This window comes from Vibrio crassostreae (genome assembly GCF_024347415.1).
In the GTDB taxonomy this organism is placed as follows: domain Bacteria; phylum Pseudomonadota; class Gammaproteobacteria; order Enterobacterales; family Vibrionaceae; genus Vibrio; species Vibrio crassostreae.
In genome coordinates this window covers 1,211,103-1,268,773 of the sequence record NZ_AP025476.1, presented here as the reverse complement: position 1 = coordinate 1,268,773, position 57,671 = coordinate 1,211,103, and the positions used below count along the sequence as shown (strand labels likewise).

55 protein-coding genes, 1 riboswitch and 1 other annotated feature (2 of these 57 cut by a window edge) are annotated in these 57,671 nt (G+C 44.1%); of the genes, 25 read left to right on the top strand and 30 right to left on the bottom strand.

What is annotated here, in order from left to right; all coding sequences use genetic code 11:
- The 4 genes from OC193_RS05905 to pspA form a co-directional block, all read right to left on the bottom strand.
- On the bottom strand, positions 1-316 hold the start of the coding sequence (locus OC193_RS05905; protein WP_048664066.1) for an efflux RND transporter periplasmic adaptor subunit. The gene continues 719 nt to the left of window position 1, outside the view; only the first 316 of its 1,035 coding nucleotides appear in the window; its start codon is at positions 314-316; its stop codon lies beyond the left edge, outside the window.
- A 158-nt stretch (positions 317-474) separates the two neighbouring features.
- Entirely contained in the window at positions 475-861 is a 387-nt protein-coding gene (gene pspC / locus OC193_RS05900) for an envelope stress response membrane protein PspC (protein WP_026084203.1), read from the bottom strand.
- Positions 854-1,087 (bottom strand): envelope stress response membrane protein PspB, encoded by a 234-nt coding sequence (pspB, locus tag OC193_RS05895; protein ID WP_004734605.1) that lies wholly within the window; start codon positions 1,085-1,087, stop codon positions 854-856. Before pspB ends, pspC begins: the two co-directional genes overlap by 8 nt.
- Before the next feature lie 14 nt (positions 1,088-1,101).
- Entirely contained in the window at positions 1,102-1,773 is a 672-nt protein-coding gene (pspA, locus tag OC193_RS05890; protein ID WP_010440091.1) for a phage shock protein PspA, read from the bottom strand.
- A 270-nt stretch (positions 1,774-2,043) separates the two neighbouring features.
- Between pspA and pspF the strand changes: the two genes are divergently transcribed.
- The 7 genes from pspF to OC193_RS05855 all read left to right on the top strand — a co-directional run bounded on the left by pspF (position 2,044) and on the right by OC193_RS05855 (position 9,227).
- The gene (gene pspF / locus OC193_RS05885) at positions 2,044-3,066 is read left to right on the top strand and encodes a phage shock protein operon transcriptional activator (protein ID WP_048664067.1); all 1,023 of its coding nucleotides are present in this window, start codon (positions 2,044-2,046) and stop codon (positions 3,064-3,066) included.
- 102 nt (positions 3,067-3,168) lie between these two features.
- Positions 3,169-4,791, top strand: a complete 1,623-nt coding sequence (gene sapA, locus OC193_RS05880; protein WP_048658332.1) for an ABC transporter substrate-binding protein SapA — start codon at positions 3,169-3,171, stop codon at positions 4,789-4,791.
- A complete protein-coding gene (locus tag OC193_RS05875; RefSeq protein ID WP_048658331.1) occupies positions 4,791-5,753 on the top strand; it encodes an ABC transporter permease in 963 nt (320 codons plus the stop codon). Before sapA ends, OC193_RS05875 begins: the two co-directional genes overlap by 1 nt.
- The gene (gene sapC, locus OC193_RS05870) at positions 5,740-6,627 is read left to right on the top strand and encodes a putrescine export ABC transporter permease SapC (protein ID WP_048658330.1); all 888 of its coding nucleotides are present in this window, start codon (positions 5,740-5,742) and stop codon (positions 6,625-6,627) included. The genes OC193_RS05875 and sapC overlap by 14 nt, the downstream gene beginning before the upstream one ends.
- A complete protein-coding gene (locus OC193_RS05865) occupies positions 6,627-7,628 on the top strand; it encodes a peptide ABC transporter ATP-binding protein (RefSeq protein WP_048658329.1) in 1,002 nt (333 codons plus the stop codon). Before sapC ends, OC193_RS05865 begins: the two co-directional genes overlap by 1 nt.
- The gene (locus tag OC193_RS05860) at positions 7,625-8,407 is read left to right on the top strand and encodes a peptide ABC transporter ATP-binding protein (protein ID WP_017060304.1); all 783 of its coding nucleotides are present in this window, start codon (positions 7,625-7,627) and stop codon (positions 8,405-8,407) included. The genes OC193_RS05865 and OC193_RS05860 overlap by 4 nt, the downstream gene beginning before the upstream one ends.
- 40 nt (positions 8,408-8,447) lie before the next feature.
- Positions 8,448-9,227 (top strand): DUF2927 domain-containing protein, encoded by a 780-nt coding sequence (locus OC193_RS05855; protein ID WP_048664068.1) that lies wholly within the window; start codon positions 8,448-8,450, stop codon positions 9,225-9,227.
- A gap of 100 nt (positions 9,228-9,327) precedes the next feature.
- Here the strand turns inward: OC193_RS05855 and OC193_RS05850 are convergent, their stop codons facing one another.
- Both OC193_RS05850 and OC193_RS05845 read right to left on the bottom strand, forming a co-directional pair.
- Entirely contained in the window at positions 9,328-9,717 is a 390-nt protein-coding gene (locus OC193_RS05850; RefSeq protein ID WP_004734596.1) for a DUF2750 domain-containing protein, read from the bottom strand.
- A gap of 150 nt (positions 9,718-9,867) precedes the next feature.
- A complete protein-coding gene (locus OC193_RS05845) occupies positions 9,868-10,773 on the bottom strand; it encodes a manganese-dependent inorganic pyrophosphatase (protein ID WP_048658327.1) in 906 nt (301 codons plus the stop codon).
- Positions 10,774-10,974: 201 nt separating this feature from the next.
- Here OC193_RS05845 and OC193_RS05840 point away from each other — a divergent pair, with 201 nt between their 5' ends.
- Positions 10,975-12,189, top strand: a complete 1,215-nt coding sequence (locus OC193_RS05840) for a putative manganese transporter (RefSeq protein ID WP_048664069.1) — start codon at positions 10,975-10,977, stop codon at positions 12,187-12,189.
- Between the two features lie 292 nt (positions 12,190-12,481).
- Here the strand turns inward: OC193_RS05840 and torA are convergent, their stop codons facing one another.
- The 3 genes from torA to torE are packed head-to-tail and all read right to left on the bottom strand — an operon-like array spanning position 12,482 to position 16,383.
- Positions 12,482-14,944, bottom strand: a complete 2,463-nt coding sequence (gene torA / locus OC193_RS05835; RefSeq protein ID WP_048664071.1) for a trimethylamine-N-oxide reductase TorA — start codon at positions 14,942-14,944, stop codon at positions 12,482-12,484.
- A 24-nt stretch (positions 14,945-14,968) separates the two neighbouring features.
- On the bottom strand, positions 14,969-16,150 hold the full coding sequence (gene torC / locus OC193_RS05830) for a pentaheme c-type cytochrome TorC (RefSeq protein ID WP_004734592.1): 1,182 nt from the start codon (positions 16,148-16,150) through the stop codon (positions 14,969-14,971).
- 50 nt (positions 16,151-16,200) lie between these two features.
- The gene (torE, locus tag OC193_RS05825; protein ID WP_008222628.1) at positions 16,201-16,383 is read right to left on the bottom strand and encodes a trimethylamine N-oxide reductase system protein TorE; all 183 of its coding nucleotides are present in this window, start codon (positions 16,381-16,383) and stop codon (positions 16,201-16,203) included.
- A gap of 437 nt (positions 16,384-16,820) precedes the next feature.
- Here torE and OC193_RS05820 point away from each other — a divergent pair, with 437 nt between their 5' ends.
- Positions 16,821-17,615, top strand: coding sequence for an ABC transporter permease (locus OC193_RS05820; RefSeq protein WP_048664072.1), 795 nt, complete (start codon positions 16,821-16,823; stop codon positions 17,613-17,615).
- A 354-nt stretch (positions 17,616-17,969) separates the two neighbouring features.
- Here the strand turns inward: OC193_RS05820 and focA are convergent, their stop codons facing one another.
- Together focA and OC193_RS05810 are read right to left on the bottom strand one after the other, a co-directional pair.
- The gene (focA, locus tag OC193_RS05815; RefSeq protein ID WP_048658323.1) at positions 17,970-18,812 is read right to left on the bottom strand and encodes a formate transporter FocA; all 843 of its coding nucleotides are present in this window, start codon (positions 18,810-18,812) and stop codon (positions 17,970-17,972) included.
- A gap of 362 nt (positions 18,813-19,174) precedes the next feature.
- On the bottom strand, positions 19,175-20,482 hold the full coding sequence (locus OC193_RS05810; protein ID WP_048658322.1) for an ATPase: 1,308 nt from the start codon (positions 20,480-20,482) through the stop codon (positions 19,175-19,177).
- Between the two features lie 257 nt (positions 20,483-20,739).
- Between OC193_RS05810 and OC193_RS05805 the strand changes: the two genes are divergently transcribed.
- The 3 genes from OC193_RS05805 (at position 20,740) to OC193_RS05795 (ending at position 22,597) form a co-directional block, all read left to right on the top strand.
- On the top strand, positions 20,740-20,970 hold the full coding sequence (locus OC193_RS05805) for a TIGR02647 family protein (protein WP_017630468.1): 231 nt from the start codon (positions 20,740-20,742) through the stop codon (positions 20,968-20,970).
- Positions 20,971-21,084: 114 nt separating this feature from the next.
- On the top strand, positions 21,085-21,939 hold the full coding sequence (locus OC193_RS05800) for an NAD(P)H-binding protein (RefSeq protein ID WP_048664073.1): 855 nt from the start codon (positions 21,085-21,087) through the stop codon (positions 21,937-21,939).
- The gene (locus OC193_RS05795) at positions 21,932-22,597 is read left to right on the top strand and encodes a YdcF family protein (RefSeq protein ID WP_048658320.1); all 666 of its coding nucleotides are present in this window, start codon (positions 21,932-21,934) and stop codon (positions 22,595-22,597) included. Before OC193_RS05800 ends, OC193_RS05795 begins: the two co-directional genes overlap by 8 nt.
- A 126-nt stretch (positions 22,598-22,723) precedes the next feature.
- Here OC193_RS05795 and OC193_RS05790 read toward each other — a convergent pair whose 3' ends face one another.
- Together OC193_RS05790 and cysS are read right to left on the bottom strand one after the other, a co-directional pair.
- Positions 22,724-23,302 (bottom strand): thymidine kinase, encoded by a 579-nt coding sequence (locus OC193_RS05790; protein ID WP_048658319.1) that lies wholly within the window; start codon positions 23,300-23,302, stop codon positions 22,724-22,726.
- Between the two features lie 96 nt (positions 23,303-23,398).
- Positions 23,399-24,784 carry a cysteine--tRNA ligase gene (gene cysS, locus OC193_RS05785; RefSeq protein ID WP_048664074.1) on the bottom strand — a complete coding sequence of 462 codons (1,386 nt, stop codon included), beginning with the start codon at positions 24,782-24,784 and terminating at the stop codon, positions 23,399-23,401.
- A gap of 190 nt (positions 24,785-24,974) precedes the next feature.
- On the opposite strand from cysS, the gene OC193_RS05780 reads away from it, so the two are divergent.
- The 4 genes from OC193_RS05780 (at position 24,975) to OC193_RS05765 (ending at position 28,265) form a co-directional block, all read left to right on the top strand.
- Positions 24,975-25,469 carry a peptidylprolyl isomerase gene (locus OC193_RS05780; protein ID WP_017060275.1) on the top strand — a complete coding sequence of 165 codons (495 nt, stop codon included), beginning with the start codon at positions 24,975-24,977 and terminating at the stop codon, positions 25,467-25,469.
- A gap of 77 nt (positions 25,470-25,546) precedes the next feature.
- Entirely contained in the window at positions 25,547-26,281 is a 735-nt protein-coding gene (lpxH, locus tag OC193_RS05775) for a UDP-2,3-diacylglucosamine diphosphatase (protein WP_048664075.1), read from the top strand.
- A gap of 123 nt (positions 26,282-26,404) precedes the next feature.
- On the top strand, positions 26,405-27,622 hold the full coding sequence (locus OC193_RS05770) for an EAL and HDOD domain-containing protein (RefSeq protein WP_019824325.1): 1,218 nt from the start codon (positions 26,405-26,407) through the stop codon (positions 27,620-27,622).
- 118 nt (positions 27,623-27,740) lie between these two features.
- On the top strand, positions 27,741-28,265 hold the full coding sequence (locus OC193_RS05765; RefSeq protein WP_048658315.1) for a YchJ family protein: 525 nt from the start codon (positions 27,741-27,743) through the stop codon (positions 28,263-28,265).
- 183 nt (positions 28,266-28,448) lie between these two features.
- Here the strand turns inward: OC193_RS05765 and hisIE are convergent, their stop codons facing one another.
- The 9 genes from hisIE to OC193_RS05720 all read right to left on the bottom strand — a co-directional run bounded on the left by hisIE (position 28,449) and on the right by OC193_RS05720 (position 37,711).
- Positions 28,449-29,099 carry a bifunctional phosphoribosyl-AMP cyclohydrolase/phosphoribosyl-ATP diphosphatase HisIE gene (gene hisIE, locus OC193_RS05760; protein WP_048664077.1) on the bottom strand — a complete coding sequence of 217 codons (651 nt, stop codon included), beginning with the start codon at positions 29,097-29,099 and terminating at the stop codon, positions 28,449-28,451.
- Positions 29,096-29,869, bottom strand: a complete 774-nt coding sequence (hisF, locus tag OC193_RS05755) for an imidazole glycerol phosphate synthase subunit HisF (RefSeq protein ID WP_017630683.1) — start codon at positions 29,867-29,869, stop codon at positions 29,096-29,098. The genes hisIE and hisF overlap by 4 nt, the downstream gene beginning before the upstream one ends.
- Complete coding sequence (hisA, locus tag OC193_RS05750; protein WP_012604374.1) at positions 29,851-30,588, bottom strand: 1-(5-phosphoribosyl)-5-[(5-phosphoribosylamino)methylideneamino]imidazole-4-carboxamide isomerase; 738 nt, start codon at positions 30,586-30,588, stop codon at positions 29,851-29,853. The genes hisF and hisA overlap by 19 nt, the downstream gene beginning before the upstream one ends.
- Positions 30,589-30,631: 43 nt before the next feature.
- Positions 30,632-31,246 carry an imidazole glycerol phosphate synthase subunit HisH gene (gene hisH / locus OC193_RS05745; protein ID WP_017630681.1) on the bottom strand — a complete coding sequence of 205 codons (615 nt, stop codon included), beginning with the start codon at positions 31,244-31,246 and terminating at the stop codon, positions 30,632-30,634.
- A 25-nt stretch (positions 31,247-31,271) separates the two neighbouring features.
- A complete protein-coding gene (gene hisB / locus OC193_RS05740; protein WP_048664079.1) occupies positions 31,272-32,360 on the bottom strand; it encodes a bifunctional histidinol-phosphatase/imidazoleglycerol-phosphate dehydratase HisB in 1,089 nt (362 codons plus the stop codon).
- Between the two features lie 131 nt (positions 32,361-32,491).
- Positions 32,492-33,532, bottom strand: coding sequence for a histidinol-phosphate transaminase (hisC, locus tag OC193_RS05735; protein WP_048658310.1), 1,041 nt, complete (start codon positions 33,530-33,532; stop codon positions 32,492-32,494).
- Between the two features lie 9 nt (positions 33,533-33,541).
- Positions 33,542-34,843: a histidinol dehydrogenase gene (hisD, locus tag OC193_RS05730; RefSeq protein ID WP_019824336.1), complete on the bottom strand. Its 1,302-nt coding sequence runs from the start codon at positions 34,841-34,843 to the stop codon at positions 33,542-33,544.
- Positions 34,843-35,739, bottom strand: coding sequence for an ATP phosphoribosyltransferase (gene hisG / locus OC193_RS05725; RefSeq protein WP_017060264.1), 897 nt, complete (start codon positions 35,737-35,739; stop codon positions 34,843-34,845). The genes hisD and hisG overlap by 1 nt, the downstream gene beginning before the upstream one ends.
- Before the next feature lie 53 nt (positions 35,740-35,792).
- Positions 35,793-35,928, bottom strand: a sequence feature (His leader region).
- Positions 35,929-36,118: 190 nt separating this feature from the next.
- Complete coding sequence (locus tag OC193_RS05720; RefSeq protein ID WP_048658309.1) at positions 36,119-37,711, bottom strand: Na+/H+ antiporter NhaC family protein; 1,593 nt, start codon at positions 37,709-37,711, stop codon at positions 36,119-36,121.
- 112 nt (positions 37,712-37,823) lie between these two features.
- Positions 37,824-38,001, bottom strand: a riboswitch (Lysine riboswitch).
- A 364-nt stretch (positions 38,002-38,365) separates the two neighbouring features.
- On the opposite strand from OC193_RS05720, the gene OC193_RS05715 reads away from it, so the two are divergent.
- Complete coding sequence (locus OC193_RS05715) at positions 38,366-38,776, top strand: H-NS family histone-like protein (RefSeq protein ID WP_017060262.1); 411 nt, start codon at positions 38,366-38,368, stop codon at positions 38,774-38,776.
- A 194-nt stretch (positions 38,777-38,970) separates the two neighbouring features.
- Here OC193_RS05715 and OC193_RS05710 read toward each other — a convergent pair whose 3' ends face one another.
- A complete protein-coding gene (locus tag OC193_RS05710) occupies positions 38,971-40,275 on the bottom strand; it encodes an inosine/guanosine kinase (protein ID WP_017065317.1) in 1,305 nt (434 codons plus the stop codon).
- Positions 40,276-40,377: 102 nt separating this feature from the next.
- Complete coding sequence (locus OC193_RS05705) at positions 40,378-40,647, bottom strand: hypothetical protein (RefSeq protein ID WP_048664081.1); 270 nt, start codon at positions 40,645-40,647, stop codon at positions 40,378-40,380.
- A gap of 204 nt (positions 40,648-40,851) precedes the next feature.
- Between OC193_RS05705 and mnmA the strand changes: the two genes are divergently transcribed.
- From mnmA to purB, 3 genes are all read left to right on the top strand, one after another.
- Complete coding sequence (gene mnmA, locus OC193_RS05700) at positions 40,852-41,988, top strand: tRNA 2-thiouridine(34) synthase MnmA (RefSeq protein ID WP_017068076.1); 1,137 nt, start codon at positions 40,852-40,854, stop codon at positions 41,986-41,988.
- A 43-nt stretch (positions 41,989-42,031) separates the two neighbouring features.
- Entirely contained in the window at positions 42,032-42,649 is a 618-nt protein-coding gene (hflD, locus tag OC193_RS05695; protein WP_009848813.1) for a high frequency lysogenization protein HflD, read from the top strand.
- Positions 42,650-42,792: 143 nt separating this feature from the next.
- Positions 42,793-44,163 (top strand): adenylosuccinate lyase, encoded by a 1,371-nt coding sequence (gene purB / locus OC193_RS05690; RefSeq protein ID WP_017057059.1) that lies wholly within the window; start codon positions 42,793-42,795, stop codon positions 44,161-44,163.
- A gap of 279 nt (positions 44,164-44,442) precedes the next feature.
- Here purB and htpX read toward each other — a convergent pair whose 3' ends face one another.
- Positions 44,443-45,306, bottom strand: a complete 864-nt coding sequence (gene htpX / locus OC193_RS05685; protein ID WP_048658307.1) for a protease HtpX — start codon at positions 45,304-45,306, stop codon at positions 44,443-44,445.
- Positions 45,307-45,583: 277 nt separating this feature from the next.
- Between htpX and OC193_RS05680 the strand changes: the two genes are divergently transcribed.
- Positions 45,584-45,751 carry a hypothetical protein gene (locus OC193_RS05680; RefSeq protein ID WP_165887199.1) on the top strand — a complete coding sequence of 56 codons (168 nt, stop codon included), beginning with the start codon at positions 45,584-45,586 and terminating at the stop codon, positions 45,749-45,751.
- Positions 45,752-45,864: 113 nt separating this feature from the next.
- Here the strand turns inward: OC193_RS05680 and bioD are convergent, their stop codons facing one another.
- From bioD to bioB, 4 genes are read right to left on the bottom strand one after another with little or no spacing between them, the layout of a single operon-like run.
- On the bottom strand, positions 45,865-46,548 hold the full coding sequence (bioD, locus tag OC193_RS05675; RefSeq protein ID WP_048658306.1) for a dethiobiotin synthase: 684 nt from the start codon (positions 46,546-46,548) through the stop codon (positions 45,865-45,867).
- The gene (gene bioC, locus OC193_RS05670; RefSeq protein ID WP_048658305.1) at positions 46,545-47,348 is read right to left on the bottom strand and encodes a malonyl-ACP O-methyltransferase BioC; all 804 of its coding nucleotides are present in this window, start codon (positions 47,346-47,348) and stop codon (positions 46,545-46,547) included. The genes bioD and bioC overlap by 4 nt, the downstream gene beginning before the upstream one ends.
- Positions 47,349-48,560 (bottom strand): 8-amino-7-oxononanoate synthase, encoded by a 1,212-nt coding sequence (gene bioF / locus OC193_RS05665; RefSeq protein WP_048664082.1) that lies wholly within the window; start codon positions 48,558-48,560, stop codon positions 47,349-47,351.
- The gene (gene bioB / locus OC193_RS05660) at positions 48,547-49,599 is read right to left on the bottom strand and encodes a biotin synthase BioB (protein ID WP_048664083.1); all 1,053 of its coding nucleotides are present in this window, start codon (positions 49,597-49,599) and stop codon (positions 48,547-48,549) included. Before bioB ends, bioF begins: the two co-directional genes overlap by 14 nt.
- A gap of 162 nt (positions 49,600-49,761) precedes the next feature.
- Here bioB and bioA point away from each other — a divergent pair, with 162 nt between their 5' ends.
- Positions 49,762-51,039, top strand: coding sequence for an adenosylmethionine--8-amino-7-oxononanoate transaminase (gene bioA / locus OC193_RS05655; RefSeq protein ID WP_048664085.1), 1,278 nt, complete (start codon positions 49,762-49,764; stop codon positions 51,037-51,039).
- A gap of 136 nt (positions 51,040-51,175) precedes the next feature.
- Here bioA and OC193_RS05650 read toward each other — a convergent pair whose 3' ends face one another.
- Positions 51,176-51,442 carry a DksA/TraR family C4-type zinc finger protein gene (locus OC193_RS05650; RefSeq protein ID WP_048664086.1) on the bottom strand — a complete coding sequence of 89 codons (267 nt, stop codon included), beginning with the start codon at positions 51,440-51,442 and terminating at the stop codon, positions 51,176-51,178.
- Between the two features lie 399 nt (positions 51,443-51,841).
- Here OC193_RS05650 and OC193_RS05645 point away from each other — a divergent pair, with 399 nt between their 5' ends.
- The 3 genes in view from OC193_RS05645 to OC193_RS05635 are tightly spaced (at most 2 nt apart) and all read left to right on the top strand, a layout consistent with a single transcriptional unit that may run on beyond the window.
- On the top strand, positions 51,842-55,426 hold the full coding sequence (locus OC193_RS05645) for an ATP-binding protein (protein ID WP_048664087.1): 3,585 nt from the start codon (positions 51,842-51,844) through the stop codon (positions 55,424-55,426).
- A complete protein-coding gene (locus OC193_RS05640; protein WP_048658300.1) occupies positions 55,423-56,574 on the top strand; it encodes an EAL domain-containing response regulator in 1,152 nt (383 codons plus the stop codon). Before OC193_RS05645 ends, OC193_RS05640 begins: the two co-directional genes overlap by 4 nt.
- 2 nt (positions 56,575-56,576) lie before the next feature.
- Positions 56,577-57,671: the 5' portion of a response regulator gene (locus tag OC193_RS05635; protein WP_048664089.1), read on the top strand. 552 nt of this gene lie beyond the right edge of the window; the window shows 1,095 of its 1,647 coding nt (coding positions 1-1,095); its start codon is at positions 56,577-56,579; the stop codon falls past the right edge of the window.

The following is a 57,671-nucleotide window of genomic DNA, read 5'->3' as shown; positions in this document are numbered from 1 at the left end:
TAAAGTTGGCTCTCGCTTGCTTCTCTAACAGCTGATATTCATCAGGGTTAAGCGTTGCAAGTTTGTCACCTTTGGTAACCTGTTGACCCGATGTAACATCGATAGTCTGAAGTAACCCAGGAACACGGAACGCAAGAACGGCTTTATCGCCAGCTTCTGTGGTGGCGGGAAAACTACGTTCAAAGGCATTATTACCGACGGAAACGGTGAAGAGTTTGGCGGGTCTAGATTCAGGCTCAGGTACGGGAGGAAGCTCCTTACCACACCCAGACAACCCAGCTAAGGCCGTCAATAGGACAAGGGAGGCTCTATACATTGGTGATCATCCATATCTATAAATATTTTTATAACATAGATTAATCGCATGTAACTTACCAGTCAGCGTAAGATTTATTTAGAGAAAATTATTAAAAAAAATAACGGCTTGGAATAAATTTTCCTAAACCGTTATCTAATCTTTTTTAGGTTTTAGCGCTACATGTTCTTAAATTCGCGATTCACTTTAAACGTGTCTGAGGTGACATAAGCTTCCATGTTGCGGACACTGGTCTCTAACTTCTGGAAATCACCCTCTAAAGTGCCTAGTAAAGACTCCGCAGTTTGCCCCTTTTCCCAAGGCTTCTGCTTCAGCGTATGCTCTTGTTTGGCTTTCATCTCATCAACATACTGAGGTGGTTGTTTTTCAAGCATAAATGTCAAAGCTAAATACGCTAATAAGACCAGAAAACTACCACCGAGCAGTGCTGCAGAGATAACTAAGATTCGAACCAGCCAAACTTCAAGGCCAAAGTAGTTCGCTAAGCCCGCACACACGCCAGACAATTTGCCGTTAATGGGATCGCGATACAGTTCTCTACTCATAGTTTCGTCTCCAATTAGGCGACTCCGCATCCAGTATTTTTTCTAGTGTTTTCACACGATCTTGCATCGATTCTGCTTGCGCTGAAAGCTTGTGCAGGCGCTGAAGATCCGTTTCTGAAAGACCGTTACTGGATTTCTTCTTGCTGCGGTAATGTAAGAATAACCATAGCGGTGCCACGAAGATCAAGAAGACAATCAGTGGACCTGCAATTAGAAATGTTGACATAGAAAACTCCTAAATTATTTATCGCGGTTTTCAACTTGTTGCTTCAGTTTCGCTAGCTCTTTTTCAATTTCGTCTTGAGCTTGTAGCTCGGCAAATTCTTGGTCTAACGATTTTGCGTTGCCTGTTTTTGCGTAAACGTCAGCTTCAGCTTCTAATTCATCCACTTTACGCGAGAATTGCTCAAACTTCGCCATTGCTTCGTTGGTTTTGCTTGAATGCAGATGCTTTTGAACATCACGACGATTGCTCGCAGCATTATTACGAATCATCAATGCTTGCTGCTTTGCACGAGTTTCTGCAATTTTAGTTTCTAGCTTGCCAATCTCACTGGTTAGCTTCTCGATGGTTTCATGAACCAATGTTTGTTCTGTATGAAGGCTCTTGATGATGTCTTCAAGTTTTTGCTTTTCAATCAGCGCTGCTCTCGCCAGATCTTCGCGTTGTTTAGTCAGTGCTAGTGTCGCTTTATTTTGCCAATCTAGAATCTGAGTTTCGATAGCTTCAACTTTACGCGCTAGCTCTTTCTTGTCTGCGATAGCTTTTGCCGAGTTAGTGCGAACTTCTACCAGCGTGTCTTCCATTTCTTGGATAATCAGGCGAATCATCTTTTCAGGATCTTCAGCCTTATCTAATAGTGCACTGATGTTTGAATTTACAATGTCTGCAAAGCGAGAAAAAATACCCATGAGGAACTCCTTAATTACAATGATGGCAAATGCGTTCTAAATCGTTGTTCGACCCTTTACTCACTTGCTCGCAAATTTACGTTTGTTATTAAACCTACCATAAGTAATCCAAGTAGCATGCCAACTTTTAAGGCATTAATTATCAGTAGCTTACAATGTAATGGCGATTAATCTGAACCATGCTATGATGAATTTAACCAAGTATTGGTATTTTTCACCACTACAGCCTAAATGACTTCCATCAGCGCTCAGCTAATACAAGGACCCGCTATGCAGCAGAACCTCATTGGTGAATCCCCTAGCTTTCTCTCTGTTTTGGATAAAGTTTCTCAACTGGCTCCAATCGAAAGACCCATAATGATCATTGGCGAGCGTGGTACGGGTAAAGAATTGATCGCACAAAGGCTGCATTACCTTTCAAGACGTTGGGATCAGCCTTTGATCTCGCTGAACTGTTCAACCCTCAGCGAAGGTTTGATTGATTCTGAGTTGTTTGGTCATGAATCAGGTTCTTTCACGGGCTCAAAAGGCCGTCATCAAGGCCGCTTTGAAAGGGCGGAGGGCGGCACTCTGTTTCTTGATGAGCTGGCAACAACCCCGCTTGCAGTTCAAGAAAAGTTGTTACGTGTTATTGAATACGGACAATATGAACGTGTCGGCGGACAAAAAGCTTTAAGTGCGAATGTAAGACTGGTGTGTGCGACCAATGCCGACTTGCCAGACATGGCATTAAAGGGCGAATTCCGAGCGGATTTACTTGATAGATTAGCGTTTGATGTAATTACTATCCCACCTCTTCGTGAGCGCAAAGAAGACATCACGCTGCTAGCAGAATACTACGCGATTAAGATGTGTCGTGAATTGGAATTGGAGCTGTTTGTCGGTTTTGCCCCATCAGCCGTTGAGGCGCTGTTGGATTACTCTTGGCCGGGGAATGTACGAGAACTCAAAAACGTCATTGAGCGGGCAATCTATCAACATGGTAAGAATCCATATCCTATTGAATCTTTGGTGTTTAACCCATTCAAACCAGCATGGAAAACAGAACAAGATTCGACGCCAGAAACTGGCAATGCTCAGTCCAACAGCCATACTTCATCTGATAGCGCTTTTTCTTTGCCGTTGGATTACAAAGCATGGCAGGAGCAGCAAGACATCAAGCTACTCAATCAAGCCTTAAAACAAAGCAAGTACAACCAGAAGCAAGCCGCTGAATTACTCGGGTTAACCTACAACCAATTACGAGGAATGGTGAGGAAGTACGCGATTGTCGGACAAGCTAACGATAAATAGCTGCCCACACTAGATTATTATTTGGAGCCGAATAAATAAAATGTTAAATTGTCCGGATCTTGAGGCTCCTCTAACGCCTCGTTTCGAAAAGTATTTCTTTTTATGAAAGCACTAATAAAACTATCACTGAGCATCTGCACGCTGAGCTTTCTAGCTGGATGTGGTGAGAGTGTGGATCACGAGCAAATCCGTGAAAAAGGCTTCATTTATTGCGGCCAAGGTAATCCTAGTACCTTCAACCCACAGCTGGTTGATAGTGGTATTACCGCAGAATCACTGAGCCCTCAAATCTTCGATACACTGCTCACTCTTGATCCGATGACTTACCGACCAAAGCAGAACTTGGCGACAAGTTGGTCTGTTGATAAATCTGGTACAGAGTACACGTTCAAACTGCGCCCAAATGTTGCGTTCCAAACTACAGACTGGTTCACCCCAACTCGTAGCATGAATGCGCAAGACGTGGTGTTTAGCTTTGAACGTGTCATTGATAGTTCAAACCCATTTCATTATGTAGGCGGTGGCCTATATCCATGGTTTGCCGGAATCGACTTCAAAAACCTGATCGTCGATATCACAGCAGTTGACGACCTAACGGTGAAATTCCAATTAAGTCGCCCAGACAATTCATTTCTCAACAATATCGCCACCAGCTATGCGGTCATTCATTCTAAAGAATATGCCAATAAGCTCATTGCTGCGGACGAGAAAAATCAAATCGATTCCAACCCGGTCGGCACAGGTCCTTTCTACTTAGACGAATACCAGATCAATGACCTAGTTCGCTTGAAAAAAAACAAGCACTACTGGAAGGGAGAAGTACAAATGGACCAAGTTGTGTTTGATACTTCACAACGTGGGACAGGCACACTTGCCAAGCTTCTCCGCAGTGAGTGTGACGTGTTGAACTCACCGATTTCTAGTCAGATCCCTATTATTCAAGCTCATGAAGAGCTGAAAATTTCGGCTACACCGGCGGTTAATGTCTCTTTCATCGCGCTGAATACTGAGCACCCTGCACTGCGCGATTCTCGAGTTCGTAAAGCGCTCAACCTAGCCATCAATCGTCAGAACATTCTTGATTCTGTGTATTACGGTACAGGTACTAAAGCCTACACATTGCTTCCTCCTACGTCTTGGGCTTACCAAAAAGACAGCGTTCAAGTTCGTTATGATCGAAACTATGCAATTGCGCTTCTCAAAGAAGCTGGTGTTGAACCTGGATTAGAGCTTTCGATGTGGGTACCACTAGAGCCACGCGCATACAACCCAAGCCCAAGAAAAACCGCAGAATTGATCCAAGCAAACTTGGCCGATATTGGTATCGAGCTGAAACTCTATACCGACGATCGATTTGACCGCACACAGTTATCCTCTATTTCCTCAACAGACTTGTTGCTTACTGGCTGGATAGGCAATACGGGGGATCCAGATAACTTCTTGCGTCCACTTCTATCATGCAGCTCAGAACGCGCAGGATTAAACGTCTCTATGTGGTGTAATTCAGACTTTGATTTCCTTCTCGACTTAGCATTAGAGATCAATCAACAAAGGCACCGTGTGAACTTGTATCGACAAGCCCAAAACATTCTCAATGAAGAAGTTCCTGTGATCCCTCTCGCTCACGGCGTGCAATTCCGCGTGCACGATCGTTCGCTAACCGGTTTTAAACAGAGCCCGTTCAATGCTCAACCTTTTGACCAAGTCAGAAGAGAGGTGCAGTGATGTTTTGGTATACATTAAGACGTGTAAACTTATTCATTATTACGTTGGGGATTCTGACGTTAGTGGGTTTTGCCCTGCTTCGATTAGACCAAACCTCACCTTGGGCGATTCAAGATTTCTGGCCCGGTTGGATCAGCTATATCACTGAATTATCGACACTAAACTTTGGTCTAAGCAAACACGGTGTACCTATCATCGATGAGTTGGCCGTTGTATTCCCTGCAACGTTAGAACTGTGCTTCTTTGCCTTTGTGCTTGCGCTGTTTATCGGCATCCCTTTCGGCACGATTGCAGGTATGAGACAAGGTAAGTTTGTCGATACGACAATATCGTTTACCTCTATGGCCGGTTACTCTGCACCTATATTTTGGGTCGCATTGTTGATGATCATGGTATTTTCTCTGCACTTTGAAATGTTCCCGGTTGGCGGTCGATACGACCTGCTTTACGAAATTGAACACGTGACTGGCTTCGCGATGATAGATGCCTTTTTTGCCGAAGGCCGTTACCGTGCACACGCACTACAAAGTGTTATCGAGCATATGGCGTTGCCTTGCCTTGTTTTAGCGCTCGCCCCAACGACTCAGGTAATCCGATTGATGAGAGCATCAGTAGCTGAAGTGATGACTCAAAACTACATCCGCGCCGCGCGAATTAAGGGTCTATCAACTAGAGAGATCATCACTCAACACGTGTTGAGAAATGCAATACCACCGATTATTCCTAAGGTCGGCGTTCAACTATCAAGTATGTTAACGCTTGCTATTATTACCGAGTCTATCTTTAACTGGCCGGGTATTGGCCGCTGGTTATTGGATGCATTATCGAATCAAGATTATGTTTCAATTCAAGCAGGCGTAATTGTAGTGGCAACCTTGGTTTTGACTGCAAATATTCTGTCCGATCTACTGGGCGCGATGATCAATCCACTGGTAAGGAAGGAATGGTATGCTAACAAATAACGTCTACCAAGAAGAACAGATTCCAACCCAGTTCGAACGTTTCTGGCGCAGCTTCCGTAGCAACAATCTGGCGATGTTTGGCTTGTGGTGTTTGGTGCTTATCATTCTAGTTACCGTCACTTCACCGTGGTTAGCACCACATGATGCACAAGAGCAAACGGGACATCTTCTAACCCCTCCCTCGTGGGACCCTGCGGGTACGGTTGAATACTTTCTAGGTACTGATGACTTAGGCCGAGACATTCTTTCTCGCCTAATAATTGGCTCTCAACTTACTTTCGGCGCTGCGGTGGTGATTACCTTTATCGCAGCAGTCATTGGCTGTCTGATTGGCGTACTTGCCGGGATGACGCGTGGGTTGCTATCAAGCACGCTCAATCACCTGCTTGATACCGTGATGTCAATCCCATCTCTTCTGCTGGCGATTATCTTCGTAGCATTCCTTGGCTTTGGTGAGTTTAATATCTTGCTTGCCTTGTGCTTGGCACTGATTCCGCGCTTTATTCGCTCGGTGTACATTGCCGTGCACGCTGAAGTAGAGAAGGACTACATTCTGGCATCTCGCCTTGATGGTGCGAACGATTTCTACCTACTATGGAACTCAATCCTTCCTAACATTCTTACCGTGGTCGCTCTTGAAGTGACTCTGGCACTGTCAGTTGCAATTCTTGATATCACGGCGTTAGGTTTCTTGGGGCTTGGCGCTCAAGCACCAAGTACGGAATGGGGCTCTATATTAGGAGATTCGGTCGAGTTGATTTACCTTGCGCCATGGACAGTAACCCTACCCGGCTTAGCTATTATGTTTACAGTTATCGTGATTAACCTCGTCGGTGAAGGTGTTCGCCAAGCGCTAAATGCAGGAATCGAATAATGCCGTTACTTGATATTCGACATCTAACCATCGAAATTGAGACCCCTCAAGGGATGGTTAAAGCAGTAGATCGAATGAGTATTACCCTCAATGAAGGAGAAATTCGTGGCTTAGTAGGTGAGTCTGGCTCAGGTAAGAGCTTGGTTGCAAAGGCAATTGTCGGGGTTTGTAAAGAAAACTGGAAGGTTTCTGCAGACCGAATGCGCTTAGGTAATATCGACCTGCTGCAACTGACGCCGAAAGAAAGGCGACGAGTGATCGCACGCGATATCGCGATGATCTTCCAAGAGCCATCGACCTGTCTTGACCCTTCTGAAAAAGTAGGCAACCAACTCATTGAAGCGATTCCTTCCCACGCATTTGAAGGTCGTTGGTGGCAGCGATTTAAGTGGCGTAAGAAGCAGGCCATAGCGTTACTGCACAAAGTAGGTATCAAAGACCACTCTCGTCTAATGGACAGTTACTCTTATGAACTGACCGATGGTGAGTGTCAGAAAGTCATGATCGCAATGGCGATAGCTGCCAAACCAAAAGTCTTAATAGCGGATGAGCCAACCAACGATTTAGACCCAATTACGCAGTCTCAAATACTGCGTCTGTTGAGTCGTATGAATCAGATCAATAACACGACCATCGTGCTGATCGGCCATGACTTAACTACCATTACCCAATGGGCGACTCGTATTACCGTTATGTACTGTGGCCAATCTGTAGAATCTGCTGATACGCAGAAACTATTGGATGCACCTAAGCACCCGTACACCGTTGCTTTGCTAAAAGCGATGCCAGACTTTAACGACTGGATTCCCCACAAGGAGAAGCTACAGTCTTTACCAGGATCAATTCCGCCGTTGCAACATCTACCTATTGGTTGTCGGTTAGGCCCACGTTGCCCATACGCGCAAAGGCAATGTGTGGAGATCCCACATACTAAACGTATCAAGAACCATAAATTTAACTGTCACTTCCCTCTGAATATGGAGAAGAAAAAGAAATCATGAGTGCATTATTAGAAGTCAGTGATCTATCTAAAGACTTTACGACTCGCTCTGGTCTTTTTCGTAAGAAGATTCATCAGGCGGTGAAGCCGGTTAGCTTTTCCCTTGAAGCAGGCCAGACGATTGGTTTTATCGGTCAGAATGGCTCTGGGAAATCAACATTAGCGAGAATGCTCGCAGGCATGGTTGAACCGACTGCGGGCGAGATCCGCGTGAACGGCGAAAAGCTAGAACACAAAGACTATTCAACTCGTTGTAAGCTGATTCGAATGATCTTCCAAGATCCGAATACATCACTTAATCCACGCATTCAGATTGGTCGAATTCTTGAAGGCCCATTGAAGCGAAATACCAACATGCCACCAGAAGCCCGTATGCGCCGCGTGAAAGACACGTTATTACGCGTTGGTCTCCTTCCGGAACATGCTTACTTCTACCCTCAGATGCTTGCTGCGGGCCAGAAACAGAGGGTTTGTTTGGCTCGTGCCTTGATACTTCAGCCATCCATCATTGTCGCTGATGAAGCGTTAAATGGTTTGGACATGGCAATGCGCTCTCAAATTATTAACTTGTTCTTAGAGTTGCAAGAAGAGATGGGCGTGTCGTTCGTTTACGTATCTCAACACCTAGGTATTGTTAAGCACATCACCGACAAGATCATCGTGATGCACGAAGGCAATGTGGTTGAGAGCGGTGAAACGGATCAAGTGCTGACCAACCCAACTCACCAAATCACGCAAAGACTGGTTGAGAGTCATTTCTCCAAAGCGCCCAACCACTAAACTGGTTTAGCTTTTCACTCGCCACTAGAGGGGGTAACGCATGCTAACAAAAGCTTCAATGCTTCCCCTCTTGCTTGCAACTCTCTGCTTTAACGCCGTAAGCACTCCGCTTACTTGGTTAGATAGAACCTTCGTTGAAAATGCGTTTTATAACGTCGCGCTGCAACACGAATATTCCCAAGGCAATAAACCACTCGCCAAATGGAAACAACCGATCAAGATTTGGATTGATCATCGAGTGGGCGATGAAGAACTGCATCAAGAGCTCACCGAGCTTCATATCCAACATCTATCCGAAGTCACTCAACACCCTATAACAATCGTCAGCAAAGAATCTGAAGCGAACGTTAAATGGATATACACGAGGCAGAGCCAGTGGGTGTCAGAGGCGAAATCGGTACTGAAACTCAAATCGACTCAGCATTTAAATAACGCTATCTGCACGGCGGGTTATCAAACCAATTCTAAAAGTGAGATTGTTTACGCTGGGATTGTGATTCCCGTAGATCAGGCAAGATCGCGAGGTAAGCTAGTCGCCTGTATCGTAGAAGAGATCACACAGGTTCTAGGTCTGCCGAATGATTCAGATAAAGCCTACCCTTCTATTTTCAACGACCACACGCCAGAAGACTTGTTATCACCTTTAGATGTGGTGCTACTGCAACTACTGTATGAACCAGAATTGAAAGCTGGAATGACAGAATCGGAAGTAAAACCTATCGTTCGAAAGGTACTGAAGAGATACAGTAAAACAGGTGTGCTTCAACAAGCTTCTAAAGCCGCACAGCAAGCGCCCTTGTATCAGTTGATTGGGTATTGAACGAATATACGTTGGAAGCAAGCTTAGGTGGGATAATTGAATGATAGCGCTGCCTGAGAAAGGCAACGCTGACTTACGGTGTTACTGTATAACGAAAGAACTAGCGCTTAGCTGCCTGTTTCTTCAACTCGAAATCGAACTCATCAGGGAACAAGATAACGCCCTCTTCTTGTTCGTTCGGGAACACCACAACAGCAAGCTCGTCGTCTTCTAGACCATTCGTCCAGCGACTATGCCATTTGTTTAGCGAGATAGACTCAGCTTTACACTCAGACCAATCACCCGTTGCCCATGACTCTGCGAACTCTTGGTTTGGCCATACTGGAACACAGTCTTCATCTTCTGTGTTCAGCATTACACAACCGTGTTCATCGGTTAAGATCCATACTTCACGGTTTGCTACGATTTCTTTCACACAGTACTTCAGGCGTTGCTCGCCCGTATACTTGTTGATTTCAGCGATTTTTTTATCGTCTAGCTGTGTAGTCATCTTAATTTCCTACTTTAGTCAGTAACTTTGTTCTTAAAGCTATTTTATGCCGAGTACTTTTAACTTCAAACATTATCGATGAAGAAGAAAATCTACTTCAAAGAAAAACGCCTGCTAAAGTAGCAGGCGTTTATTATTTAAGTGACTTGATTAAACAAGCTCACCTTGTAGCCAAGGCCAGCCTTGCTTCTTACGGCTTAGTGTATTTTCCATCATCAATACGCCGTCTTTCTCGTGCTTAACCAATTTCTCAGCCCACTCACCTTTGTAAAGAAGACGAGTTTGCGCAGTAGTGATGTCAGTTAGCATTACCGCAGCAAATGCTAGACCGTCTTTCTCACAACGCTCTTCAAGATCAGCTTCTAGAGCTTCAATCATGCCGTCTACTTGCTCAAGAGTCGCAAGTTCAACTTGACCAACAACAACATCGCGACCATTGAATGGGTAGCCTTTAAGGTCTTTTTCTACTAGCTGTGCAGCAGATAGGCCTTCGATGTTTGTCTTAGCGATTAGAAGTGCTTTGATGAATGCATCAACGTCTTCTACACCTGCGATTTCAGCAAGTTCAGCAACCGCGTCTTTGTCTTTTTGAGTACATGTTGGAGATGCGAAACCAACTGTGTCTGAAAGAATTGCAGACATCATTAGCTTAGCGATTTGTTGAGAGATAGCGTGACCTTCAATCTTGAACATGTTGAAAAGTACAGTGTTTGTACAACCAACAGGCCAGATCCAAGCTTCCATTGGGTTTACTGTCATCACATCGCCTAGACGGTGGTGATCGACAATACCTACGATCTCTGCTTCAGCAACATCGTCTGGTGCTTGTGCTAGATCTGAGTAGTCTACTAGCCAGATTTTCTCACCAGCAACAGAAGTACGAAGCTCTGGTTTTTCAGCGCCAGCAACTTCTAGAATGTGTTGAGTTTCGCGGTTGATCTCGCCTTGGCGAATTGGTGTCGCTTCCTCGCCACGAGCTTTAAGAAGCTCTGTTGCAACTAACGCACTACAAATACTGTCACTATCAGGGTTTTTGTGACCAACAACTAAAATCATGTTTCTTCCTATTACACTAACAATTATGACTCTACCTTTAGAGCCTCTCTTTATTAGCCATACTTTACCTCATTTTTTTAGATTGGTCATGTTTCGTAGGTTTAGCCAATAATAACAATAGATAAAAAAACAACAAATGCAATTGATAATTATTATCATTCGTATATATTTATCTTAAGCCACTATTGTTGAGTAACACCTATGGATCGACTAATCTCTTTTTTGCCAAGCAGCAGCGCTGCGAAAACAACTCAGTTTTCACTCTCATTTAAGCGCCTGCTTTTACCCATCTCACTAGCAGCATTGGTTGCAGCCCCGGCTACACGAGATCTGACGGTGACCACGCTGTCAGATGCCTTCTGGGCAGTGTCTTGCTACGTTGCTTTAACTTTGGCTATTTACCACGGGTTAAGCCTTTACATCAACAAAGACAATGTATTCAACAAGCTTGTACATCAGTCTCGTTCAAACCAAGTGGTGTTTGCCGCTTTGATGGGCGCACTGCCCGGTTGTGGTGGTGCGATTGTGGTTACTACACAGTTTATATCCGGCAAACTTGGGTTCGGCGCGGTTGTTGCTGTACTTGTCTCCACCATGGGCGATGCTGCCTTCTTGTTGATAGCAAGTGAGCCTAAAACCGGTTTAGCTATGATGGCGATGGGCGTGATTGTGGGTACAGCGTCAGGTCGAATCATTAACCTATTCCATGCCGATGACTTCTTACGTCCAAAACAGGCTGAGCAAAATGAAGCCGTTCGCAGTTGCTCATCTCAATCCCAAGACAAAGAATCCGTCTCTAAAAAAGCGATCAACCTGCAAGGCTACCTATGGTCTGTGCTGATTATTCCCGGTGCTGCGGTGGCTCTACTTGGCTCTTTTCAAGTCGATGTTAACAAGTTGCTCGCGTTGCCTGAAATGTCGATGGAATGGGCGGGAACAATCTTACTGATTAGCTCAATGTTTCTATGGGGTCTGACCCGTGAAATTGAGGATTACAAATCAGCTGTGAGTGAGGACGAAAAATGTATGGGCTCTCATCCACTGCAAAAGACCGCTCAAGATACAAACTTTGTTACCGCTTGGGTGGTGGTTGCCTTTCTTTTCTTTGAGTTCGGCTCTGTCATTGCAAATGTCGATTTTGCGACTCTATTCTCAAGCTGGGGCATCATGCTCCCCCTGGCTGGCGTGTTGATGGGTTTGCTACCGGGCTGTGGACCACAATTATTGGTCACTAGCTTATACCTTTCAGGCGCACTACCACTTTCGGCTCAGGTAGGTAACGCAATTTCAAATGATGGTGATGCACTATTTCCTGCGATTGCGATGGCACCGAAAGCAGCACTGGTCGCAACCTTGTATTCAAGTGTGCCCGCTTTAATCTGTGCTTATGGCTATTGGTTTATGTTTGAGATCTAACGTGATCAGACTTAACTCCATAGGCTTCTGTAAGGTCGGTACTTTGTATCGGCCTTTTTGTTTCCGTCTGCTTAAGTCCTACCACAGGTTCTTTTTACATTCCCTTCCTACTTCATTGTTTCTACAACTGCTCCAAACAGCGTTACAGCCTGTCTCAAAAACGCCCTCTATTGGCCCTGTACAATGCTTATTTAAAAACAGCAATACAGACATCTAAAATACAAAAAGCCCCTGTAAAAATGCTTACAGGGGCTTTAATTCAAGCTTTAATCTTAGCTTTTAAGCGAGATGCTTAAGAAACTTCGATTGGACCACCGAATGAAGTTACTGGAGGCAGTTTGCCTTGGAACTTCTCGAAGTCTACCAAACATGTGTTTGCTGACGTTGCTTGAGCAAGTTCAGACGTACCGATATCTTGAGTCAGTGTGTTTGGATCGCCGTATGTATCTAGCGCGCCCACTTTCTCGTTAATCGGACCGTACCAAGCACCTTCTTCGATACGAACAACACCAGGAGCATAACTATCCATTAGAACAGCACCCGCTAGTAGTTGACCACGGTCGTTGAACACACGTACTACGTCGCCATCTTTGATGCCTTTCTTCTTAGCATCTACTGGGTTGATGTAGATTGGCTCACGACCTTGTACCGCGTAAGTCGCACGCCACTCTTCAGATTCACACATCTGAGAGTGAAGACGCTTGTCTGGGTGACAAGATTGTAGCCAGTACGGGTGTTTGTCAGAACCTGGACCACCGTGTGAACGTTCAGATTTCTCGAACCACATTGGGTGTTCTTGACAGTGCTCGTAACCCATGTTGCCTACAGTACGGCTTGTGATTTCGATGAAACCAGAAGGTGTACCTAGAGCATTGATCTCTGGGTCTTCACGGAATGAAGCGTGACGAGTCCATGGCTTACCTTTACCGAAGTCTAAGAAACCTTTTTCCCAGAACTCAGCAAACTCAGGCATTTCGAAGCTGCCTTCGTTTGAAGCGCGACATTCGTCGTACAGAGATTTAACCCACTGCATTTCGTCCATACCACGCGTGTAATCGTCGTAACGACCCCAACGCTTAGTTAGGCTAGACATGATCTCGAAGTCAGTCTTAGACTGGAACAGAGGATCAACTAGTTTGTGCATCGCGATCAAACCACGGCCAGAGTATGCACCGTAACCATCGATATCGTTACGCTCCCACTGAGTACATGCTGGAAGCACGATATCAGAGTGACGACAAGTTGCAGTCCAAGCGAAATCAACAGCTACTACAGTTTGTAGGCTCTTGAATGCTTTACGCATCTTGTTGCGATCTTGGTGGTGGTGCCACGGGTTGTTACCACTGAATACCATCATTTTGATATCAGGTAGTGTTACCGTTGAACCGTTCGCTTTGATCTTCTTACCTGGCTCTAGCAGGCTATCTACCCAACGAGCAACAGGGATTACGCGGCTGTAACCGTTGTAATCAGCGTTAGTGTGCTTAGGCGATTGACCTTGGTCGATGTTCAGCGGGAAAGAACCCGGAGCAGCGAAGCCAGTTGAAGATACACCGATACCTGAGTAGTGGTGACCGTAAGAGATACCACCGCCAGGTAGACCAATTTGGCCAACCATTGCTGCGATAACTGCACACATCCAGTAAGGCTGTTCACCGTGCTCTTGACGTTGGATACTCCAACCCACAAGAATCTGTGTGCGACCGTTAACCAGCATCTTAGCGAATTCACGGATAGAGTCCGCGCTTGCACCACAGATTTCTGCAGCCCATTCTGGTGTCTTCTCAACTTTATCTTTCGTTTCACCTTGAACGTACTTGATGAAGTCTTCAAAACCTAGACAGTAAGTTTCGATGAACTTCTTGTCGTAAAGGTCTTCGTTGTAAAGAACGTGAGCAACACCCAGCATGAACGCCACATCAGTTTGTGGGTTGATGTACATTTGCTCGTTTTCTAGGTAACGGCCTGTTTTGTTTTTAACAGGGTCAACAGAAACAACGTTGATCTCTTTCTTAGCAACTTTTTCTTTCAGCTGTTCTAGGTATGCGAACGACTCGTGCGTCTCACATGTCCAACCTACTTGCAGGTTTTTCACTGGATCGTTACCCCAAAGAACAATGTTGTCACTGTTTTCTAAGATAAGTTCCCAAGATGTACCTTGTGCGTAAACTTCAGTCGAACCTAGCACGTAAGGCATGATCGTTTGACCAGCACCTGTTGAGTAGTCACCGATTTTCTTCACAGAGTAACCGTGAAGTGCCATTGCACGTTGCATGTGGTTAGTACAGCTGTGGAACTGACCAGTTTGTCTCCAACCAGTTTGACCGGTGTGAAGCGCCCATGGACCGTAATCTTTCTGTACGCGCTCTAGTTCACGGTAAACAAGGTCTAGTGCCTCATCCCAAGTCACACGAATAAAGCGGTTGTTACCACGCGTATCTGCGCTGTATTTATGCTTCTTCAACCAATCTAGGCGAACCATTGGGTAACGCACACGTGATGGGCTGTAGATAATACCTTTAATACCTTTCAACATCTCAGTTGGGTGTTGATCGATTTCTAGAGGTTTAATTTCTTGTACTTTACCCGCATAAACACGAGCTCGGAATGCACCCCAGTGAGAACCAGAGACTTTCCACGCGCCGTCTGTTTCTGCAGCAGACGCTGATGCCGACGCCAATAAGCTTGGACCGATAACCGATGCCGCACTTGTAGTAGCGACACCTTTCAGAAAACTTCTTCTTGTAATTGCCATTGTGTTACTCCAATTGACGTCTTATTAGTGATGGCCTTCAGAAAAATCTGATGAGTGCTTCTGTAGATACTTAAGAACAAGTGCTTCTGTATCTGTATCGAAGTTAACGAACGCAATCATACCATCTAGCATGCCTACCCAACCGTTAGCGCTGAAGTGAGCTTCATCTGGCTGTGAGTGACACGTTGAACAGTTAGATTGGTACGCTTGACCCGCTGCGTTCCAGATTGGATCGAAGTTATCAACCATAGACTCTTTCTTCATCCAAAGTGCTAGGTTAACTTCTTCCCAAGGAAGACCAGTTAGCTCATCTTCTTTCTTCTCACCAACAGTGATTACGTCACTTTGAGATACTTCTTTCGTCAAGATTGCAGTCGAGATGTTCATACCGAAGTCTTCTTGGATTACACGTCCGAAGCCTTTCGCTTTACGCCAACCGTCGATTTGAATCTTAATCATGTCGCCTTTTTCGTCGATCACTGCAACTTTACTTGCAGGGCTTAATAGACCCGCTTCAACTGTTGCTGTCTCATCCGTATACATTGGTAGGTGACGAATAGAGATTACGTCTGAACCATTTGCGTAAGATGTGCTGCTTGCTACATTTTCTAGCTCGCCAACAATACCGCTTGCTGATGCCATATCTAATGGAAGGTTGTGAGCAATACCTTTGTGGCAGTCAACACAGCTTTGATCACGCTCTGCCGCGTTTTTCATCTGGATACGCGCTGTTGGGCGCATGTTTTCGAAATCCATTGAATCGTAGTTGTGGCAGTTTTTACACTCTAGAGATTTGTTCGAAGAGAAACGATCCCATTCATGTTTAGCCAATTCGATACGACGAGCTTCGAATTTCTCAGGTGTATCTAGGTCACCAAATACTTGAGCGAATACTTCTTTAGATGCTTGCATCTTACGAGCGATTTTTGCTGTCCATTCATGTGGAACGTGACAGTCAGGACAAGTCGCGCGTACACCAGAAGTGTTTTTCCAGTGAACCGTTTCTTGTAGTTCTACGTATACGTTGTCACGCATGGTGTGACAGCTTACACAGAATTCTTCTGTATTTGTGTGCTCTAGAGCTGTGTTAAAACCGCCCCAGAAAATAACACCGGCGATAAAGCCACCCATAGTTAGTACACCAAGACTGATGTGTACCGCAGGGCGAGTCATTGTGCGCCATAATTTAACTAAAAATGATTTCATGTTTAGCTCTCTTAAATATTGATTTTAAAAAATGTTGTTACTAGAGGGCATTACATGCCGCCGTGAGCACCTGGAGGTCCGAATACAAACACTTGCAGTGCCCAAACTAGGAAGCCGTAGCCGCCTACAAAAGCCACACTTAATATTGGAAAGAGAACCACCGCGATGAAGAGGAAAGACTTCCACTCCAACGAGCGTTTTTCGCCAGTTTCAATTTTATTAACATCACTCATACATTTTGCCTATTTTGTATTTAGTAATTTCGAGTAACCCATTCTATGGGGCTAAAGTTCTTAAGTATCTAACAACAAATTTTAGACCATACTCAAAGTAGGGTTCAATCAAATCTCCTGTTATAACCCTTGCTAATCAATACTTTTTTGAGCTCATCCAAAGTTGTTTTTAGTTAAACAAAGTTATTAAAAAGTATTAACAAATGTGAAGAATTAAGTATATTTCACAAATGTTAAATTCCAACACTCACGCAACCTTATTGTAACCAATTTTAACGTTTTACCTACTAAGTAGTAGCTAAAAATGCCTTAAACAACCAATATTTTGTACTTTGGTTGTTAAATAATTGAGCACTTTTTGAATCGACGGGTTTGAAGCTGAAATGCATCATTTGGCACTTTCAGATATGATGGGGACCTACTTAAAAGGAAGCTCTATGCAAGACGTTATTGATATATCTTGGTGGCAGTTGTTGCTCTTCGGTTCACTTCTCTTTCTGCCCATTGCCATCAACCACAAGCTGAAACTCGGCCTTGGAAAAGAAGCCTCTATTAGCATCATTCGCATGGTTATTCAGCTGTTTCTTGTGGGTCTTTACCTAGAATATTTATTTACTTTGAATAGTTTGTGGGTCAATTTGTTGTGGTTATTTGCCATGATAATTGTCGGTGCGAGCTCGATTGTTGAGAAGTCTAGGCTACCGAGACAGCTATTATTAGCGCCTGTTGCCGTAAGCCTTGCCGTAACCTGTGTACCCATCGTCTTGTTTATCTGCTTTTTCATCATTAAACCGACACCGCTTTTTAACGCGCAGTACCTTATCCCGATCGCAGGAATGTTATTGGGTAATAGCTTAAGCAGTAATATAGTGGCATTGCAGAACCTGTTTGGTGCTTTTGAAACACAGAAATCAGAATATGAAGCAGCAATCGCGTTAGGCGCGTCTCCCTCCTACGCTGCAGCACCGTTTGTACGCAATGCAATACAGAAAGCGATGTCCCCTATCATGGCCTCTATGGCAACCACAGGCTTAGTAACGCTGCCAGGAATGATGACAGGACAAATTCTTGGGGGGGCGTCACCGATGATCGCGATTAAGTATCAACTGATGATCATGCTGGCGATTTTCGTGATGATGAGTTGCTCTTTGGCGCTTGCGCTTCACCTCTCATTGAAGACTTCCCTGACCAAAGAAGGTCGAGTCCTCGCTCAAATACAACCTTCAAAATAACCTCCCCACTCCCTTTAGATCTGGTTACTCACTGAATTTGAGACAGGTTATCCACAGAAATTGTGGATAACCAAATCAAGATAGATCCTTTTTTGTCCACTTTCACCCGAGAAAAGATCATTACCGTTGATCCTTCGGTGTTTTCAAAGACATATACACATATGGTGAGCAGCGCTGTTGAGTGTTCAGATGATCATTAGAGGGGTGAAGAAGTAGGTTTTCCACAAATAAAAAACGGCCTGCAATGCAGACCGTCTTGTAAATGTCATAAGTCAGTTCAGTGTTTCCACTGAGCTTTAGCGCATCTCGTCAACTGAGTTAAGTACGCCACTTTTGTTGATAGAGCCACCTTTATTAGTCACGCAGGTAGATCAACCAATACCACATGCCGACAAAGATACCACCGCCAATGATGTTACCGATAGTAACGGGCAGCAAGTTGTTCATCAAAAAGTCCACCATGTTCAGATCAACATAGTCCGCTGGGTTAGCGCCTGTCATTGTCCAGAATTCAGCAGGAGCAAATGTTTTAATGCCGATAGCTAAAGGGACTTGGAACATATTCGCAATACAGTGCTCGAAACCAGCTGATACGAACATCGCAACAGGTAAAATCATTACCGCGATTTTGTCGGTAAGTGTACGTCCACTAAACGTCATCCATACCGCGATACAAACCAATACATTACACATTATACCAAGCGCGATAGCTTGGATAAAATCATGGTGCATCTTGTGTTGGGAAATCGCCATTGCATTTAAACCAACCTGGCCATGGTCAAACATGTACTGTTTGGTCAGAAGCATACATGCCACCAGCAACAATGCGCCAATCAAGTTACCTACATAAACCGTAGCCCAGTTCTTGACGAGCGTGCGCCAAGTAATTTTGCCACTTGCGCGAGCAACCAGAGTAAGCACCGAACTGGTAAATAACTCACCACCGGTAACAACAACGAGAATTAAGCCCAAGCTAAATGCAAGGCCACCTAATAGGCGAGTAATACCCCAAGGCAAATCACCAGCACCGGTTGTTACGATGGTGTAGAACACAAACGCAATACCGATATGGATGCCAGCTGAAATCGCTAGGAGAAAAGATTTGATTGGATCTTTAGTTGCTTTACCTACGCCAATATCTGCAGCGCGCTCAGCCATTTGTGGCGGTAATAATGAGTCAAATTGGTTTAGATTCATGATGATTTACATTTTGAAACATGTCGTCGGGAGCGCGATAATCCTCTCTTTCATTTCTGAATTCAAGAGCTATTTTAAGCTCGAATTTCCTTCAACAACTAAGAAAACGCCAAACCTTCAATGATATTGAAATTTCTTACGACTTTAGTAGTAAAAAGAAAACTCTGATGAATGAAAACCTACCAACGATAAAAACAACACATCTATAAATATCAACAAGTTACGTTAAAACCATAAGAATGGTGTACACTATATCCGTGTTTTGAGAGCTTTTCTTTTCAGATTTTGACATAGATCAACAGAACGTAAAAAAGCGCCTAGAGGCGCTTTTAAGTCAGTCACAAATAAAGACATTAGTGATGCTAAACCGAAGGTTCAATCACTTCTTCTGATGATTTTTCTAACGCCGCATCTTCGAGGTTAGATTCAACATTAGTCGGTGTAAGGTCGGAATCGCTTTCATTAGCGACCTTACCACCTAAGCTTTTCAAGCTATCCACCAACTCTTCCAAGCTTTTTATATGAGCATCACTCTTCGTAATCTGCTCACCGAGCAACTCACTATGCTTGGTTGCTTCAGACAATTGCTGTGCTTGCTTCTGGTTTTCAGACTCCAGATTAGCCAATTGCTCAGTCAAAGTTTCAATCTCTGACTTTAATAGCCCTGTCATGTCGGAGCTTTTTAACGCTTTAATACTCGCTACAATCTTTTGAGATTGCTGACGTAACCCAACATCACGGTAATCTTCATCATTGACGATTTGTGAAATACTCAGTAGTTGGTTCTCTGCATTCAAAACCGACTGTTCGAACTTGTCGCCTTTTACACTCGCCAACACTTTGACTTCATGAGCGACACTGCGCACGTGGTTCAATTCAAACTCTGCAGCGTGAACCGCATCTTCAATGATCGACTTTTCACGAGGGCTGGCTTTCACTTGGCTTTCGGCCAACGCAATTTGAGATGCTGCCTTAGCAAAGGTCAGCGGAGCAACATCATCAAAATCTTCATCTTCCAAGAACTCTAATTCGTTCTTCAAAGGTTCGATGTATTTCTTATGCGCCACTTTAACTTCTAGTAAGCGAGCATTGTTAAGAAATTCCACCTGCGCTTCTTGAGCGTCTTCAAGCTCATCGACCAGCACATATTCGAACAACTCGCTGTATTCTGAATACAAACGTTTGTAGCTCGAGGTAAACATGGTATCTGCGCCAAGAAACTTCAGGTAATCCATTTGGACAATCGAATCAGCGAGTACTCGGTCAGCCTTCTTCTTTAACACTAAGATCGAGTCATAATTTGATTTGATCAACGCTATTTTTTCATCAAAGGCTTCAGCGTAAGTCAGGCTCGAAAAAATGGAGTAGCTCTTGGTTATCCGAGTTTCGTCTTTCAGTAAGTCCGCATAAATGCTTTCAGCATCATCCCATGCGTCTAATAGTTCATTGTAATTCTCTGGAGCATAGAGAGACAATTGAGCATGGTCTTCAAGCTTAACTTCCCATTCGGAGTAAACGCTTTGGACAGACTGAAATGAACGGACCTCTATTGTAGATTCATTATTGTTGTTTGTGGTTTGGTTCGCGTCTGTCTGCTCTGAGGGTGTGCTTTGACAACCTGAGATAGCAAATAGCATACTGATCGTTAATGCTACTTTGTTCGCTCTCACTTATGCATATCCTTTTTATACAATATTCGCTCAATGCAAATTATTTCTAGTCACAATATATTACAACCACTTAGCAATAAACATCATTGATGATTCAAGTGGGTGCAAATCACCCAATATAACCAAAATAAACCCATCACTCGATGATTAATCAATCAATTTGGTATCACTTATCAATTCTCCTTATTTGCTATTGCCTGAGCCGTGAATGCGCACTAAGGTGAAGGTAGAGAACGTTATGAATATATAGGTTAATTATGAAGTACAACGCTGAACATATTGCTGATTTAAACCTCCTTCTTCAATTTGATGTAAGTAGCGCTGCTACTGGAATTAAAGTTCATCAAGAGGCTGCTCAAGAAACTCAAGACGCTGTTAAGCGCCTATTCGAAAAAAACCTTTGTACTCAGCCAGACGGCGGTTATTTAACAGATGAAGGTATCGAGATGGCAGAGCGCGCAGATAAGCTACTTCGCGTACTTAAATAAAGCTCCATTGTTCTAGTAAAAACTCCACTCGCTTCGGCCGTGGAGTTTTTTCATTTTTGGGCCAAGGTTTGTTAGGCTTATTGTAAATCCATAGCTTGTCGTTGTGAGGTACAGATGGCTTCTATATTTATTGTCGGTGCAGGATGGGTCGGTGCACCTTTATCCAAACATCTAGAAAAACATGGTAACCGAGTGATGGTCACGAAAACGACCCAAGCGGGAGCGGAGGCCATTGGTAACGAACGAATCCCATGTGAAGTGTTTAGTTTTGACTCATCAAAGCCAGAACAGACTATCGGGCGACTCTATTCACTGTTACTCGAAAACAACACTGAAATTGTGATTGGCAGCTTCCCTCCTGGCTTTAGAAAAGGAGCAGGACAAGAGTATGCCGACTACTGGCAGCAACTCACCAATGCATGTCAAAAGGCCAACATTAAAAAGCTCATTATGGTCAGTTCAACTACGGTATACCCAACCAAGCCAGGTGTGTTGAACGAGCTGGATGCATCACTCCCTCTTTCGACCTCAGATAACGAGCACGCGTCTTTATTTTCCGATAACGCACGAATCATGCTGCAAGCTGAACAGTCAGTGATTGATTCCGGTATCGACTACACCATTCTTCGTTTTAGTGGCCTAATAGGCCCAAGCCGTCACCCATCACGCTTCGCAAGCAAGTTAAAACAAGTCAGCACACAAGCTCCAGCCAACATGCTGCACCTTGATGACGCGATTGGCGCTGTCGATTTCGCTATCAATCAGCTGCACAACGAAGTGGTTAACGTGACGACGCCAAATACGGTCAGTAAGGCGGAGTTTTATGCCGCAGCACTGAAAAGCGCTAACAGCAGTGAGCCTCTACCCGCTGTTGTTGATACCCCAGATAAATTAATCTCTTCGAAGAAGATTCTCGATTTAGGTTATTCATTTAAATTCGAATCCACATTGGATGCACTTCATGACTGAACAATCTATAGCTAACAAATATCCCAACACAAAACTGCACCGCTCAGTCGACACCCTTTGGAACTTTATGTCGATGGGTCACACGGTTACGCCTTCAGACTGCATCTTTGTATTGTGCAGCAATGATACTCGCGTCGCTGAATATGCAGCCGAGCTTTATCACCAACAGATCGCGCCTTACATTGTTTTTTCTGGTGGTGTGGGACGCTTTACCGAAGGAAGCTTTGAGCGCTCAGAAGCTGAAACATTCGCTTCTATCGCACGAGATTGTGGTGTGCCTGACTCTGACATTATCATAGAGAAACACGCGACAAACACTGGGGAAAATGTCCGCTTCACTCATGAGTTACTGAAAGAGCAAGGGTTATCACCGAAGAGGCTAACCTTAGTTCAGAAGCCCTTTATGGAAAAACGAACTTACGCGACCTTTAGTAAACAGTGGCCTGACGAAACGTCCGAGATAACCGTGACATCACGTTGGCAAAATTGGGATGATTACTTTAATGAAGAGTTGCCGTTAGACATGGTGTTAGGTGCATTGATTGCTGATTACGAACGAATCAAATCCTACCCAGAGAAAGGCTTTCAGGTTGAGATGCCCATCCCCGATGACGTTGACCACGCCTATCAAGCATTGAAGAAGCTCGGATTCGAATAAGTCTCCAATAAAGTAAAAGCTAGGCTTGGCATAAAGTAAAAACATAAGTTCAGCAAACAAAAACGGTGACACTTGGTCACCGTTTTTTCATTCTTTCCTGTTAATAACAACAGCAAAGAGATTTGCTTATTTACCTAATGCTTCTTTGTAGTGCAGACGGCAAACAGAAACGTATTTGTCATTGCCACCAATTGCCACTTGATCACCTTCAGCGATCGCGACCCCGTGCTCATCGGTACGAATAACCATGTTCGCTTTACGGCCACAATGACAGATGGTTTTCAGCTCCACCAGCTTGTCCGCCCAAGACAGTAAGTAACGGCTACCTTCAAACAGCTCGCCCAAGAAGTCAGTGCGTAAGCCATAACACAGCACAGGAATATGAAGTTTATCCACTACTTCTGTAAGCTGATACACCTGCTCTTTCGACAAGAATTGACACTCATCGATCAACACACAGTGACGCTTCTCTTCGTCGTTCAGCTTTTTGATCGCATCAAACATGTTAGTGTCATTTTTAAAAAGTTGAGCTTCAGATTGCAGACCAATTCTTGAGCTTACTTTACCGATACCATAGCGATCATCCAATGCAGCCGTGAAGATCACTGGCGTCATACCGCGTTCTTGGTAGTTGAATGACGATTGAAGAAGCGTTGTTGATTTACCCGCATTCATTGCCGAGTAGTAAAAATACATCTGAGCCACAGAAATATTCCTGTTAAATAAAATTGAATATGAAAAGGTGAAATTAGAGAATTTTTGCTAGAAAAAAGGGCTGAAAATCAGCCCTTTTTATAAGATTTACTTACGACGCCAGGTCGTACCTTCTGGGCCATCTTCCAGAACAATACCCAACTCGTTTAGCTTATCACGTGCCAGGTCGGCATTTGCCCAATCCTTTGAAGCACGAGAATCGTTACGCAGTTTGATCAACGCTTCGATTTCAGCCACTTCGTCATCGTTACCAGCCGCATCACCTTGTAGGAAGGCTTCTGGTTCTTGGTGAAGAATACCGATGATGTCTGCTAGTTCACGCATCAATGCACCAAGTCCGCTTGCTTTTTCAATGCTCTCAGGCTTGATACGGTTGATTTCACGCGCCATTTCAAACAGCACTGAGTAAGCTTCAGGCGTGTTGAAATCATCGTTCATCGCAGTAGAGAAGCGAGTTACGTACTCTTCGCCACCAGCAGGAGCCGCAGTAAGGTCTAGGCCACGAAGTGACGTGTATAGACGCTCTAGCGATGCGCGAGCTTGGTTTAGGTTGTCTTCACTGTAGTTCAGTTGGCTACGGTAGTGACCAGACATTAGGAAGTAACGCACTGTTTCAGCATCGTAGTGTGCTAGCACATCACGGATAGTGAAGAAGTTACCTAGTGACTTAGACATTTTTTCTCTGTCTACCATCACCATGCCACTGTGCATCCATGTGTTTACATAGTCAGTACCATGTGCACAGCAAGATTGCGCGATTTCATTCTCGTGGTGTGGGAATTGTAGATCTGAGCCGCCACCGTGGATATCGAAGTGATTACCTAGAATAGACGAGTTCATTGCTGAACATTCAATGTGCCAACCTGGACGACCTGGACCCCATGGTGATTCCCATGTTGGTTCACCTGGCTTAGACATCTTCCAAACCACGAAATCTAGCGGACTACGTTTTGCAGAGTCTATGTCAACACGAGCGCCAGCTTGAAGCTGATCAAGGTCTTGCTTAGAAAGCTTACCGTATTCTTCGAACTTCTTAACTTCGAACATTACGTCGCCGTTACTTGCAACATATGCGTAGCCGCGTTCAATCAGCTTTTCAACAAGTTCGATGATTTCAGTGATGAAATCCGTTGCACGAGGTTCAACGTCTGGACGCTTCATGTTCAACGCATCGAAATCAGCGTGCATTTCGCCGATTAGACGCTCAGTCAGAGAGTCACAAGACTCGCCGTTTTCGTTAGCGCGCTTGATGATTTTGTCATCAATATCTGTGATGTTACGAACGAAGTTCAAATCGTAACCAAGGTAACGAAGGTAACGAGTTACTACGTCGAAAGAAACGAACGTACGACCATGACCAATGTGACAGAGATCGTATATGGTTACCCCACAGACATACATGCCGACTTTGCCAGCTGTAATTGGTTTGAATTCCTCTTTCTGTCTTGTGAGCGTGTTATATATCTTCAGCATGATCTCTATCTATTTTGTGTATTAATCAAAAATAAGCTCGCAGTATAACAAGTCATACCTTAATAGGTAATCCCCAAAAGCAGGAATTACCTCAAACATCTGAGTTAAGTGAATGATTTGATGATTTGAAAGTCCGCCAACATGCGCTAGAATTCGAACTTCATATTAAAAAGACAGTAAGGTAACAATCATGATCATCCTTCACACAAATTTTGGTGACATCAAAGTTCAACTAAACGAAGAAAAAGCACCAGAAACAAGCGCAAACTTCCTACAGTATTGCCGTGACGGTTTCTACGACAACACACTATTCCACCGTGTTATCGATGGTTTCATGATTCAAGGCGGCGGCATGACTTCTGGCCTTAAAGAAAAGGCAACTCGTGCAACTATCAAGAACGAAGCAAACAACGGTCTAGCGAACAAAGTTGGTACGCTAGCAATGGCTCGTACTATGGAACCGCATTCAGCGAGCTCTCAGTTCTTCATCAACGTTAACGACAACTCTTTCCTAAACTTCCGTAGCGAAAGCCTAGACGGTTGGGGCTACTGTGTATTCGCAGAAGTTGTTGAAGGCATGGACATCGTAAACAAGATCAAAGGTGTTAGCACTGGTTCTATGGGTATGCACCAAGATGTACCTCTAGAAGAAGTGATCATCACTGGTACTACAATCGAAGCTTAATTCATCGCTTTCGGTTAGTATTGATGAGCCGATAAAATCAGGATATAGGGAGCGAATCGCTCCCTTTTTTTAGACCTATGAAAACATATTTTATATCAGATCTGCACCTTGCTCCGTCACGACAAGATATCACCGACTGCTTCCTAACCTTCATGAAGAAAGAAGCGGTAGAAGCAGATGCACTCTACGTATTGGGTGACCTTTTCGAATTCTGGATTGGTGACGACGACAAAAGTGAGTTCGCGACTTCTATCCGCCAAGCATTTATTGATTTGGTAAAAACAGGCGTACCTTGCTACTTCACTCAAGGTAACCGTGATTTCCTTGTCGGCAAAAAATTTGCCAAGCAAACGGGCGTGAAACTGCTAGACGAAGTATCGACTATCGATATTTATGGCCAAAAAGCGGTTGTATTACATGGTGATACTCTATGCACCGAAGATGTAAAGTATCTCGCTTTCAGAGAAAAAGTACATCAACCATGGCTTCAATGGGTCTTCAACAGAATTCCATTTTTTATCAAGAAGAAGATCGTCTCGAAGGTTCAATCCGATATCAAAGATGACAAGCAGACTAAGTCTCTCGACATCATGGATGTGACACAACAAGAGGTCGAAGATGTGATGGAACGAAACAACGTTGATCTGATGATCCACGGCCATACTCATCGTCCAGACATCCATACATTTAGTGCCAACAATTGCACTAAAACCCGTATCGTACTTGGCGATTGGTATACGCAAGGTTCCGTGCTGGTGTTCACGCCGCAAAGTTTTGAACTACAGAATCGAGCGTTTAGCAATAGCTTTTAACGTCACTCTTAAACTTTCAGTTTGATTATTATTGTCGGTCAGACTTTCTTAGAAAGTGTATGGTAATTTCTACTGAATTAGCTATTATCTCTCTACCAGAAATAAACCGAACACAGTACCAAGTTGAAATATTCATACGTAGCGCGTCAACCAATACTCGATACAGACAAGAAGACCATAGGTTACGAGTTGCTATTCAGGGATGGTCCTAAGAACACTTTCCCTGAAGTAGAGCCGGAGCTCGCTACTAGCCGTTTGCTTTCCGATCACTTCTTATCGACCCACTATAATACGTTGGGTGATAAGCTTGGGTTCGTGAACTTCCCTTACGCAAGCCTAATCAACTTGGTCCCTACTCTGTTTCCCAAAGAAAGCCTCGTTGTAGAGGTTCTTGAAGACTGCGAACCGACAGACGAGTTACTTGAAGCAATCAAAACTATCTTTGATGCAGGTTATACCATCGCGTTAGATGACTTTGTACCAAGTAAAGCTTGGAAGCGCTTCTTACCCTACGTTTCGATTATCAAGTTCGATATCCGTTTGACGCCAATTGCCAAAGCAGCGATGTTTATGAACTCCCTCAAAGGGCTAGATATCAAGTTCCTAGCTGAGAAGGTAGAAACGTACGAAGAATACCAAGAAGCGAAGAAAGCAGGCTTCACTTACTTTCAAGGTTACTTCTTTAGCAAGCCAGAAATGATCCAAACGCGTGCGCTCAACCCTGCATTCCTGACGACCGTTCAGCTGTTAAAAGAGATTGCACACGACCCTATCGACTTTGGTGAAGTAGAGCGTTTAATTACGCTTGATGTGACCATGTCGTATAAGCTACTTACCTACGTAAACTCTGCAGGTGGTTCAGCAACGACGATTCGCTCATTCCGCCAAGCGCTTATTTACCTTGGCGAACAAAAGCTGCGTAAGTTCGTTTCTCTTGTGGCTATCGCCTCCGCGAAAGAAGATAAGCCGGACTCTCTCTATGGTTTAGCGGTAATACGCGCACGTCAATGTGAACTCTTAGTCGAGAAGATGAATGTTAAGGTTGAGCCTGGACAAGCCTTTTTGACCGGTATGTTCTCTCTATTGGACTCACTCTTTGACCAACCATTGAAACAAGTACTCGATTCGGTGCCGATCGACGTAGAGATCAAACAAGCCTTAATTCAACGCAAAGGCGTGTTAGGTGCTGTGTTGGCGATGGTGGTTGCTTATGAACAAGCTCGTTGGGATGAAGCGACTCGTATTCGCCAGCTTCTCAAACTGAGTGAAGCTCAACTTGGTCAAGCTTATGACGAAGCGACGACTTGGGCCCAAGAACTATTATCTCCAGCCCTGAAATAGCGTAATTCACACAACAACTTCAATAGAAACTTAGCTTTGGTGAGCGATCGTTTCTTGGTAAACTCCCACGCATTCATTTATGGCCTCTTAATAGAGGCCATTTTTACAGGATCTGACTATGTCTTTATGCCCATGCGGTAGTAATAATACTTACCAACAGTGCTGTGAATCAGCGCACCTCGATCACAGCTCAGTTGAAACTCCAGAGCAGCTGATGCGCTCTCGTTATTCCGCGCACGTTTTAGGATTGGTTGATTATGTAATTGCTACCTATCACCCTAGCTGTGATGCTGAGTCGCAAAGAGAAGGCATTACCGAATCTATCGACAGTGATTGGGCAGGTCTTGAAGTCATCGATACCGCGGCAGGCTCGCACCAAGACGAAGGCTTTGTTGAATTTAAAGCTTACTTCAATGAAGACGGCGCGCAGTACTGTATGCAAGAGCGCTCGCGTTTCGTTCGTGAAAACGGCCTATGGTTTTATATCGATGGCGAGTTCCCAGAGCAAGAAAACGAACATGAAGAGCTAACAGAACCAGAGATTGACCCTCGCCTAAACCAAACCGTAGAGAGCTTCAAGATTGGCCGTAATGACCCTTGCATTTGTGGTAGTGGGAAGAAATATAAAAAGTGCTGCGGGTAATACTGAGATTTAAGGTAGCTAAGCGCTGAAATAGATTCCTGATGTCACCTAGGCTCCTCGGAATGACGAGGTTCAGTGCTTTTTAAGTAGATTAATATCTTAGATGATTAAAAAGCCCCGTAAACATGGTTGTTTACGGGGCTTTTATCTATTTTTTACGCGGTTCGATAAATCTAAAGAGGCTTACTTATGACGCTCTTTAAGTTTATTTACCACGTCGTTCATCGATAGGCCTTGGTCTTGAAGAAGAACCATTAGGTGGTAAATCAAATCTGCTGATTCACACACTAGTTCCGCCTTATCGCCCGACGTCGCCGCAAGCGCGACTTCAACGCCTTCTTCGCCCACTTTTTGCGAAATACGCTTGGTGCCACGGGCATATAGACTGGCAGTATAAGAAGACTCAGGGTCTGCGTCCTTGCGGGCAGCCAGTAGCTGCTCCAGCTGATGAAGCCACACCATCTGAGACTCTTCTTGCTTATCTCCATCCCAACACGTTGTTGTACCTGTGTGGCACGTTGGACCAATGGGATTAACTTTAACCAGTAAAGTGTCGCTGTCACAGTCCAAGGCGATGTTATGCAGTTGTAATACGTTGCCTGACGTTTCACCTTTCGTCCAAAGGCGCTCTTTGGTGCGAGAGAAAAACGTCACATTGCCAGTTTCACCTGTTTTCTCAAGTGCAGCTGGGTTCATGTATCCCATCATTAACACTTGGCTCGATTGGTAATCTTGAACAATAGCTGGTACTAAGCCATCTACTTTTTCCCAGTTAATACGCTCTGATAATGCGCCTACTTCTGTTTTTGATAAGCTTGCGGTTTCAAAACTCATAGTCGCACCTCTACATCTTGTTGTTTTAAATACTGTTTAAGTTCACCAATATTGATGACTTGCTTGTGGAATACCGAAGCTGCTAGCGCTCCGTCCACGTTGGTCTTCTTATAGGCTTCAGCAAAGTGCTCCATTGCACCTGCGCCACCAGAAGCAATCAGAGGTACATTGCATACTTCACGTACCATGTTTAACTGTTCGATGTCATAGCCGTTACGAACGCCATCTTGGTTCATCATGTTTAACACAATCTCACCTGCGCCACGTTTCTGTACTTCCTGCACCCAATCTTTGGTTTCCCATTTGGTCGCTTTAGTACGCGCCTCATCGCCAGTGAATTGGTAAACCTGATATTTACCGGTTTCTTTATCGAAGTATGAATCGATACCGACAACAATACACTGCACGCCGAACTTATCAGCAAGGTCAGTGATCAATTGAGGATTAGCAAGTGCAGGCGAGTTGATCGATACTTTATCGGCACCAAATTCAAGAATGCGCGCTGCATCTTCTGCTGATTTAATACCACCAGCTACACAGAAAGGAATATCAATCACTTCTGCTACGCGCTTCACCCAGCTTTTATCGACGACACGACCATCGCTTGATGCCGTGATGTCATAAAATACTAATTCATCAGCGCCCTCTTCCGCATAGCGCTGTGCTAACGGAACGATGTCGCCAATGATTTCGTGGTTACGGAACTGAACGCCCTTCACCACTTGTCCGTCACGGACATCCAAACAAGGGATTATTCGCTTTGCCAACATGCAAATGCCTCCTCTGCGGTAAACTTGCCATCGAGTAACGCACGACCAACAATCACACCCGCAACACCGCTGCCTTTTAGAGCTTCGATATCCGCTAGGCTGCCAATGCCGCCCGATGATTGGAATTGAACCTGTGGGTACTGTTTACAAAGGTCAACGTAAAGCTCGACGTTTGATCCTTCTAGCGTGCCATCACGTGAAATGTCAGTACATAGAACGTGTTTAAGACCCACTGTTAGGTAGTCTTCAATCAGCGCTTCAATAGTCACGCCTGAATCTTCTTGCCAACCTGAAATTGCCACTTTACGTGTGCCGCTTTCATCGATGTTGATGTCCAGAGCAAGCACGATTTTTTCAGCGCCGTACTTTTCCATCCAACCTTTAACCAGCTCTGGTTGCTTAACTGCTGTAGAACCAACCACAACGCGCTGTGCACCAGCTTCCAGTAGGTCAACGACATCTTGTTCGTTACGCACGCCACCACCAATCTGGATGTTCGCAGGCGTGCTAGCAAGTAGCTTAGCAATCAAGTCTAACTGACGAGCCGTTGTGTCTTTTGCACCCGTTAAGTCAACAAGATGCAGCCAACCTGCGCCAGCTTGGTGATACAGGTTAAACTGCTCTGCTGGGTCTACTTTGTATTCTGTTACTTGCCCGTAGTCTCCTTGGAATAAGCGAACTACTTGACCTTCAATTAAATCTAACGCGGGAATAATCATTTACATTCCTTATATGGCAACGTTAGCCGCTGCCTAATCCTTATTACAATTCCAAGAAGTTCTGAATCAGCTTAGAGCCAGCTTTCGAAGATCGCTCTGGGTGGAACTGAACACCATAATAATTGCCACTTTGAACCGCCGCTGTAAACGGATTACCGTAATCACATTGTGCGATTGTGTAGTCGCCCACTGGCATTGCGAAGCTGTGAACGAAGTAGAAATACTCGCCTTCTTCAATGTCTTTAAACAAAGGATGGTTAGGTGTCGAAGTTACTGTGTTCCAACCCATGTGTGGTAATGGCAAATCGCCCGTTTCGAGTAGACGCACTTCACCATCACACAAACCTAGGCATTCAACTAACTCGTCAGCCTTTTGGCCTTTCTCTTGAGATAATTTGCCTAACAGTTGCATACCTAAACAAATACCAAGCAGAGGCTTCTCTACTTTCTTCACAAGAGAGACAAGGTCGCGCTCTTGCAGGTTCTTCATTGCTTCACTTGCTGTACCTACACCGGGCAGGAATAGCTTATCGGCAGCAAGAACAACTTCAGGTTCTTTTGAAATCTCAACTGCGTAACCCAAACGTTCAATGGCAAATTTAACCGAAGAAACGTTGGCACACCCAGTATCAATGATGACGACTTTTTGATCTTTCATTGTTTTTTCCTTGCTAACGTTAGCCTTACAGGACGCCTTTGCTGCTTGGTAACTCATTACCTTCAACTTTGATTGCTTGGCGAAGAGTACGGCCAAACGCTTTGAACAGGCTCTCAATGATGTGGTGATCATTATTGCCAGCAGAAGAAAGGTGTAGCGTACAAGCCAGAGTGTCGGTTAGAGAACGGAAGAAGTGAACCACCATCTCTGTTGAAAGATCACCCACTTGTTCACGGCTGAATTTAGCATCGAACTTCAGGTATGGACGACCAGAAAGGTCTAGCGCACACTGAGCCAAACACTCATCCATTGGCAGGCTAAAACCAAAACGGCCAATACCACGTTTGTCACCTAGTGCATCTTTTAGAGCTTGGCCTAACGCAAGTGCCGTATCTTCCACTGTGTGGTGATCATCAATGTGTAGATCTCCCTTCACAGTTAGGTTCATTTGGAAACCACCGTGTGTCGCGATTTGATCAAGCATGTGGTCGAAGAAACCCATGCCGGTATCGATCTTATTACCACCGGTTTCATCAAGGTTTACAGCTACCTTAATGTCGGTTTCTTTAGTTGTACGAACCACTTCAGCAATGCGAGCATTAACCGTCAGATCTTTAACGATTTGTGGCCAGTTAAGCGTACCTTCCGTTTCTGCATCAGGGCCATATTGAATACCGCGGATTGCCATATTCTCTGCAAGTTGAAGATCAGTCACTCGATCGCCAATCACAACAGAATGTTGGAAGTCGACTTTACCACCTTGTAGGTACTCTTTAACCATGCCTAGCTTAGGCTTACGGCAAGAGCAGTTGTCTTCGTCAAAGTGAGGGCAAATAAGCACGTCGTCAAACTTAACGCCTTGAGATTCGAAGAACTCCATCATCATATTGTGTGGCGCATCGAAATCTTCTTGTGGGTAGCTATCGGTACCAAGGCCGTCTTGGTTAGTCACCATCACTAGACGGTAACCAGCATCTTGCAGTGCAAGCAGGCTAGGAATCACTAGCGGTTCGAATTTTAGCTTGTCTAAACGGTCTACTTGAAAGTCAACTGGCGGCTCAACAATTAAGGTGCCGTCGCGGTCTATAAAAAGTATTTTCTGTTGTTTACTCACTTGAACTTCCTTTTAATTTTAAATCTGGTGGCCTAGCTAAAATCAAACGCTAACCCAAAATAATGGTTTCACTTGCCAGCCTGCGATTAATCAACTCAAACTGACAAATGTTATTACTGGTAAGCCTTTCGTTACTGAAAAAAGTTACGAATGAATCCAAGTGTCTTTTCGCACTCTTCGCGATTACCAATACTAATACGAACACAGTCTTCAATTGGTGAATTACGCAAGATGATGCCCGTATCCCAAGCCGCTTTAAACAACTCATCGCCGTTCGGGAATTTAACCAGTAGGTAGTTACCCCAACCATCAAATACCGTCACTTGAGGCATGCCTAATAGACCCGCTTGCAAATACGCTCGGTTAGCACTTAAATCCAGAACTTGGAACTTAGCTCGCGCTAGTCCTTGTTCTGAAAGTGCTTGAACGGCTATGTCAGCAACAGGGATTGGCACAGGATAAGGAGCAATCACTTTCAACAGCACATCGATAAGCGCTTTATTCGCTAGCGTAAAACCACAACGTAAGCCCGCTAAAGCAAAAGCCTTCGACAAGGTGCGTAGGATCGCCAGGTTTGGATATTGCTCAAGTAAATCAACGGTTGACGCTTCTGGACAAAAATCGATATACGCTTCGTCCATCACCACGATCGCTTTGTCTTGAGTCATTTCAAGCAACTTGATGATGTCTTTACGATTAACCAAATTACCGGTTGGGTTGTTTGGGCTACAAACAAACACCACCTTTACGTTGTCGAGTTGAGCTTCAATCGCAGGAAGATCCAGTTGCCATTCAGAAGTTAGAGGCACAACTTTACGCTCAACACCAATCGTCTCTGCACTGATTGCGTACATACCGTAAGTAGGTGGGCAGTAAAGAATAGCGTCTTCGTTCGGCTCACAGAAAGCACGAATCAATAACTCGATGCCTTCGTCAGCACCACGCGTTGTCAGTGTTTGTTCTGATTTCACACCAGCGTATTGGGCGTAAGCGTCAATCAGCTCTTTTGGCTGACACTCACTGTAGCGGTTAAGACGAGACAAGTTCAGGTTGTACTCATTATCAAACGGAGATTCGTTGGCATTGAGCCATACATCACCAGTACCGCCAATGCGCCTTGCAGACAAGTAAGGTGTAAGAGCCTGAACTTGTTTTCTTGCTAACTTTTCCATGCCCTACCCTTATTTCGCTTTATTTAACTTTTCAACTCGGATAGTCACAGCGCGTTTGTGTGCATCCAAGCCTTCGGCTTCCGCCATTGTTACTACCGTTGGCGCTAGGCCTTTCAAACCGTCAGCCGTTAGCTCTTGCACCGTCATTCTCTTAGAGAAATCAGCTAAACCCAGGCTTGAATACGTTTTCGTGTAACCGTAAGTCGGAAGAACGTGGTTTGTGCCTGATGCGTAGTCACCTGCAGATTCTGGAGACCAGTCACCAAGGAAGATTGAGCCTGCATTATCTAGCAATGGCAGCAATTCACGTGGATTCTTGGTTTGAACAATCAAGTGCTCAGGACCGTAGAAGTTCGAAATCGCAATCGCTTGAGTGATCGATTCAGCAATGATAATTAAGCTTGAAGCCAATGCTTGCTGAGCGATGTTCGCACGAGACAGTTCTTTCAATTGCTTCTGAACCGCTTCTGTTACTTGGTCAGCAACCACTGGAGATGGTGTTACTAGCACAACCTGAGAATCAGGACCGTGCTCCGCTTGGCTCAGTAAATCCGCCGCGATGAAATCTGCATCTGCAGTTTCATCGGCAATCACTAACACTTCAGACGGGCCAGCAGGCATATCAATCGCCGCGCCACGGAAGTCGTTGCTAACTTGGCGTTTCGCTTCCGTTACGTAAGCGTTGCCAGGGCCGAAGATCTTATCGACTTTAGCTACACTCTCGGTACCGTAAGCCATTGCAGCCACCGCTTGACCACCACCAACGTTGTAAACCTCGTCGATCTTACAAAGCTTCGCGACATACAAGATTTCATCAGCGATTGGCGGAGGTGAACAAAGCACCACCTTACGACAACCTGCAATTTGAGCTGGTACACCTAACATAAGAACCGTTGACGGTAGTGGTGCACTGCCACCTGGAATATAAAGGCCAACAGTATTAATCGCGCGAGTCACTTGCTCACACACAACGCCCGGTTGTGTCTCAACCTTAATCGGTTGAGGCTTTTGAGCCTCGTGGAACTTAGCAATGTTGCTATAAGCTTGCTCTAGCGCCTGCTTCATTTCTGGTGTTAAACGAGCGCACGCCTCTTCTATTTCATTTGAACTGACTCGAATAGATTCTGGAGTCACACCATCAAACTTTGCAGTCAGCTCTTTAAGCGCGGCATCGCCTTCATTTCGTACTTTTGCAATAACATCAGAAACAGTCGCTGTGATGTTTGCACCTTCAGTAATAGCTGGACGCTCTAATACCGAGTCTTGCTGTGATTCACTTAAAGATTGCCAAACAACGGTTCTCATCGTCACTACCCCATCATTTTTTCGATTGGTAATACTAGAATCGAGCTTGCACCCAACTCTTTAAGTTGTTCCATTGTTTCCCAGAACAAGTTCTCAGTACTTACTAGGTGAACGGCAACTTTGTCTTTGTCTGTAGATAGAGGAAGAACCGTTGGATCTTCAGCACCAGGCAGTAGCGCTTTAATTTGCTCTAGTTGAGAGGTTGGCGCGTGAAGCATGATGTACTTCGACTCTTTCGCTTGTTGAACACCCTGCATACGAGTCAGTAGTTTTTCAATCAGTGCGGTTTTGTCTGCATCGAAGTCACCAACACGTTGAATCAGTGTTGCTTTCGATTGGAAGATAGCTTCTGCTTCTTTTAGGCCATTCGCTTCTAGCGTTGCGCCTGTAGAAACTAAATCAGCGATAGCATCTGCAAGGCCAGCGCGAGGAGCGACTTCAACCGAGCCTGTTAGCATACAAGTGCTGAATTCAACACCCTGCTCATCCATGTAGGCTTTAAGTAGTTGTGGGTAGGTTGTCGCAATACGTTTGCCCGCTAAGTCTTGTGGACCGTTGTATTCTTCGTCTTTGTTGATAGCGATAGAAAGGCGGCAACCACCGAAGTCTAAACGACGTAGTGTGCGAAACTCTGATGGTTCTTTTAGAGCAACACGATCTAGACGAACTTCTTCCAGTTCATTTTCACCGATGAAACCAAGGTCAACCACACCATCCATGATAAGACCTGGGATGTCATCATCACGAACTAATAACAAGTCGATTGGCATATTTAGTGAATGAACAACTAGGCGCTCACCCATGATGTTAAATTTAACACCACATTTTTTAAGTAGGTCTTGGCACTCTTTACTTAAGCGACCTTTCTTTTGAATTGCGATTCTTAGGCGTTGTGTCTGCATTGCTGTATCCCTGTGCAAATATTTGAATTTATTGATTATTTAAAAGCGCTAAAACTAAAAAACCCTCGGAAGACTTTGTCATCCCGAGGGTTTAAATCTAAATTCTTTGACTTAACCTCCGGGAGAATTCTTGCTCCCGGGTATACGTAAATCTCCCCGAAAGACTAGATAGGGTGATGATGGTGATGAATGTTCATTACTAATTTACGCATACTTATAAGCTCTTCAGTTGTTTGCTTTCTTATCTCCACACTAACTAAGCTGAGATCCTTTTTCAACCATTTATTCGAACTTTTTTCACGAAACTTAAAATTAAATTAACAAGCACAAAAAAGGGAGGCCAACGCCTCCCTGATAGTTTACTGATTAGCTTTCAATTTTAGCTTTTGCACGTCGCCATTTTACAGCGAGAGAAGTAAGCCAATGCAAAACATACAGCAACAAACGTTAGAGACGCTGCGCCAAATGCGATGCCAATTGAAGATGTCATACCTAGGGTAATGAAACCAATGCACGATACGAACGCCACAGACAGCGCGTATGGAAGCTGAGTCGATACGTGGTCAATGTGGTTACAACGAGCACCAGTAGAAGACAGAATCGTTGTGTCTGAGATTGGAGAACAGTGGTCACCAAATACAGCACCCGCTAGAACCGCACTTAGCATCGGCAGAATTAGCGCGATGTCAGATGCTGCAGCCATGTCGCCCGCGATAGGTAACATAATACCGAACGTACCCCAAGATGTACCTGTCGAGAACGCCATAACGCCTGCAAGAAGGAACAAAATAACTGGTAGCCAGTGGTAATCAATGCTGCCCGTTACTAGAGACGATAGATAAGAACCTGTTTTCATGTCGCCGATTACAGAACCGATAGTCCAAGCGAACACAAGAATTAGGATAGCGCCAAACATAGAGCTTGCACCAATCCACATCGTTCTTGCGATGTCTGCCATAGACAGCTTCTGTTTGAATACAGTTGCTAGCGCTACGATTAAGCCGATAACACCACCGTAAACAAGTGACTTACCTACATCCGTGTTTTCAAACGCACCTAGAAGGTTAAATGCTTGACCATCAGCAGTAAGCGCTTGGCCACCGGTGTAAAGCATCGCGGCAACCGTCGCAACGATTAGCGATACGATTGGCATAACCAGATCAGAAACTGAACCGTTTTCGCTCTCTTCGATATCTAGCTCTTCGTTTAGATCGTGTGCTTGCTTTTGATCGTTGTCGCCTTCAAAGCCACGGCCTTGAGATGCTTCGATTTCATGCTCACGCATCTTACCAACGTCTAGACCGAACCATGCCACTGCAAACACCATTAATAGTGCGAATACAGCGTAGAAGTTCATTGGGATAAGACGAACGTATGCACCCAGTGCCGAATACTCTGTCACACCGTGTGTCACTAAGATGCCACCAATGATAGTGATGATGTAAGCACCCCAGCTAGAAGCAGGCATGATCACACACATAGGAGCAGCCGTTGAATCTAGGATATAAGCAAGCTTAGCGCGAGATACGTAGAAACGGTCTGTTACAGGACGAGAGATAGCACCAACCGCTAGGCTGTTAAAGTAGTCATCAACAAAGATGAATACACCTAAGAAAGCAGCAAGTAGTTTTGAACCACGTTTGCTCTTAACGCGAGACTGTGCCCACTCCGCGAATGCGCGAGTACCGCCAGACAGTGTTAATAATGCCGTTGTCATTCCAAGAATAATTAGGAATGCAATGATGCTCATGTTCCAAGTGTTGATGCCACCATCTTCGATGAAAACACCAGATGCTTTAGTAAACACGTAACTAACTGCGTTACCTACTGAGTAGTCAGCAAGTAGAATCGCACCCATGATGATACCGACACCCAAAGAAACCAATACACGGCGGGTAACAATAGCAAGGCTCAAAGCCACAAGGGGCGGAAGCAAAGATAAAGGTGATGTTGCAAAATCTATTAAATTCATGATCTTCAAAAACCAGTTTTTTATTTGGCTAGAGATCTACTGCAGACAAACTTGATACGGCTGACCAAGCTCATGTTGAACTAAGCGAAAGGGAAGTGAACACTTCACCCAACCCTACAGTAGCGCTCCATAGTTTAAAATTAAGACTATGGCAGTGTTGTACCTATTGAGCACAACCCCAGCAAATTGCTTAGATATACAATTTACTTCGGCAATTACACCTTTCATTCCCGTTCATTGGCATCACCCCAACGGAAGTTACTTTTTATAATTGCACCTCTACGTGCGATAACATTATTAACCGTGCAAACCAGAGTTTAACAACAAATTAACCAATACCTCGCATCAGGTAGCCGCAATTGTACTCATCAAGAGTAACAATGCAACATATCATTCCGAGAAAAATAGCTTTTTGCTAATGAACTAATCAATAAGAGATTAGTCTACATAAGTTAACTACTCCACCAGTCACATATCAGTTTTTAAGATAATCTTAATAATTATTATAAATTCGATAGAAATACAGCTTTGAATTTTCAACGATTCATCTCACTTTTATATTTAAATATGTAATAGAAGAAATACTATTTGTTTTATTCCTAGGCTCTGTTTATTATTAGGAGGATTATTTAGTTTACCTTGATGGAAAATATCATGTCTGAATTAACAAAAACTCTATTAAATATCCGCAGCCTTCGTGCGTTCTCACGTGAATTAACTCTTGAGCAACTTGAAGAAGCGCTAGACAAGCTGACTATTGTTGTACAAGAGCGTCAAGAGTCTGAAGCTGAAGAGCGTGCTGCTAAAGCAGAGCAAGAAGCTAAGCTTTCTGCTATTGCTGAACAAATTGCAAAAGATGGAATTGATGTTGCCGATCTTATTGCTGCACTTTCTGGTGAAGCAAAATCTAAAACAACAAAAGCTAAACGCGCTCCTCGCCCAGCGAAATACAAATATGTAGACGCAAACGGCGACGAGAAGACTTGGACAGGTCAAGGCCGTACGCCTTCAGCTATCCAAGAACAGCTAGATGCTGGTAAATCTCTAGAAGAGTTTGCTATCTAAACATTTTGTTTACTTAGTGAGTAATCAATTACACGCTAAGCAATAGAATTAATATTTAAGTCGACCAAAGTATTATTTACGACTTCAATATATTCAGAAACAAAAAAGGCTCCTTTCGGAGCCTTTTTTATATTTGTACTATCAGTATTAGAAACTAACTGATACTGATAGTACTACTGATTAAAGAAAGTAACTTATCTTTCCCAGTACGCTTCTTCTAGGCTATCTTCTCTTTCAGGAAGGCCACGAGATAAACGTGGAGAGTGTTGAACCAACACTTCATAGCTAGCACGGTTAGAATATTTACAAACTTGTGAGAACGAAGAGTACGTCAAGAATGAATGTTGGTGCTTACTTGAGTTTGGCACGTTTTCTTTGTGGTACTTATTCGCAGCCATATCATGTAATAAAGCTGATAACGCAGCATCACCTGCACCATTCGTATTTTTGATTTTTTCCGGACCGCCCATGTATGGCGCAATATGCGAATACACTTTGGTTGGGTTTTCACATAAATCTTTATGCGCAGGACGGCTAAATTCAAAACGGTTGAACTCTGCGATTGAACCTGGAAGTAAAGGCAGTGACGTTTCACGTTTAGCTGCATCTTCCGTGTAACCCGCCATGAATAGGCCAACAGGGCCTGCAGTACATAGAACAAGGTCTACCCACTCTAACGCTTTATCTGAAGCAGCAAGCGGATCACTCTCGCCTGTTAATGCTTCAGCTTCATCTTCATTCATTGCAACAACAGTTACATGTTGCTCAAGGAAATCTTTCCAGAATTCTGGATCATCTTGAATAACAAATTTAGTACCAAGGGTCAAAACAACAGGCACATCGTATTTCTTCGCGTATTCGATCGCTTTCATTGTAGCTTCAGGCATAGGGTCACCTGGCTTACAACGAACTAAATAAGCCGTTAAAACTAAAGCAGAAGCACTTTTGAAGATCTTTTCAGGAATGCTTTCTGGTTTTAATTGGTTCATTTGTCCTTCGCTAATTGCGAAAGTACGTTCACCGTCTTCTGTAATTAATGCAAAGCAGCGACCAATTGCGCCATCTACCCCTTGTAAATGGTTCAGGTCCATTCTGCTTGATGTATTACATAAATAGCGGTAACCGTAGCTACCAATCTTAATATCTTGGCTCATTACACCCAGTAGAGTAGAACGGTCATCCGCTAGCACTGAATAGTTGTGTAATGTGTTACCAATTGTGCCACCAGCGTATTCATTGGTAATCAGGCACTGTTCTTTTAATTCTTGATATAAAGATTCAGCGGCTGCGTCACCAATAACCAGTGAATGTCCCTTGCTCAAACCATACTTCTCAATAAGTTCAGAACTCACCTTTGCTTCAATATCCACCAATGTTTGGTCAATACCGATAATATGAGTGCGTGACATTCTTTTACTGCTTTGAGCTTGGCTCACTAGAGGATCACGAGCGTGAACCGGAAAGTAGTGCTTTGATTTACGTTGTCCAGGGAATTTCATAGGGCTAGTCTAAGTCAAGGGGAAATAGGTGGCGGATTCTACCTCGCTATATTTAACGCGGCAATCTTTCAAACTATAGCAAACGTTTGCTGAAGCTTTTTTTTATTCGCCTTCCATAAAGCTCAGATCAGGCAGCATACCCAAATGCTCTGCGTAACGTTTTTGATTGAACTCCGCGCCGTTTTTCATAACGTCAAAGACTTCAATTGCCAGTGCACATGCCATAGCCGCAATTGCCTCTTCACGAGGAGTACCAGTCATCGTTAAACGCATCAGCGTCTCTTTAACTTTTACAGGTTCGCCATCTTCAAGCTGGTTTTCGATAATCTCAATCAGCTCTTCTTCTTGCATAAATTCATTTTGTTCAGACATTTTTTTATCTCAGGTCTTGGATTTCGAGCGACTATGCCACATATACTTCTGACATCCTAGCGACTCACCTCGCTCTCATGCGATTCTCTAACAAAGTCAGCGCACTATTTGTGCAAATGAAACTGTGATTCCGGTCTCGGATCTGTCACGGCGTTTCTCTTTCTGTTAGAATCTGCGACCAAGTAATAGTAACGGTGTTTAGACATGTCAGATATCAGCTCTGGAAACAGCGAAAAGAAAGTAATTGTCGGTATGTCCGGCGGTGTAGATTCGTCAGTATCGGCGTATCTTCTTCAGCAACAAGGCTATCAGGTAGAAGGCCTTTTCATGAAAAACTGGGAAGAAGATGATAACGAAGAATACTGCACGGCAGCTGAAGACCTTGCTGATGCTCAAGCGGTATGTGACAAACTAGGTATCCACCTACACACGATCAACTTTGCTGCGGAATACTGGGACAATGTATTCGAGTACTTCCTTGAAGAGTACAAAGCGGGTCGTACACCGAACCCTGATATCCTTTGTAACAAAGAAATCAAATTCAAAGCATTCTTAGAGTTTGCGGATGAAGTGCTAGACGCAGACTATATTGCGATGGGTCACTACGTTCGTCGTACTTTCCCAACTCAAGAAGAGCTTGATGCTGGCGTAAAACCAGAAATGCTACGTGGTCTAGACAGCAACAAAGACCAAAGCTACTTCCTATACACGCTAAGCTCAGATCAAGTGGCACGCAGCCTATTCCCTGTCGGTGAATTAGAAAAGCCAGAAGTGCGACGTATTGCTGAAGAGCAAGACTTGATCACAGCGAAGAAGAAAGATTCTACAGGCATCTGCTTTATCGGTGAGCGTAAGTTCACTGAATTCCTAGGCAAATACCTACCAGCACAACCGGGTAACATCGAAACACCTGAAGGCCAAGTGATTGGTCAACACCAAGGTTTGATGTACCACACGCTAGGTCAGCGCAAAGGCCTTCATATCGGTGGCACTAAAGGTGGCGGCGGTAATGAAGAACCATGGTTTGTTGGTGAAAAAGATCTCAAGCGTAATGTTTTGATCGCAGTACAAGGTAAAGACCACCCTCTTTTGAAATCAGAAGGTTTGATCGCTTCTCAGCTTCATTGGGTAAATCGCACACCAATTACTGAAGTTATGACATGCACGGTAAAAACACGTTACCGTCAGACTGATATTCCTTGTACAATCATCCCAATTGATGATGAGAACATTAAGGTTATTTTTGATGAACCTCAGATTGCTGTGACCCCAGGTCAATCGGCAGTGTTCTACCTAGACGAAGTATGTCTTGGTGGCGGTATCATCGAAAAACGCATCTAACTAATCGAACGACAAACGATAGAAGACAACTAGGAGTTACTACGTGGCTAATACACTTTATGACCGTACTATTGCTTTCGCCGGAATTTGCCAAGCTGTGGCTTTGGTTCAACAAGTAGCGAAAGACGGCCATTGTGATAAAGATGCCTTCGAAGCTTCACTCAGTGCTATTTTAAATACCAACCCGGCGAACACCGTTGGCGTATTTGGACGTGAAGCGAACCTAAAGCTTGGCCTTGAGTGCTTAGTAAAAGGTATCGATAGTACTCCAGCTGGTAGCGATATTACTCGTTACATTATCAGCTTGATGGCTCTTGAGCGTAAGCTATCTTCTCGCAACGACTCTATGTCTCAGCTTGGTGATCGCATTCAAACTGCAGAGCGCCAAACTGAACACTTTGATCTGTTTGACGAGCAAATGATCAGCAACCTTGCGAGCATCTACCTTGATGTTGTGAGCCCAATAGGCCCTCGTATTCAGGTTTCTGGCACACCAGCTGTACTTCAACAAACCTCGAGCCAACATAAGGTTCGCGCACTGCTTCTATCAGGGATTCGAAGCGCTGTGTTATGGCGCCAGGTTGGTGGTAAACGCCGCCACCTTATCTTCGGTCGCAAGAAGATGATCGAGCAGGCTCAAATCCTACTAGCTCGAATGTAATTTATTAGCTCGCGCCTTGTCGCGAGCTTGTTTTTTGTATCAACACAACTCTCACGCAAACGATTGCGCAATGTGCGTGACAATTGAGATTGTTACTGGTATAAACCTCTCAAAATTTAGAAAACTCAATTCAGGAGAACACCATGGAACTGTCAGCATTGACTGCTGTTTCACCAGTAGACGGCCGTTACGGAAGTAAGACTATTGCATTACGCAGCATCTTTAGTGAGTTTGGACTACTAAAGTACCGCTCTATCGTTGAAATTCGTTGGTTACAAAAGCTTGCAGCTACTGATGCAATCAAGGAAGTACCAGCGTTCAGTGCAGAAGCTAACCAGTTTCTTGATGAACTAGCCGCTAACTTCAGCGAAGAAGACGCTCTGCGTATCAAAGAGATCGAGCGCACGACAAACCACGACGTAAAAGCGGTTGAGTACTTCTTGAAAGAGAAAGTTGCGGGCGTTCCTGAGCTTCACGCAGTTAACGAATTCATTCACTTTGCATGTACTTCTGAAGACATCAACAACACATCTCACGCGCTTATGCTTAAAGAAGCTCGTGACACAGTGATTCTTCCAGAAATTCGTAACGTAATTGATGCTATCAAAGCACTTGCGAACGAGTACCGTGACATTCCTCTTCTTTCTCGTACACACGGTCAGCCAGCTTCTCCTTCTACTATGGGTAAAGAGATGGCTAACGTTGCGTACCGTATGGAACGTCAATACAAGCAAATCGAAAGCGTTGAGATCCTAGCGAAAATCAACGGCGCGGTAGGTAACTACAACGCACACCTTTCTGCATACCCAGAAGTTGAATGGCACCAGTTCTCTGAAGAGTTCATCACTGAATCTCTTGGCGTAACTTGGAACCCGTACACAACTCAAATCGAACCTCACGATTACATCGCTGAGCTATTCGACGCGGTTGCTCGTTTCAACACGATTCTTCTAGACTTCGACCGTGACGTTTGGGGCTACATTGCTCTTGGTCACTTCAAGCAGAAGACTATTGCTGGCGAAATCGGTTCTTCTACAATGCCGCATAAAGTTAACCCAATTGACTTCGAAAACTCTGAAGGCAACCTTGGTCTAGCTAACGCAGTATTTAGCCACCTTGCACAAAAACTTCCAGTTTCTCGCTGGCAACGTGACCTAACTGACTCTACAGTTCTTCGTAACCTAGGTGTTGGCGTTGGCTACGCAATCATTGCATACACTTCAACTCTGAAAGGTATTAGCAAGCTAGAAGTTAACCGTGAAGCACTACTTGCTGAACTAGACAAAAACTGGGAAGTTCTTGCTGAACCAGTACAAACAGTAATGCGTCGTTACGGCATCGAGAAGCCATACGAGAAGCTAAAAGAGCTAACTCGTGGTAAGCGTGTAGATGGCGAAGGCATGCGTGCATTCATCGACGGTCTTGAAATCCCTGCAGACGAGAAAGTTCGCCTGAAAGAGATGACTCCAGCAAACTACATCGGTCAAGCAATCGAGCTAACTGACAAGCTGTAAGATTCGAATTTCGAATCGCAGAATAGACTAAGGCTTCCCATGTGGAAGCCTTTTTATTGCGCGGAATTAAATCTATCGACACAAGAATCGTAAACATAAGAACACCAAGCCTCCTCCAATTGATCTACTCGCCCCCTACTCATTCAATTTAATCACCTAGCTACAACTACACCTGATACCTCAACACTTGTTATCTTAAGCGCCAAGATCAAAAAAGGCCTCCCGAAGGAAGCCTTTAGATTTTTCTTGTCGACTAGCGATGGCTAATCATATTAGAAATTACATGTTACGTAGAGACGCAATACGCTTATCTAGTGGCGGATGGCTCATTAATAGCTCAGTAAGAGACTTCTTACCGTTAATACCAAACGCCATCATAGAACCTTCTAATTGCGGCTCGTGGCTCACTTTTAGACGCTCTAGCGCTGCAATCATCTTATCTTTACCTACCAAGTGCGCAGCACCTGCATCAGCATGGAACTCACGATGGCGGCTATACCACATCGTAATGAAGCTCGCTAGGAAACCAAATACCAATTCCAGCACCATAGACACACCGAAGTACACCATCATGTTGCTGCCACCCTCTTCTTCGTTGTCATTCGACGCAACAATGTTGGCGATGAAACGAGATAGGAAGATAACGAACGTGTTCACAACACCCTGCATTAGAGTCATTGTCACCATGTCGCCGTTCGCGATATGGCTAACTTCATGAGCCAACACCGCTTCAGCTTCATCACGCGTCATGTTGTGCAGCAGGCCTGTTGATACTGCGACCAATGAATCGTCACGCTTAGCGCCTGTCGCGAATGCGTTGATGTCTGGCGAGTCGTAGATCGCCACTGTTGGCATACCAATACCAACCTGTTGAGATTGACGGCTTACCGTCTCCATCAACCAATGTTCTGTTTCATTGCGCGGGCTTTCAATGACCATGCCGCCTACAGAGCGTAGCGCCATTTTCTTTGACATCATTAATGAAATGAATGAGCCGCCAAAACCAAATACCGCAGCCATCACCAATAAGCCTGAGAGGCTACCGGGTTGCATACCTGTGACTGCGTATACAATATTAAGAACAACACTTAGAACCAATACAACCGCTAGGTTGGTTGCAAGGAACAACATTACTCGCTTCATTACTTATCTCCGCATGAAAGCTGTTTTTATAAAACTTATTGTTATAGACAAGGTAGACAGCAATAGATTCCAACCTTGAAGACTTATACTTACTTATACATATAGTCTTAGATTAAGAAAACAAGGTTAAGCATTAAATTGCAACATTTGATTACGAGACCATATCCGAATTAAATCTAGTCTATTAGACCTAAGTCGTATGGTGTCGATATAACAATCCGTTTACAGTGACTTCAGATGATTTATTGGCTAGTCCATGTACAAAAAGGGAAGAATCATGGTTGAAGGTACTAACACTCAAATGGCTATCGATTTACTGTGCTGTCACCTAGGGATTACTGAAGAAGAAGCGAAAAAGCAGATCGGAATCCTAACACCGAAAACTGCACAGACAAAGATCACAGAAACACAGCAAGCTTTAATGGGACTGACAAAAGAACATTAATCCCAAGCTTTCTATTAAAAGACCGGTTGTTTATCAACTTAAGATCTAAAGGCTTAAAATAGCAAAAGGGCTGCAATCGCAGCCCTTTTCTTATTTAGTACATAAGGTGATAATTAAAGCGCAAGCAAAGGCTGCACATCAATGTACTTACCAATGTTCTTAGACTTCGCTTTTGGTACGTAAGGGATTTCACCTAACTTTGGCGCACCTAGCTTATCTTCAAGCATCGCAATAATATCTGCGTAGTGCTCAGTACCCGGATTGATACGGTTTGCGACCCAACCTACTAGGTTTAGGCCATCAGCACGAATCGCTTCTGCCGTTAATAGAGCGTGGCTCAAACAACCAAGCTTAATACCCACAGTAAGTACTACTGGCAACTGCTCTTTTTTAACCCAGCTAGACAAATATTCATCATCTGAAACCGGTACACGCCAGCCACCAGCACCTTCAACTAACACGATGTCAGAATTTTGCTTATGCTGTTCTAGCTTCGCTGATAATACCGCTTCATCAATTACAACACCGTCATGTTTAGCAGCGATGTGAGGCGATGACGGTAACAATAGCGCATACGGGTTGACGTCTTCGTAAGCAATATCTTGCGTCGCTGCTTCTTGAAGATGCAGAGCATCACTATTACGTAAACCTTCAGGGGATTTCTCACTCCCTGCTGCAACTGGCTTGTAACCAATTGTTGATAGATCTTGTGCGGCCAAAGCTTGAAGAATCGCTTTTGAAACCACAGTTTTTCCCACTTCGGTATCCGTACCTGCAATAAATAATGCATCAATCATAATTGAATAACCCCTAAACAAACTTGATATGTTGCTGGCAAGAAACCTTGATGGTTTTTAAACTCTCGATATTCCCGTTCAACAAGCTGCAACATGCGACGACTTGTTAAACCTTGTGAGCGACCACTTACGTGATTAGCGCCGATACCTTTAAGGTCGCGCATCAGTTCAAACGCAGTGTCGTACCAAACGGTGATGGTGGGCAAGTCTAGTTGATGAGCAGTACAGCTAGATTGCGCTAACGCAATTTTTACCTGATTGATTGTAATAAAATGGTTAACGTGTTGATGTGCGTCAATTTTGGACCATGATTTTTCCAGTTCAAACAGTGACCCATCAAGCAAAGTTGAGAAAATCACACGTCCACCAGTTGCTACAACGCGCTTCATCTCCTTTAAAGGTGACGATAAATCATCACACCATTGTAACGCTAAGCTTGAAAAAACGATGTCAAAACAGCCATCTTCAAACGGTAATTGCTCGGCGTCGGCTTGTTGATATAAAGAGACCGATGCACCACAACGCTGTTCTGCCCTTTCTAACATTCCAACAGAAAGATCGGCACACACCACTTCAGCACCGCGCTTCACCATCTGATCTGAGAAGTAGCCAGTGCCACAACCTAAATCAAGCACCTTTAAACCTGAGAGGTCTCTCGGTAGCTTATCCAGTAGTAGGTGGCCGACATCGCGCTGAAACTCAGCGTGTTTATCATAGGTTGTTGCTGCTTTACCGAAGGCTTCAGCAATCGCACTCTTATCTTGGCTTACGTAATTATGCACTACTGCTTCTTGTGACATTTACTGAGCCTCTTTCTTTAATTCAACGCTTGATTCTATGCTTGGTTTGCTTTCAGAGTCGTTGCTTCGATCTATTGCTTGAAGCAACGAGTCAGTTAACTGAAGAACCTGCTTCTGACTGTGGTTGGCCGTTAACGTAATTCGCAGACGCGCAGTCCCTGTCGGAATGGTTGGTGGCCTTATCGCCGTGACCCAAACTTGGTTACGCTTCAATTCTTCCGCTATAGATAATGCAGCTTGAGCATCGCCAATCACAAACGGCTTAATCGGAGTCTGAGTATCAATGAAACCTGTTACACCACTCATCTGCTCTTTATAGAGAGCTCCTAACTCAGTTAACTTCTCTCGACGCCACTCTTGCGTCTGAATCATCTTACACGCATGAGACAAAGCCACCGCTTGTGAAGGTGGCATCGCCGTCGAGTACACATGATGACGAGCAAACTGAGTTAAGTAATCACCCACTTCTGACGAACAAAGAATCGCAGCACCAGAAAGGCCAAATGCTTTACCAAAGGTCACCACCAAAATATCAGGTGAGACTTGTGCCGCACTGCAGCTCCCGGCCCCTTTATCACCTAATACGCCGATACCGTGGGCATCATCAACCGCCAACCAACTGTCGTATTGATGAGTCAGGGTAGATATCTGGCTGAGAGGCGCTTGATCGCCATCCATGCTGAACACACCTTCAGTCACGACCAAGGATTGTGGAGATCGGCTTAATAGCGACTCTAGATGCTGTGTGTCGTTGTGCTTAAAGCGTTTCATGGTTGCAGGTGAAAGTATCCCCGCTTCCATCAAAGAGGCGTGGTTAAGTTTGTCTTGCAACAGAGAGTCGCCTTTTTCGAGCAGAGAAAACAACAAAGCTTGATTAGCACTGAAACCAGAACTAAAGACAATGGCACGTTCAAAGCCAAGCCATTCACACAGTTGAGCCTCTAAATTTCGATGAGCAGGACTAAAGCCTGTAACCAATGGCGACGCCGCACTTCCAGCTCCATATTGTGAAAGACCCGTTTGCCATGCATCCACCAGTTCAGGATCGTTCGCCAAGCCTAAATAATCATTACTCGAAAAATTGATGAAACTAGAACCTTCGCTATTTAGCAAAGGTCCATTGCTGTTTTCAAGCACCTTGAGTTGGCGAGTCAACCCTTGCTCATGGCGATGAACAAGGGCTTCTTTAATGCGAGCTTTAAACAGTGGCATCGTAGAACATGTCATCTTTAGTTGGACGAGCCGCAACGCGCTCCACCACTTGATCTAACAGTTCGTTTTCTTGAATTTCGTCTGGCTTTTGAGCCACTTCTTGGCTGTTGATACCCAGCTTCTTAAACAACTGCATATCCGTGTCTTCATCAGGGTTTGGCGTCGTCAGTAGCTTACAACCGTAGAAGATAGAGTTCGCACCCGCCATGAAACACATCGCTTGCATCTGTTCGTTCATGTTCTCACGGCCTGCAGATAAGCGAACCGCAGACATGGGCATCATAATACGTGCAATTGCAATCAGCTTGATGAAGTCGAAAGACTCGACATCATCGACGTTTTCCATCGGTGTGCCTTTCACTTTTACAAGCATGTTGATTGGTACACTTTCAGGGTGTACTGGAAGGTTCGCCAGTTCTACAAGAAGGCCTGCGCGGTCATTGGTGCTTTCGCCCATACCGATGATGCCACCAGAACAGATCTTCATTCCGGCATCACGCACGTGAGATAGCGTATCTAAACGATCTTGGTAAGTACGAGTGGTAATAATGCTGCCGTAAAACTCTGGAGACGTATCAAGGTTATGGTTGTAGTAGTCCAAACCTGCGTTGGCTAGCTCACCTGCTTGATCCGGCGTTAACATGCCCAATGTCATACAGGTTTCTAGACCCATGCCTTTCACACCTTTGATCATGTCAGTTAGGTGAGGCATATCGCGTTCTTTCGGGTTTTTCCATGCAGCGCCCATACAAAAACGAGTTGAGCCCGCATTCTTGGCTTTTTGCGCTGCATCCAAAACACGCTCAACTTCCATTAAGCGTTCTTTGTCGACATCCGTTCGGTAGTGAGCACTTTGAGGGCAGTACTTACAATCTTCAGGACAAGCACCTGTCTTTATCGACAAAAGCGTACTCACCTGCACGTGGTTGTGCTCTTGGTACTGTCTATGAACGACTTGAGCTTCAAACATTAAATCCATAAACGGTTTTTCAAGCAGCGCTGTTACTTCAGCAACTGTCCAGTCATGACGAACTTCCACGTGTCGATCCTTTTTTTTATTTTTTTGATGTTACAACTCTGCGTCTAGAGTTTGCATTTATGCTTGGCTAGTCTACCGACAAGCTTTAGACTGTCAACACATTGATAATATCAAAAGTTTACATCTGGTTATTTTTTAATCAAACCAAGAATGGAAGTTACTATGGATCTCGCCTTTGATCGCCAGCATATCTGGCATCCCTACACATCAACGTTAACACCTCTGACCTGCTATCCAGTCACCAATGCAGACGGTGTTTACTTAGAATTAGAAGGCGGAAAGCGAATTATTGATGGCATGTCGTCTTGGTGGTCAACCATTCACGGTTACAATCATCCAGATCTGAATGCCGCTGCTCATAACCAAATCGATAAGGTTTCACACGTTATGTTTGGTGGTATCACCCACCAGCCTGCCATCGATTTATGTAAGAAGCTTCTCAACCTAGCACCAAGCAATCTTGAACATGTATTCTTGGCCGATTCAGGCTCAGTTGCCGTAGAAGTGAGTCTTAAAATGGCGCTTCAATACTGGCATGCCAAAGGACAACCTCGTTCGAAGTTCCTCACACTCAGAGATGGCTACCACGGTGATACCTTTGCAGCGATGTCAGTGACCGACCCTGACAACTCGATGCACAGCCTCTACAAAGGCTTTTTGCCTGAACACATTTTTGCAGATTCACCGAAAACAGGTTTTTGGGAACAATGGGACGCTAGCGACATAAACAGCTTCCGTGAAAAGCTAGCAACACATCATCAAGAAGTCGCAGCCGTGATCTTGGAGCCAATTGTCCAAGGTGCTGGCGGTATGCGCATCTACCACCCTGAGTTCCTAAAACAGGTGCGCTTGCTGTGCGATGAATTCAACGTATTGCTGATTTTGGATGAGATTGCGACCGGATTTGGCCGCACAGGGAAACTGTTCGCATGTGAACATGCCGACATTCAACCGGACATTCTATGCTTAGGCAAAGCGCTGACTGGCGGCTACATGACCCTTTCAGCAACGCTAGCGAGCAAAGAAGTCGCTGATACGGTATGTGGTGGTGAGGCGGGCTGCTTTATGCACGGGCCAACCTTTATGGGTAACCCATTGGCTTGCGCAGTCGGCGCGGCAAGTTTATCGATCATAGAGCAAGGTCATTGGCAGAGTCAGACTCAACAGATCGAACAGCTCTTCTCTGAATTACTGCCACCTTTACGAGAGCATGATCTTGTAAAAGACGTACGCTGGCTAGGAGCGATTGGCGTTGTTGAAACACACACACCTGTCGATATGGAAACCATTCAAGCTCATTTTGTTGAGCAAGGTGTTTGGATTCGTCCGTTCGGAAGGTTAATTTATATGATGCCTCCGTTTATTAGCGAACCACAACATATTGAGCAATTGGTCGCTGCTATCGACACTGCATTACAAAATGCTCATTGCTTTAAATAGTAATTAAATAATGCGTTTATTGTTCTGAACAAGAGCGATGATTATTTCTATATATCTTCAATAATAAATCACTTAATTAAACTTAAAGGCCTTACATAAAAGTAAGGCCTTAACTGTTTTGAAGGTAACCGTCAGTTTAACGTAATTGGCTATCTTTACTTGCTCGACGGTTAAACAATGAATGTCGATGTGCGTCATGCTCTAATATTGACTGACATTCGATACACAAACGAACGCCTTTGATCGCGAGTCGTCTTTGTTCCGGTATCTCATCACCACACTCATCGCAATAACGCAAACTCTCACCACCTCGAAGGTTTCCTCTGACACGAGAGATCTCATCATCAATGGTATTTTGTATTTGCTGGCTGACACTATCGTCTCCAGCCCATCCTATAGCCATAAGCCCTCCTCAATATCTGAATGAGAAATCTATACCTACCGCGGTAAGAGCGCATTATACAACCTTAGCTAATAGAGATAATCCCACAAAAACTCAAATCACTATTACTTATAAGTAACAATGAGGTTATTTGGTGATTCACGGGGTCTTTATCTCGTTTTTGGAATACAGGGGCGTTTATTCGCATTTAACCCGTATTTTAGGTTAGCAATCGATCCCGGAAGGGCATTGATTAACAGTCAATAATTTATTCGGTTCTATGTTTCCGCTCTACTATCACTTAACTATGTGCGACAATCGAAACTAATCGTAATCATAAAAATAAATAGAAAAAGAGTATTACCTATTGGACAAATACTCATCATAAAATGCCGCGGTTATTTTTGGCCCCGACATTGTATGAAAAACATTATTAATTGTATCGCTCTGATCCTTATCTCCATATCTTCTAGCTTCGCATCTGACGAGCTCGTAACTCAAGAGCAACTACAGTACCTACAAACGAAGAAAACGATTGTTATTGCCAAACCTACCTACCTCTATAAACGAGTGTGGGAAGATCTCACCATAAATAAGAATCACAGATCCGAATCCGAAATTGTTCAATTATTAGAACAAAAACTAGGTATCGACATAGTTGTTAAAGATTACGTATCTTCTCGAGCTCTACATGAGGCTATTAAGAACGGAGAGGCCGATCTAACCTTTGGTTATGCTCAAACAAAAGAGCGTGATAAGCATTTCGCTTTTTCTAACAGCTTGTACGACATACCCAATGTGTATTGGTACCGAGACGAAAACACACAAAATACCCCGAAGAAAGAGCTAACGTGGGCTTGTATTCGCAATTCAATGTTTTGTCAGGTCATCAAAGACCAAGGTAACTCTAAAGTCATATTCGTAAACAATACGCCCGAGTTAATTACTGCTCTTTCTGTAGGTAATGCTGACGCTACCGTTCTCGATTTGACATCTATTCAAAGCTATTACTCTGTTGTTACCCCTGGAGAGTGGCAAGGTAATTTGGAATACTCGAGAGAGATACCTTCTTTTAGTATTCAAATAATGATGAGAAAAGAAGATAAGCAACTGAAATCAATCGTCGATCGCTTACTCATTAGCAAGGCCGAAGATATTGCCCTACGTTACTCAGATTACTTCTTCCATTTTTATGATGATTTGATTAATCAAGTACTAGAAGGTGAATATGATCGTCAAACTATTCGATACACCGTAAGTGAAAACATATACCCATATTCTTATTTGGATCCTGCAAGTAAAAAAACGGTTGGATTTATTCATGATGCAATAGCATTAATCTCAAGAAAGCTTGGTGTTTCTTTTGAATACATCCCACCAGACGGCAAAGACATTGTTGATATGTTGAGAAACAGAGAGGTCGAATTCCTACCGGGGTTCGATGTCGAGCAACCCAACAATCAAGAGTTCCAATTCAGCCAGCCTTTTATGACGCTTGATTGGGCTTACACAGAAGCCAATAAACCGTGGGATGTTAAACGCACTGCGATACTCGATAGAACCGGTTATTTTATTCAAAAAGACTCTCTCAACACTGACTTGGCAGACGCAGTCCTATATCAAGATATTGACTCTCTAATCAATGATATGAGTAATGGAAAGATTACTCACGCGTACATTCCTCAAAGCATCGCGAATCTTTATGTCTATAACAGGTATGGAAATATCTTTCATATTATCGCAAGTGACGAAAGCATATCGCTTTCTCGAAAAATGGGCGTCATTCTTCGTAAAGACTCTACATTCTTACAGAATGTGATTAATTCAGCGGTGTCATTGACCACACAAAATGAAATCGACTTATTGACCCTGAAGCACCACAACATCACTGCACAATATGGCTACAGTAAAGAGCGAATTATTGCTTATACCCTAATGATCTCATGCGTAGTGTTCGCGTTGATCATTTTTGGTTTGGTAAGAACACGTCGCCTGTCTCTATCGCTATCCCGAGCTCAACAGTCTGAACAACGCAGTTATGATCAGATCCAATGGCTAACGACCTTGCTAGATAACTTACCTAGCCTGATTGCGATTCACGATAAAAGCGGCCAGTTGGTGCTTTCCAACAGTGCTTTTGATAAGCAAATGGCTCACTGTTTTACACAGCAACACGATGAAAACCCAGAATTTTGTTGGCTTAGAGATAACGATGAAAAAACAAGGAACAAATTAGGCGTTTGGAGCACCATCAAGTGTGACTGCAGTGGTGGCGAACAGCACTTTCGTGTGATTCGTCAGTGTTTGGCCAACGCATCAGAGAAAGACCCTTACGTAATTACGGTACTTGATGACCTCACAAGGTGGGAAAAACAACAACGTGAACTTGAGGTATCTAACAAGAAAGCGCAAGAAGCGATCAAAGCTCGAGATCTATTCTTAGCCATCGTCAGTCATGAATTACGTACACCTATCGCGGCCATGATTGGCCTGATGGAGCTGCTCAGTACCAAGATAGAAAACAAAGATGACATGGAGCTTCTTAGTAATGCTCAGTTGTCAGCTGAACGTTTGAAATTGCTGGTCAGTGACATTCTCGACATCTCCAAAATGGAGGCGAATCAGCTTCATTTAGAGTCGAAGACAAGCAATATCTACGACGAGTTATGCCCGATATTTAGGACATTTGAAAGCAATGCTCGACTCAACAATCTTAACTTTAAATTAGATTGGAAAGTCGACTCGATATCCAGAGCAAGCTTGGATTGGCTGAGAGTCACTCAAATCCTTAATAACCTATTGAACAATGCGATTAAGTTCACCGAGAACGGCTTTGTGTTAGTTACGGTAAAAACATCGAGCGAACAACTTCAGCTTTCTATTACTGATACTGGCTGCGGTATGTCTGACCAACAAATAGCGCGTGCGTTTCAACCTTTCGCACAAGGCGACCGCAGTATTAGTCGACGCTACGGCGGCACAGGACTGGGAATAACTGTGGTTCAACGCTTAGTTAACATGATGGACGGTGGCCTCAAGATTGAAAGCAAGTTGGGGCTAGGCACTAAGGTTTCAGTGAGCTTACCAATTAAAGGAACAGCGAGCCCAATAAAAGTGGTTACGCCGATGCATTCTGAAGACAGAGAGATCTTAGCGTGGTTTAAAGCTTGGAAAGTCGATAATCAAATGAATGATTACAGTCAGGCTATTGAGCGCTCCACACAGTGGCAGAACCTGTATCCAGACCTATTGCTGAGCGATATCTCAGCTCAAGGCAAAAGCGTGACTCATGCTCCGGCGTCAGAGTACCACTTTACTGGAACTGTGCTTATCGCTGATGACGATCCCATCAACCGCTTGTTGTTTGCAAAACAGCTTAAGCGCTTTGGTTTAAAGACGGTCATCGTAAAAGACGGCCAAGAAGCGATGGAAGAACTAGAAAACAGCGAAACGCTCGTCGATATCATCATCACCGATTGCCATATGCCGAACATGGATGGCTATCAATTGACGGAGAAGATTCGTTCACTCGACAAGCTGAAACACTTGCCAATTATTGGCTGCACAGCCGAAGACTCGAAGCTGGTTATTGAAAAAGCTGAACGCGTGGGTATGGATCAAGTGATCTACAAGCCTTATTCGTTTGAAGAGCTCGCATGTGCGATTGAGGAATTACTGCCCCAACAAGCGGTAGAAACGATCCAAGCAGACCAATCATGGGCTCAGAATTACAGCCCAGAAGAGCAGCTTCAAATGGCGACTGTTATTTTGGATTCGTTCAGCTCAGACAAAGCGATGTTGCTAGAGCCTAATCCAAACATCAAAGCGATAGCACACAGAATCAAAGGATCGGCAAGCCTACTCGGCTTAGATTCTCTCAATCATGCAGCAAAGGATTGTGAGAAAAATGCAGAAGACCCTATGTATTGTCACAAGTTAATTGAAGAGCTGGACTTGGCGATTGCCTCAGCTCAAGCGGTTATAAACAGGTTAGATTCACTATGAAAATTCTCATCGTTGAGGATTCATTGTTACAAGCAACACAAATTCAGATCCTACTTAAACGCTACAGCGTTGATGAGGTTTATACCGCTTATAACGGTGAAGATGCGATAGAGCTATGCAAACAACATCGCTTTGATATTGCGTTCTGTGACCTTCAGTTGCCACAGATTGATGGTGTGTCGTTATTGGCTTCTTCGGAAGCTCAAGGTTCGATACAAACTGTCGTCATCTTGAGTGCAATGGCTGATGCTGCGTTGGATTCAACCAAAAGCATGTGCAAACTCATTGGCTATAACGAAGTCGAAGCGATACCGAAACCGGTCGATGAAACGCATATCCAGCGTTTGTTGTCATCGTATAAACGAATCCAAACCGCTAAGTCTATTCTGCCGACCGAAGTTAAGTTAGATGAACAGCAGACCATTGAAGCCTTTGAAAATGAATGGTTCACCAATGCTTATCAAACGCAACATGACGTTGAACAATCGACATTGGTGGGTGTTGAGGTACTTGCTCGGATCATGCATCCAAAATTAGGGTTGCTCACACCTTTCCATTTCATGGACACATTGCGTCAACTTGGACTGATGGATCGACTTTTCTTCACCGTGCTTGAGCTGGCTCTAAAAGATATCTCGTCGATGCGTAAGCCGGTTCATTTTGCGATCAATATTGAACAATCAACATTGAAGCTTGAGATTGCCGACCAAGTCGCAAGCTTATGTGACAATTACAAAATTGATCCGTCACTACTGACACTAGAAATCACAGAGCACGAAACGATCCTACTGGATGCGCATTGCTATAAGAACATCGCAAAACTCAGCATGTTGGGGGTTGGATTGTCGGTTGATGATTTCGGGACGGGCTATGCGTCTTTATCTCAGTTGTCGAGCTTGCCATTTACTGAGCTAAAAGTAGACCGCAGTTTTGTAAACAACATTAGCGAAAACAAAAAGAATCAGATTCTAACGAAAGCTTGCATCAATTTGGCAGAAAACCTTGGCCTTTCTTGTATTGTCGAAGGTGTAGAACAGCAGCAAGACCTTGAATACTTAAAAACAATTGGCATGACCAAATATCAAGGTTTTATTACTTCAAAGCCTGCAAGCTTTTCGGAATTAACGTCAGTAAATAATTTAAAATAAACATGAAATTAACTCAATTAAATGCACTTATCGTTGATGACTCAGCGATAGTGTTATCAACTATTCGCAATATGCTGGTTCATATTGGCTTTTCAGAGCGTTTGATTTCAATTGCTAAGTCACCTCGTATCGCAATGGCTCTCACCAGCGACACCACCTTTGATGTGATCATTTGCGATTATAACTTTGGCAACACCATCAACGGCAAACAGCTATTTGAAGAGTTGAAGCAATCCAAAAGATTAAAAGACGACGGGATATTTATCCTAGTAACAGGCGAGAATTCGGCTTTGTCGATCCGCCCTATCTTAGAGCTTCGGCCAGATAACTACCTATTAAAGCCGTTCAACCGCGAAACGTTGAAGCAACGTATTACCAGCTCTCTGAAAAAGAAGCTGGTTTTGCAGAATATCTACAAGGCTGAAAGAGAGAACAACTACCAAGCGGGTTTAGAGTTCTGCGAAGAGTTAGTCGCATTCCATCCAGAATATTTTGCGACGATTCAGCAGTTCCGTGGAAGCTTTCTATCAAAGCTTGAACTCTACGACGAAGCTAAGCGTGTTTATGAAAAAGCGCTTGATGAAGGCAGTTTCGATTGGGCTCAAGCTGGGCTAGCGAACAGCCTTGCGAACTTAGGTCAGCTTAATGAAGCACAACGTATGATCGAAAGCTTGATTGATTCAGCGCCCACCAGCACTTTGTATCGAGACCAAGCCGCTCAGGTCAATCTGATCAGCAACAAGATTCCTGCGGCGATTGCACACTTTAAATTAGCAAGTGAACTCACCCCTGGAAATTCAGAGAGAGAGTTAGCAATCGCGAATCTATGCTTGTCGGTGAATGACTCGAGAACTGCGCTACTTCACTATCAAAACTACGTGCAGATCAACAGAGACACCTTCCGTGACAACTTGTACATGAAGTTGAATCATATTCGATTCTTGCTCTATTGCGCGTCGGATGGCATTGATAAGCAAACGAATTTGGATCAGGTCAATTACCTGATTTCTAAGATCCCTACCGAGGCAAGATCTGGACTTCAAACCGACTTGGCATTGATAGCAGCTCACATCGCGATGGAATCCAAGCAATATCAA

Bases quoted from the DNA above. Each gene is read 5' to 3' on its own strand.
- pspA (WP_010440091.1), bottom strand. From the start codon at position 1,773: ATGGGTATTTTTTCTCGCTTTGCAGACATTGTAAATTCAAACATCAGT.
- pspC (WP_026084203.1), bottom strand. From the start codon at position 861: ATGAGTAGAGAACTGTATCGCGATCCCATTAACGGCAAATTGTCTGGC.
- torC (WP_004734592.1), bottom strand. From the start codon at position 16,150: ATGAAATCATTTTTAGTTAAATTATGGCGCACAATGACTCGCCCTGCG.
- hisC (WP_048658310.1), bottom strand. From the start codon at position 33,532: ATGGAAAAGTTAGCAAGAAAACAAGTTCAGGCTCTTACACCTTACTTG.
- torE (WP_008222628.1), bottom strand. From the start codon at position 16,383: ATGAGTGATGTTAATAAAATTGAAACTGGCGAAAAACGCTCGTTGGAG.
- hisIE (WP_048664077.1), bottom strand. From the start codon at position 29,099: ATGAGTTTTGAAACCGCAAGCTTATCAAAAACAGAAGTAGGCGCATTA.
- cysS (WP_048664074.1), bottom strand. From the start codon at position 24,784: ATGCTGAAGATATATAACACGCTCACAAGACAGAAAGAGGAATTCAAA.
- OC193_RS05680 (WP_165887199.1), top strand. From the start codon at position 45,584: ATGGTTGAAGGTACTAACACTCAAATGGCTATCGATTTACTGTGCTGT.
- OC193_RS05650 (WP_048664086.1), bottom strand. From the start codon at position 51,442: ATGGCTATAGGATGGGCTGGAGACGATAGTGTCAGCCAGCAAATACAA.
- sapA (WP_048658332.1), top strand. From the start codon at position 3,169: ATGAAAGCACTAATAAAACTATCACTGAGCATCTGCACGCTGAGCTTT.
- OC193_RS05765 (WP_048658315.1), top strand. From the start codon at position 27,741: ATGTCTTTATGCCCATGCGGTAGTAATAATACTTACCAACAGTGCTGT.
- OC193_RS05645 (WP_048664087.1), top strand. From the start codon at position 51,842: ATGAAAAACATTATTAATTGTATCGCTCTGATCCTTATCTCCATATCT.
- pspB (WP_004734605.1), bottom strand. From the start codon at position 1,087: ATGTCAACATTTCTAATTGCAGGTCCACTGATTGTCTTCTTGATCTTC.
- bioD (WP_048658306.1), bottom strand. From the start codon at position 46,548: ATGATTGATGCATTATTTATTGCAGGTACGGATACCGAAGTGGGAAAA.
- bioC (WP_048658305.1), bottom strand. From the start codon at position 47,348: ATGTCACAAGAAGCAGTAGTGCATAATTACGTAAGCCAAGATAAGAGT.
- hisF (WP_017630683.1), bottom strand. From the start codon at position 29,869: ATGTTGGCAAAGCGAATAATCCCTTGTTTGGATGTCCGTGACGGACAA.
- OC193_RS05850 (WP_004734596.1), bottom strand. From the start codon at position 9,717: ATGACTACACAGCTAGACGATAAAAAAATCGCTGAAATCAACAAGTAT.
- OC193_RS05805 (WP_017630468.1), top strand. From the start codon at position 20,740: ATGAAGTACAACGCTGAACATATTGCTGATTTAAACCTCCTTCTTCAA.
- pspF (WP_048664067.1), top strand. From the start codon at position 2,044: ATGCAGCAGAACCTCATTGGTGAATCCCCTAGCTTTCTCTCTGTTTTG.
- bioF (WP_048664082.1), bottom strand. From the start codon at position 48,560: ATGCCACTGTTTAAAGCTCGCATTAAAGAAGCCCTTGTTCATCGCCAT.
- OC193_RS05640 (WP_048658300.1), top strand. From the start codon at position 55,423: ATGAAAATTCTCATCGTTGAGGATTCATTGTTACAAGCAACACAAATT.
- hisH (WP_017630681.1), bottom strand. From the start codon at position 31,246: ATGAAAGATCAAAAAGTCGTCATCATTGATACTGGGTGTGCCAACGTT.
- OC193_RS05865 (WP_048658329.1), top strand. From the start codon at position 6,627: ATGCCGTTACTTGATATTCGACATCTAACCATCGAAATTGAGACCCCT.
- OC193_RS05840 (WP_048664069.1), top strand. From the start codon at position 10,975: ATGGATCGACTAATCTCTTTTTTGCCAAGCAGCAGCGCTGCGAAAACA.
- OC193_RS05820 (WP_048664072.1), top strand. From the start codon at position 16,821: ATGCAAGACGTTATTGATATATCTTGGTGGCAGTTGTTGCTCTTCGGT.
- OC193_RS05715 (WP_017060262.1), top strand. From the start codon at position 38,366: ATGTCTGAATTAACAAAAACTCTATTAAATATCCGCAGCCTTCGTGCG.
- mnmA (WP_017068076.1), top strand. From the start codon at position 40,852: ATGTCAGATATCAGCTCTGGAAACAGCGAAAAGAAAGTAATTGTCGGT.
- purB (WP_017057059.1), top strand. From the start codon at position 42,793: ATGGAACTGTCAGCATTGACTGCTGTTTCACCAGTAGACGGCCGTTAC.
- torA (WP_048664071.1), bottom strand. From the start codon at position 14,944: ATGGCAATTACAAGAAGAAGTTTTCTGAAAGGTGTCGCTACTACAAGT.
- OC193_RS05705 (WP_048664081.1), bottom strand. From the start codon at position 40,647: ATGTCTGAACAAAATGAATTTATGCAAGAAGAAGAGCTGATTGAGATT.
- OC193_RS05845 (WP_048658327.1), bottom strand. From the start codon at position 10,773: ATGATTTTAGTTGTTGGTCACAAAAACCCTGATAGTGACAGTATTTGT.
- sapC (WP_048658330.1), top strand. From the start codon at position 5,740: ATGCTAACAAATAACGTCTACCAAGAAGAACAGATTCCAACCCAGTTC.
- lpxH (WP_048664075.1), top strand. From the start codon at position 25,547: ATGAAAACATATTTTATATCAGATCTGCACCTTGCTCCGTCACGACAA.
- OC193_RS05795 (WP_048658320.1), top strand. From the start codon at position 21,932: ATGACTGAACAATCTATAGCTAACAAATATCCCAACACAAAACTGCAC.
- OC193_RS05710 (WP_017065317.1), bottom strand. From the start codon at position 40,275: ATGAAATTCCCTGGACAACGTAAATCAAAGCACTACTTTCCGGTTCAC.
- hisG (WP_017060264.1), bottom strand. From the start codon at position 35,739: ATGCAGACACAACGCCTAAGAATCGCAATTCAAAAGAAAGGTCGCTTA.
- OC193_RS05720 (WP_048658309.1), bottom strand. From the start codon at position 37,711: ATGAATTTAATAGATTTTGCAACATCACCTTTATCTTTGCTTCCGCCC.
- htpX (WP_048658307.1), bottom strand. From the start codon at position 45,306: ATGAAGCGAGTAATGTTGTTCCTTGCAACCAACCTAGCGGTTGTATTG.
- OC193_RS05875 (WP_048658331.1), top strand. From the start codon at position 4,791: ATGTTTTGGTATACATTAAGACGTGTAAACTTATTCATTATTACGTTG.
- bioA (WP_048664085.1), top strand. From the start codon at position 49,762: ATGGATCTCGCCTTTGATCGCCAGCATATCTGGCATCCCTACACATCA.
- OC193_RS05780 (WP_017060275.1), top strand. From the start codon at position 24,975: ATGATCATCCTTCACACAAATTTTGGTGACATCAAAGTTCAACTAAAC.
- focA (WP_048658323.1), bottom strand. From the start codon at position 18,812: ATGAATCTAAACCAATTTGACTCATTATTACCGCCACAAATGGCTGAG.
- hisA (WP_012604374.1), bottom strand. From the start codon at position 30,588: ATGATTATTCCCGCGTTAGATTTAATTGAAGGTCAAGTAGTTCGCTTA.
- OC193_RS05860 (WP_017060304.1), top strand. From the start codon at position 7,625: ATGAGTGCATTATTAGAAGTCAGTGATCTATCTAAAGACTTTACGACT.
- OC193_RS05800 (WP_048664073.1), top strand. From the start codon at position 21,085: ATGGCTTCTATATTTATTGTCGGTGCAGGATGGGTCGGTGCACCTTTA.
- OC193_RS05855 (WP_048664068.1), top strand. From the start codon at position 8,448: ATGCTAACAAAAGCTTCAATGCTTCCCCTCTTGCTTGCAACTCTCTGC.